The organism is Pseudomonas sp. D1HM (genome assembly GCF_019266105.1).
GTDB lineage: Bacteria > Pseudomonadota > Gammaproteobacteria > Pseudomonadales > Pseudomonadaceae > Aquipseudomonas > Aquipseudomonas taetrolens.
In genome coordinates this window covers 115,344-173,014 of sequence record NZ_LRMN01000025.1, presented here as the reverse complement: position 1 = coordinate 173,014, position 57,671 = coordinate 115,344, and the positions used below count along the sequence as shown (strand labels likewise).

Sequence of the window (57,671 nt, the reverse complement as noted above, 5' to 3'; positions counted from 1 at the left end):
CCGTGGCGTCTCTGGGCAACTTTCCGTACTACCTGGTGAGCAATAACCCGAAGGTCAAGACCATCGCCGACTTTACCGAGAAAGACCGCATCGCCGTGCCCGCGGTCGGCGTTTCCGTGCAATCGCGCTTCCTGCAGTACGCCGCGGCCAGGCAATGGGGCGACAAGGATTTCAACCGTCTCGACAAATACACCCTCGCCATCCCGCACCCGGATGCCACCGCTGCTTTGATCGCCGGGGGCACTGAATTGACCGGGCATTTTTCCAACCCGCCGTTCCAGGATCAGGCGCTGAAAAACCCGAACGTGCATGTCGTACTCAATACCTACGACCTGCTGGGGCCAAACTCGCCCACGGTGCTGTTCGCCACCGAGAAGTTTCGCGACGAAAACCCGAAAACCTACAAAGCCTTCGTTGATGCCCTGACGGAAGCTGCCACGTTTGCACAGAACGACAAAGGCGCGGCGGCGGACACATACATCCGGGTCACCAAGGCCAAAATCGACCGCGCCGACTTACTGAACATCATCGATAACCCGCAATTCGAATTCAGCGTCACGCCAAAAAACACCTATCCCCTGGCCGAATTTCTTTATCGCGTGGGTGCCATTAAACACAAACCTGAATCCTGGAAAGACTACTTCTTCCAGGATGCAAAACCGCTGCAAGGGAGCTGACAGAACATGAACGCGCATGTGCAAGGCCACGCGGCCAGCAACCCCCTCGCAACCGCTCCGGCCCTGCTGTCGGTCGACCAGGTCAGCCTCGAATACCGCACGGCGCAGCGCGTGGTCCGGGCCACTCACCAGGTCAGCTTCGAGATCGACCCGGGCGACCGCTTCGTGCTGCTCGGCCCTTCGGGTTGCGGTAAATCGACATTGCTCAAGGCCGTGGCCGGGTTTATCCAGCCCTGCGAAGGGCAGATCCGCCTGCAAGGGCAAACGGTCAACGCGCCAGGGCCGGACCGGATCGTGGTGTTTCAGGAGTTCGATCAGTTGCCGCCCTGGAAGACCGTCAAGCAGAACGTCATGTTCCCGCTGCTCGCCTCAAACACCCTTAAGCGCCGCGAAGCTGAGGAGCGGGCGCTGCACTATCTGGACAAAGTCGGCCTGGCCGCGTTTGCAGACGCCTACCCGCATACGTTGTCCGGGGGCATGAAGGCGCGCGTGGCGATTGCCCGGGCGTTGGCCATGCAACCCAAGATCCTGTTGATGGACGAACCCTTTGCGGCCCTCGACGCTCTGACCCGACGCAAGATGCAAGAGGAATTGCTGCTGCTCTGGGAAGAAGTCCGTTTCACCCTGCTGTTTGTCACGCATTCCATCGAAGAGGCGCTGGTGATCGGTAACCGGATCCTGCTGCTGTCGCCGCATCCGGGACGGGTCCGGGCCGAGATCCATAGCCATCAGTACGGTTTGCACAGCCTTGCAGGGATTGAATTCCAGCAGTCGGCGCGGCGCATCCATCGGTTGTTGTTTGATGAGGGGCAGGTTCAGGACACCGAGCCTGAACTGGATTTCGCCGATATCCGCATCGCCTATTAAGCAAGGAGAAGCACCCGATGAGCCATTCACCTTCTGCACGCCAGGAATACGAAGTGGTGCTTGAGCCGCTGCTGAGCGTTGCGCTGGAACGAGAACTGCCCCTTGCGCAACGCCTGTGGCAGCAAGGCTGGTTACGCAAAAGCCTGATCCTGATCTTGCTGGCGGTCCTGTGGGAACTGGTTGCGCGCTATCAGAATAACGACCTGCTGCTACCCGGCTTCACGCAAACCGCCAGCGCCCTGTACGACGGGCTGCGCAGCGGCGAACTTTTCGACAAGGTGGGGATTTCGCTGGTGGTGCTGCTCAAGGGTTACCTGATCGGCATCGCCCTGGCGTTCGCCTTGACCACCCTGGCGGTCTCGACCCGGTTTGGTCGCGACCTGCTGAGCACCCTGACCTCAATGTTCAACCCGTTGCCGGCGATCGCACTGCTGCCACTGGCCCTGCTGTGGTTCGGCCTGGGCCAGAACAGCCTGATTTTCGTGCTGGTGCATTCGGTGCTTTGGGCCCTGGCCTTGAACACCTACGCAGGCTTTCGCGGCGTCTCGGAAACCCTGCGCATGGCCGGGCGCAACTACGGCTTGAAAGGCATTCGTTTCGTGCTGTTCATCCTGATTCCCGCTGCACTGCCCTCTATCCTCGCCGGGCTGAAAATCGGCTGGGCATTCGCCTGGCGTACCCTGATCGCCGCCGAACTGGTGTTCGGCGCGACCAGCGGCAAGGGCGGACTGGGCTGGTACATCTTCCAGAACCGCAATGAGCTGTACACCGACAAGGTCTTTGCCGGGCTGGCCGTGGTGATCATTATCGGCTTGCTGGTCGAAAACCTGGTGTTCGATACGCTGGAGCGAGTGACCGTGAAGCGCTGGGGAATGCAGCGCTGATCAAATGACTGGCGGTTCAACCGGGGTTGAACCGTCAGGCGCGGGCTTATCCGCCTCTGAGCGCTCGGGCATCAACGTTGCAATCAACGCCCGTACGGTGCCCGGCAATGCATCGAGTTCACGCACCAGAATGCTGCGTTCGCGCACGGCCCAAGGCTCGTCGAGTTCAATGGTGACCAGTTGCATGGTCCGACTGTGGCGCATGGCTGCGGATTCAGGGAGGACACCGATACCTACCCCGGCTTCCACCATGCGGCAGATCGCTTCGAAGCTGGAGACCTGGATCCTCAATGACAGGTTCAGACCGAGCCGTTCAACGTGGTCGCGCAGGAAGCTCAGCAAGGTGCTGCCTTCATGCAAGCCGATGTGCTGAAACGCCAGGGTTTCTTTCAGTGTGACTTTCTTGTGGGTCGCCAGCTCATGCCCCACGGGCACGGTGAGCACCAGACGGTCGGTGCTGAAGTGAATCACCTGCAAACCGGTCGCTTCGACCGGGCCGGCAATGATCCCCATGTCGGTGCTGCCATCCAGCACGCCGCGCACGATGTCCCGGGACAAACGCTCCTGCAGGTCCACCGTTACGCCAGGCCGTTTGGCGAGAAAACCGGCCAGCACCTCCGGCAGAAACTCGGTCACCGCCGTGGTATTGGCAAAAATCCGGATGTGCCCGGCTGAATCAATGCCGAAATGAGTGAACTCGGCTTTCAGGTAGTCCACCTGGCTCATGATCAAGCGTGCATGCCTGAGCAGCTTCTGCCCGGCCGGCGTCAGCTCCACGCCTCGACTGTCGCGGTAGAGCAGACGGGTGCCGAGCTGGCCTTCAAGCGCCTTAATCCGGGCGCTGGCGGCAGCCGGTGAAAGAAATGCGCGGCGAGCCCCCTGGGTCAGGCTTGGCGACTCACCGATATGAATGAAAAGACGCAGATCCGCCAGGTCGAAGTGCATGGTTATGTCCGGACATCCCAAAGAGCGTTCAGCATACCCGAACGCCGGTTTATGCAAATGCAAATTCTCAGAATGCCGGGCCGCTCCCATGATCCGTACATAACAACAAATGCAGAGGGTGCCTGGATATGACAGTTTCAGCTTCACCGACGGATTTCAGTGCCTGGATCGGCCGCACGGAAGAGGCCCATGACGTGCTGAGCCGCAACCTGGTCAAACGCATCGCCGCGACCTTCGGCGAAACCACGCCCGCCGATGGCGAGCCGTTGCCGCCGTTGTGGCAGTGGTGTTTTTTCCAGGAACCGGTGTTTGAAACACTACTGGGCGGCGATGGTCATCCGGCACGGGGCGGCTTCCTGCCCCCCGCCGACACCCGCAATCGCATGTGGGCCGGTGGCCGGGTCGAGTTCATCGAGCCACTCAGGGTCGGTGCCGACGCCCACCGCTTGTCGACCATCCTGCAGATCGAGGAAAAACACGGCCGTACCGGTTCGCTGCTGTTCGTCACGGTCCGGCACGACTACTCGCAGCAGGGCCAGCTGTGCGTGCGCGAAGAACAGGACATCGTCTACCGTGAACCCAACCCGCCCAAGCTCAACAGCGGCGCTGCCCCGGCACCCGGCGACTGGAGTGAAACCATCGCACCGACGCCCACCCTGCTGTTTCGCTACTCCGCCGTGACCTTCAATGGCCACCGCATTCATTACGACTATCCCTATGCCACGGGGACCGAGGGCTACCCGGATCTGGTGGTGCACGGACCGATGATCGCCACCTTCAATCTGCGCGCCTTCATCCGCGCCAACCCCGGCAAACGTGTACGGCATTTCGCTTATCGAGGCGTACGCCCGCTGAACGTACCCACGCCCTTTCAGGTCGGCGGCCGTCTCGTCGAGGCAGGCAAGGCGCAATTGTGGGCGGGCAACGCGGCAGGCGTGGCCCAGAGCGCCGAGGTCGTTTTCGACTGAAACCCTTTTCCGTGAGCACGCTGCCTGGCCAGAGGCAGCACGCGGCCGACCGATCTTGAGAGAACAACCATGAACCCCAATAACAACGAAGACCTCAATGCCATCCGCGAGGGTGTGCGTGCCCTGTGCGCCGAATTCGATGCGGCCTACTGGCGCAGGATCGACGAAGAAAAAGGCTTTCCCGAAGCCTTCGTCAAGGCCCTGACCGATGCTGGCTGGTTGTCGGCCATGATCCCGGTCGAATATGGCGGCTCGGGCCTGGGGCTGGCCGAAGCCTCGGTCATTCTTGAAGAAGTGAATGCCTGCGGGGGCAATTCCGGCACCGTCCACGGCCAGATGTACAACATGTTCACCCTGCTGCGTCACGGCAGCGAAACGCAGAAACGCTATTACCTGCCGAAACTGGCCAGCGGTGAGCTGCGCCTGCAATCGATGGGCGTGACCGAGCCCACCACCGGCACCGACACCACCAAAATCAAGACCACCGCCGTCAGGCAGGGTGACAAGTACGTGATCAACGGCCAGAAGGTCTGGATCTCGCGGGTTCAACACTCCGACCTGATGATCCTTCTGGCGCGCACCACGCCGCTGGCCGAGGTCAAGAAAAAATCCGAAGGCATGTCGATTTTCCTGGTCGACCTGCGCGATGCCATCGGCAAAGGGCTGACCGTGCAACCCATCGCCAACATGGTCAACCATGAAACCAACGAACTGTTCTTCGACAACCTCGAACTGCCGGCCGACAGCCTGATCGGTGAAGAAGGCAAAGGCTTCAGATACATCCTCGATGGCCTCAACGCCGAACGGACGCTGATCGCCGCCGAGTGCATCGGTGACGGTCGCTGGTTCATCGAAAAAGCCAGCGCCTATGCCCGCGACCGCGTGGTCTTCGGTCGCCCGATCGGGCAGAACCAGGGCGTGCAATTCCCGATCGCCGAAGCGCATATCGAGATCGAAGCCGCCGACCTGATGCGCTGGCGCGCTTGCGAGGAATACGACAGCGGGATCAATGCCGGGGCCAGCGCCAACATGGCCAAGTACCTGGCGGCCAAGGCCTCATGGGAAGCGGCCAATGCCTGCCTGCAAACCCACGGCGGCTTCGGTTTTGCCTGCGAATACGACGTGGAGCGCAAATTCCGCGAGACCCGTCTGTACCAGGTGGCACCGATCTCCACCAACCTGATCCTGTCTTATGTCGCCGAGCACTTGCTCGAACTGCCGCGCAGCTTCTGAGGGCCTGTCCATGAGTCATACCCACGCTTTGGCCTCGTTCCTGGCCGACCTGCACTACGATCAGGTGCCCGACGCCGTACTGGCCCGCACCGAAGACCTGTTCCTCGACTGGATCGGCTCAGCCCTGGCCAGCCAGGGCGCACGGCCGGTGCCGCTGTTTGAACGCTATGCCGAGCGCATGGGCCCGGCCGACGGGGCCGCCAGGATCCTGGTCAGCGGACGCGGCACCTCTGCCCACTTCGCAGCGTTCGTCAACGGCGCCTCTTCGCACCTGGTGGAACAGGATGACCTGCACAACAGTTCAGTGCTGCACCCGGCAACGGTCGTGTTCTCGGCAGTCCTGGCAGCCGCCCAGGACCTCGGCAAATCCGGCAAGGACCTGCTCCTGGCGTCGGTCGCCGGCTACGAGGCCGGAATTCGTATCGGCGAGTTCCTCGGGCGTTCGCACTACCGGATCTTCCACACCACCGCCACGGTCGGCACCCTGGCCGCTGCCGTAGGCGTGGGCAAGTTGCTGGGTTTTGACAAAGAGCAGTTCATCAACCTGCTGGGCAGCGCTGGGACCCAGGCCGCCGGCCTGTGGGAGTTCCTGCGCGATGCCGCCGACTCCAAGCAATTGCATACCGCCAAGGCCGCTGCCGACGGCCTGCTTGCCGCCTATATGACCGAAGACGGGCTGACGGGTGCGCGCAACATCCTGGAAGGCGAGCAAGGCATGGCGGCGGGCATGTCGAGCGATGCGCAGCCGGCCAAATTGTCAGAAGGCCTGGGCACGCGCTGGGCGCTGGTAGAAACCTCGTTCAAGTTCCACGCCTCGTGCCGCCATACGCACCCCGCCGCCGATGCCTTGCTGCTCCTGATGCAACGCGAAGGCCTGCGCCATGAGCAGATTGAGCGGGTCGTCACACAGGTCCACCAGGGCGCGATTGACGTGCTCGGCCGGGTCGTGAAGCCGACCACCGTACACCAGGCCAAGTTTTCCATGGGCACCGTGCTGGGGCTGATCGCCGTGCATGGCAGCGCCCAATTGACCGAGTTCCGCGACTTTGCCCTGACCGATGCCGACGTCGACGCCTTTCGCGAGAAAGTCAGCATGACACTGGACCCTGAAGTCGATGCGGCTTACCCGGGGCGCTGGCTGGGCCGCGTGACCGTCACCACGACCGACGGCCGAACCCTGCGCGCGGCCATCGACGAACCCAAAGGCGACCCGGGCAACACGCTGTCGCGGCCGGAGCTGGAGGCCAAATTCCAGCGCCTGCTGGCGTACTCCGGGGCTCGGACCGAAGCGCAAGGCAAGGCACTGATCGAAAAGGTCTGGCATCTGCGTGATGCACAGGCGCTGGCGGATCTGATTTAGCAGGTGGCGCACAGTCCGCGACGGCAAGCGAAGGTGCACGGCTCGAGCACATAGGTGAACACAATGACTCAACTCACTCCCCGCCCGCTGGACGGCATCACCGTCATCAGCCTGGAACACGCCATTGCGGCGCCCTTCTGTACCCGGCAACTGGCCGACCTGGGCGCCCGCGTGGTGAAGGTCGAGCGCCCCGGCAGCGGCGATTTCGCCCGCGGCTACGATCAGCGTGTCGACGGTCTGGCCTCGCACTTCGTCTGGACCAACCGCTCCAAGGAAAGCCTGACCCTGGACCTGAAACAGGACGCCGCAGGCGGCATTCTTGAATCACTGCTCGGCATGGCCGACGTGCTGGTGCAGAACCTGGCGCCGGGCGCCGCTTCGCGCATGGGGCTGTCTTTCGAGGCGCTGCACAAACGCTTCCCCCGGCTTATCGTTTGCGATATCTCCGGCTACGGCGAAGGCGGGCCGTATGAAAAGAAAAAGGCCTACGACCTGCTGATCCAGAGCGAAGGCGGCTTTCTTTCGGTCACTGGTGGCCCGGGCGAAGACGAAATGGCCAAGGCCGGTTGCTCCATCGCCGACATCGCGGCAGGCATGTACGCCTACACCGGCATCCTGTCAGCGCTGATGCTGCGCGAAAAAACCGGTATTGGCAGCCGCATCGATGTGTCGATGCTGGAAAGCCTGGTGGAGTGGATGGGCTACCCGATGTACTACGCCTACAACGGCGCGCCGCCACCGGCACGGGCCGGGGCGTCACACTCGACCATTTATCCCTATGGGCCGTTCCCCACCGGCGGTGGCGGCACCATCATGCTGGGCCTGCAAAACGAGCGTGAATGGGCGCTGTTCTGCGAAAAGGTCCTGCTCGACACCTCGCTGGCCACAGACGAGCGTTTCTCTGCGAACTTCAAGCGCTCGGAAAACCGCGAGGCACTGAGGCAGATCATTGTCGACCGTTTCGCCCCGCTGTCGGTCGACGACGTTGTTGCGCGGCTCGAAGACGCGCAAATCGCCAATGCACGGGTCAATGACATGCAGGGCGTTTGGGATCACCCCCAGCTCAAGGCTCGCGATCGCTGGCGCGAAGTGGACAGCCCCAGCGGCAAGTTGCCGTCCTTGCTGCCCCCCGGGCGCAACGCTGCCTTCACGCCGCGAATGGGCCCCGTGCCGGGCCTGGGGCAGCACACCCACGGGATTCTGGATGAGCTGGGGTTCTCTGCGGATGAACAGGCCCGACTCGCCGCAGACGGCGTGGTCTGAAGCCTTTATCCGCAGACGCATCCCGACCGTGGGCGGTACTGGCTCACGCTGGGCTCTGCCCGTCATCGAACCTGCACGATCCAGCAAGCGAGGAACCCGCATCATGTCCAGATCCATTGTCCGCACTGCATTGTTTGTACCCGGCAGTCGACCCGAACGTTTTGCCAAGGCACTGGCCGCTGGCGCCGATGTGGTCATTGTCGATTTCGAGGATGCCGTTGAGGAAGTGTTTAAACCCCAGGCGCGCCTGAACCTGGCGGCCTTTCTGCAGCAGGCGCCGCAGGTATCGGTCTGGGTGCGCGTCAACGCACCGGACCACCACGAGCACGCGGCCGATCTGACGTTCTGCACACAGCAGACCGGGGTCGCAGGGGTCCTGCTGCCCAAGGTGGAAAGCGCGGCTCAAGTGCGTGCCGTCCGGCATACCGGCAAACCCGTGTGGCCGATCATTGAAACCGCCAAAGGCTTGCTGGCGCTGGAGCAGATCGCCCATGCCGAGGGTGTGGAGCGTCTGTCGTTCGGCAGCCTCGACCTCGCCCTTGACCTGAACCTGAATACCGGCACCGCGTCCGCCGGGCTGTTTCTCGATCAGGCACGCATGTCGGTGCAGCTTCATTCCCGTGGCGCCAACCTGCTTGCACCGCTGGACGGCGTGTTTCCGGCCATCGACGACCTTGATGGCCTGCAGCAGGCTGTTCGACACGCTTATGACATGGGGTACGGTGGGGCCCTGTGCATTCATCCCAAGCAGGTGGCCGTCATTCATGGCGCCCTTGCCCCCAGCCCGGGCGATCTGGCATGGGCGCACAGAGTGGTCGAAGCGAGTTCGGCCGCGAACGGTGCCGGTGCCTTCCAGCTGGATGGGCAGATGGTGGATGCCCCGGTGTTGCTGCGGGCTCAGCGGCTTTTGGCTCAGGTCGCCGGCTGACAACGACGGGCAACCGCTATGCTAATGATCAAGCCCAAAAGATGGCGTTCAGCTCGGCCGAACGCAGGGTTATACAAAAGCTGATTCTCGAAACGCGATCCACTGGGCCATCTTACGATTGGAAACGCCTTGAAGAGGCCTCATACGCAGTGACCTGCAACGGTCCGCAGAGGCTGAACATTCTTACAACAATAAAAAGGTGATATCGATGTTGAAGCTGACCAAGGCGCTGTTCTGCGCCGCCGCAGTCTCCATGGCAGGCCTGGCTCAGGCCGCCGACCCCATTGTCATCAAGTTCGCCCATGTGGTGGCGGAGAACACGCCCAAGGGACAAGGCGCATTGATGTTCCAGAAACGGGTGGCTGCCGACCCCAAGCTGAAGGACAAAATCAAGGTCGAGGTGTACCCGAACTCCTCATTGTTTGGCGACGGCAAGGAGATGGAAGCCTTGTTGCTGGGTGATGTGCAGATGCTGGCGCCGTCCCTCGCGAAGTTCGAGCACTACAACAAACAGGTGCAAATCTTCGACCTGCCCTTCCTGTTCAACGACCTGGCGGCTGTCGACCGCTTCCAGCAAGGTCCGCAGGGTAAAGCGTTGCTGACCTCGATGGATGACAAGGGCATCCACGGCCTGGCTTACTGGCATAACGGCCTCAAGCAACTGTCGGCCAACAAGAAAGTGATCCTGCCCAAGGATGCCCGTGGCCTGAAGTTCCGCGTCCAGGCCTCCAGCGTGCTTGAAGAGCAATTCAAGGCCATCCGTGCCAACCCGCGCAAAATGAGCTTTGCCGAGGTTTATCAGGGCCTGCAGACCGGCACGGTCAATGGTACCGAGAACACCTGGTCCAACTACGAAAGCCAGAAGGTCCACGAAGTACAGCCATTCTTCACCGAAACCAACCATGGCCTGATCGATTACATGGTGATCACCAACGCCAAGTTCTGGAACAGCTTGCCGGAAGATGTCCGCGGTGAACTGCAAGCGATCATGGATCAAGTGACCGTTGAAGTGAACAAGCAGGCTGAAGCGCTGAACCAGACCGCGAAACAGAAGATCATCGACGCCAAGACCAGCGAAATCGACACCCTGACGGCTGAGCAACGCCTGCAATGGCGCGAAGCCATGCGCCCGGTCTGGGACAAGTTTTCCAACGATATCGGCGCGGACCTGATCAAGGCCGCGGACGGCGCCAACAAGGATTCGTAAGGCCCCGCCCTTCACTGATCCAGGCCACAGCCTGTCAGGCCGTGATGTGTGCGTGGCTACCCGGCCCGGGGTAGCCACCCTCTCTATGTTCGGAGAAAGTTTATGCAAACGCTCAGGCGAGTCTGGGAGCATTTCGAGGAAGGGATGATTGCCTTCCTCCTGGCTGCCATGACGCTGGTGACGTTCGTCTACGTCATGCTGAATAACTTATATACGTTGTTTTATACGCTCAGCGATCGATGGGCGTTCAGCAGCGATTTTTTCGCGGCAATCGGCGACCACTTGATGGGATACGCCCAGGAAATGACCTGGAGCGTCGCCTTGACCAAGGCCCTGTTTGGCTGGCTGATTTTTTTCGGTATTTCCTATGGGGTGCGCACGGCGGGCCATCTGGGTGTCGACGTGCTGGTCAAGAAAACCGGCAAGGCGACACAACGGGTGCTGGCCATGATTGCCTGCGCCTGCTGCCTGGCCTATGCCGGCCTGTTCCTGGTGGCGAGCGTCAAATGGGTCTCGGCCCTGCTGGTTGCCGGCATCGGTGCTGAAGACCTCGATCGCTACGGCATCCAGATCGGCCACATCGCGATCATCGTGCCCATCGGTTTCGCTCTGATCATCGTGCGTTACCTGGAAATCCTGTACCGCATCTATACCCATCGTCAGCTCGGCCTGGGGCTGGCAGACGAAGCGGCGGAAGCCAGCAAACTGGCGAATCCCGGTGAGGAGCACCACTGATGACTGTTATCTGTCTGTTCCTCCTGCTGTTCGTCTTCATGTTCCTGGGCGTGCCCGTTGCGATTTCATTGGGCCTGTCAGGAGCGGTGTCGATCCTGCTGTTCAGTCCGGACTCCTTGAGTTCACTGGCCATCAAACTGTTCGAGACCTCTGACAGCTATACCTTCCTGGCCATCCCGTTCTTCCTGCTGTCTGGCGCCTTCATGACCACCGGGGGCGTGGCCCAGCGCCTGATCGACTTTGCCAACGCCTGCGTCGGCCATATCCGTGGCGGTCTGGCCATTGCAGCGGTGCTGGCGTGCATGCTGTTCGCAGCGCTGTCGGGCTCGTCACCGGCGACCGTAGCCGCTGTGGGTTCGATTGCCGTTGCAGGCATGGTGCGCTCCGGTTATCCGAAGGAGTTCGGCGCGGGCATCATCTGTAACGCCGGCACCCTGGGCATCCTGATTCCACCTTCGATCGTGATGGTGGTGTATTCGGCGGCGACCGAGACATCCGTGGGCAAGCTGTTCATGGCCGGTGTCATACCCGGCCTGTTGCTGGGTGTGATCCTGATGGTGGTGATTTACATCGTCGCCCGGGTCAAGAACCTGCCGGCCCAGCCGCGCGCGACATTCCGCGAGTGGTTGCACACCGCCCAGCGTGCCTTCTGGGGCCTGCTGTTGCTGGTGATTATCCTCGGCGGGATCTACAGCGGCCTGTTCACCCCGACTGAAGCGGCGGCGGTGGCCGCGGTGTACTCGGCGTTCATTGCCTTGTTCGTTTACAAGGACATGAGCCTCAAGGAGTGCCCTAAAGTCCTGCTCGAATCAGGCAGGCTGACGATCATGCTGCTGTTCATCATCGCCAACGCGATGCTGTTCGCCCATGTCCTGACCACTGAGCAGATCCCTCAGCAAATTACCAACTGGGTGCTCTCGGAGGGCCTGACACCCCTCGGCTTCCTGATCATGGTCAATATCGTCCTGCTGATTGCCGGCAGCTTCATGGAGCCCTCGGCGATCATCCTGATCCTGGCGCCGATCTTCTTCCCGATCGCCATGAAGCTGGGCATTGATCCGATCCACCTGGGCATCGTCATGGTGGTCAACATGGAGATTGGCCTGGTACATCCGCCGGTGGGCCTGAACCTGTTCGTTACCTCCGCCGTGACCGGGCTGACTTTGGGTCAGACCATCCGTGCCGCTCTGCCGTGGCTGTCCATCCTGCTGCTGTTCCTGCTCCTGGTGACGTACGTCCCCTTCATCTCCCTGGCGTTGCCTACCTGGCTGGGCATGCCCTAGTCCCGTCCTGCCCGCTGCCCCGGCCTCCCTCGATGCAAGTCGTGGGAGGCTTTTTACATCACGCACGCCAGCGTTTATGGTAGTCAACTGGCAGCCCCGGCTGACCCTCAATAACAACAAGATCGCCGTGAATGCCGTTCGCGGGTTTCACGTCTGATGGGAGCACTCCATGACCCGGCCCAGCGCACAGACCACACCCGGCGAGCTCGCGGCATTCGTCAACGACCATTTTTCCGGACGCGGCATCAGCCCGGACGGGGTCATCGCCCAGTCCTGGTACCGCAGCGTTGTAGAGCATCGCCTCGATCCTGGCGCCGCCAGCCGCGAGAACATCCTCAGCGCCGAGAATATCCGCCGTCATCAGCAGCAACATCAACACTACCTCGCCATCGCCAGCCAGGGCGTCAGCGGCTTGACCAAGCGCGTGGCGCCAGCCGGTTTCGCCGTGCTGCTCAGTGACGAGCACGGTATTACCCTCGACTCTCGACTGCCCAGCCAGCCCGATGACTACACCCGCTCAGGGCTGGTGATCGGCGCCCGCTGGGACGAATCGCTGGTCGGCACCAACGGCATCGGCACCACCCTGGCGGCGGCTCAGCCGCTGATCATCCACCGCGAAGAACACTTCCTGACGTCCAATTTCCGCCTGAGCTGCTCGGTGGCGCCGATCTTTAATGCCCAGGGTCTGCTGCGCGGCTGCCTGAATGCCACCTGCCTGAACAGCGATGGCCCCCGGGAAAGCCAGTACCTGACGCTGCAACTGGTCATCCTCTACGCCCGGCTGATCGAGAACGCGCATTTTCGCCAGAGCTACCGCGATCGTCTGACGCTGTCCCTCAAGCCCATCGATGACATCGCCGACCTGGCCAATGAGCAACTGCTCGCACTGGATGAGGGCGGACGTGTCATCGGCGCCAACCGCGCCGCGTTTGTTGCCATGAACCACGCGGCCCGGCAAACACTGGTAGGACAGCCCATCGAGAGCCTGCTGCCGGTCACGGTGAGTGAGTTGCTCCGGCTCACTCAGGGCGGCGCGCGAGGCGTACGACTGCGTGCTCTGCATGACGAAGCCTTGCTGGACGTCGGCCTGCGGATTCCCTCCGAACAGCACCGTCAGCCCCCACCCGCGGTGGCACGGCCGGCCCCCCTTGCCCACCCGGATCTGCAACAACTCGCCGGCGCGGACGTCCGGCTGCAACAGAGCGTGCGCCACGTGCGCAAGGTGATCGACAAAGGCATTGCGATACTCATCACCGGCGAGACCGGCACCGGCAAGGAAGCCTTCGCCCGTGCCATTCACCATGCCAGCAGCCGGCGCGATGCGCCCTTTATTGCCTTGAACTGCGCGGCGATCCCCGAAACGCTGATCGAAAGCGAACTCTTCGGCTACCGCGCAGGCAGCTTCACCGGCGCCAGCAAGAAAGGCATGAAAGGCAAACTGGAGCTGGCAAACGGCGGCACCTTGTTTCTCGACGAAATCGGCGACATGCCGGCCCACCTGCAGACCCGTCTGCTGCGGGTGCTGGCGGAGCGTGAAATGTCACCCCTGGGCGCCGAGGTGCCCGTCACTCTGGATGTTCAGGTGGTCGCCGCGACCCACCAGGACCTGCACACCATGGTCCGCGAGAAACTCTTTCGCGAAGACCTGTTCTACCGCCTGGCAGGCATGAACCTGACGCTCCCGCCCTTGCGTGAACGCAGTGACCGCGCCGAGTTGATCGACCGCCTGCTCGCCGCTCAACAAGATGCCCAAGGCCTGCGACTGGCCCCCGAGGCGCGCCAGTACCTGCTGGATCACCCGTGGCCCGGCAATATCCGTCAACTGCTGAACAGCCTGCGGTATGCCGTGGCCCTGGCCGAAGACGGGATCATTGACCTCGACTGCCTGCCCGCAGAGGTGCTGGCGCCCCACCCTTCTTTGTTGCCCTCCCGCGACCGGTCATTGCCCGGCAGCCTGAGCGCGCAACTGGGCGACGACGAAGCCCGGCGATTGCATGCGACGCTGCATCGGCATCGCTGGAACATCAGCGCCGCCGCAACGGACCTCGGTATCTCGCGCTCAACCCTGTACCGCAAGATGAAAAAACAGGGCGTTATCCCGCCCAACGACCAACCCTGACACACACCTTCGCCCATGAAAAATGCCGGCGCCCATGATGGGAGCCGGCATTTTTTTACCTCAGGCCATCCCTCAAATCTGGATGTACACCACATGCGTGTGGGTGTATTCGTACAAGCCGTGTTTGCCGTCAGCCCCACCGATGCCGGACTTGCGCGTCCCCGCATGGAAACCCTGCATCGCCTCGAAGTTCTCGCGGTTGATATAGGTTTCACCGAAGTCCAGGCCATTACTGGCGCGCATGGCCGCGCTCAGGCTGCGGGTATAGATCGATGAGGTCAGGCCGTACTCGCTGTCGTTGGCCAGGGCGATGGCTTCCTCCAGGTCGTCGACAATCTGGATCGGCAGCACCGGACCAAATATTTCTTCGCGCATGATCGCCATGTTGCTGTCACACCCGGCCAATACCGTAGGTTGATAGTGGAACCCCTGCCCCTTGTCGGCCACCGCCCCGCCCGTCACCACTTGAGCACCCCGGGCGCTGGCGGTCTTGACCATCTGCTCCACTTTATCCAGCGCGGCCTGGTTGATCAGCGGCCCCATGTCCAGATCGGCCTCGGCCAACGGATCGCCATAACGGGTCGCCGCCATCGACGCAGCAATGCGCTCGATAAACGGCTCGGCCACCTTGCGCTCGACATACACCCGCTCTGCGCAGTTGCACACTTGCCCGGTATTGATGACCCGGGAAGCCGTGATCGCCTTGACCGCCAGTTCCAGGTCCGCGTCCGCCAGCACGATGGCCGGGGCCTTGCCACCCAGTTCCAGGTTGAGTTTGGTGATGTTCGGGGCTGCGGCCGCCATGATCCGGGAACCGGTGCCCACGCTGCCGGTGAAGCTGATCAAATCGATACCGGCATGGCTCGTCAGCGTGTGTCCGACCGTTGCCCCCGTGCCGCTGACAACGTTGAACACCCCGGTCGGCAGATCGGTTTCGGCCACTAGGCGGGCGAACTCGAAACAGTTGATCGGGGTTTCTTCGCTGGGCTTGATCACAATGGTGTTGCCGGTGATCAGTGCCGGCGCCATCTTGCGGGCGATCAGGAAAAACGGGAAGTTCCACGGCAGGATGCCGGCGACCACCCCCAGCGGTTTGCGCAGCAGGAAGATACTCTCGCCGGCCCGGTCGCTGGTCAGTACTTCCCCTTCAAGACGGCGAGCCCATTCGGCCATGTAGTCCAGGTAATCGGCGGTGAAGTTCACCTCCACCCGCGCCAGACTCAGCACCTTACCTTGCTCGGCGGTGATGATATGCGCAAGGCGTTCGGCGTTGTCACGGACCTTGGTGGCGATCTTGCGCAGGTAACCGGCACGCTCGATGGCCGGGCGCGCCGCCCAGCCCTTTTGCGCCCGGCGCGCGGCGGTGATGGCCGCTTCGACCTGTTCTTCGCTGGCCTGGGGCACACGGGCCAGCAACCGGGCATTGGCCGGGTTGCGCACCTCAATGTGCTGCTCGCTGGCAACAAAAGCGTTGGCAATGAAGTTCTGGTAATCGATCAGCTCGGTCATGTGTGTTCTCTCGCAGACAGTGTCGAAAAAAAGGCAGAGGCCAGCCGGACCTCTGCTTTGCGGGCTATTGCTGGGCGCTGAAAGTTTTCCAGACGCCGCCTTCCTGCTGCAGGTCGTGGCTACGTTTGATCAGGTATTGATGGACCTGATCCACCTGCTCCGGGGTGAAGGCGTCGGCAAACGACGGCATGCCATCGGGCACCCGGCCGCCATAGAGAATGCCGAGGAACATCTGGTGTTTTTCTTCCGTGAGTTTGCGCAGGTCCGGCAGCACACCACCGCTAACGGCATGGATCCCGTGACACTGCGAGCAGTAGCCGTCATAAAGCTTCGCACCGGCTTCCACTGCGGCGGTGTCAGCGCTCAGCGGTGGGGGTTTCGGAGTATCGGCAGGCGGTGCCGGCTCGTTAAGCGGGGCGGTCCCCCCCAGTTTGTAGGTCAGCACCTGAGAAAAAGGCTGTACCCCCGCCCGCTGCGACAAGGCGCCGGCAAAGGTCGAAAAGGCCCCGCCCCAGCCTGCCATGAAGGTGACGTATTGCTCGCCGTCGACGCTGTAGGTGATCGGTGCAGCCATGACACCGCTGGCCGCCGGTTGCTCCCAGAGTTTCTTGCCAGTGTCCGCCGCATAAGCGATGACCCGGCCGTCGGCACTGCCTTCAAACACCAGGTTGCCGGCCGTGCTCAGCGTGCCACCGTTGAAAATAGTGACGTAGGGCACTTCCCAGGCGGGTTGCTGCTTGACCGGGTCCCAGGCAATCAGCTTGCCCGTCCAGCCTTTGGCCATTTCCAGCAGCCCTTCTGCATGCTCAGGCATCATCCCGGTGCGCACGCCCAGTTGGTACATGCTCTTGAACGGGTTGCGCTTCGGTGCCTCGGGAATGTGTTCGTAATAGGCCGACATGATGTGCGCCGGGATATACACCAGCCCGGTATTCGGGTTGTAAGACATCGGCTGCCAGTCGTGGGCGCCCCAGAACGCCGGGGTGACCAACTTGCGCTTGCCGTCCTTCCAGTAGGCGGCGTTTTCGTCATCCACGATCGGCCGCCCGGTTTTCATGTCCATGCCTTTGGTCCAGCTCTGCGGCACGATGCCCTTGGCCGACAGCAACTCGCCCGTGGCCCGGTCGATCACGTAGAAGAAACCGTTCTTCGGCGCCTGCATCAGCACCTTGCGTGGCTTGCCGTCAATCGGCAGCTCGGCGAGGATCATGTGCTGGGTGGCGGTGTAGTCCCAGGCATCGCCCGGTGTGGTCTGGTAGTGCCAGACGTATTCACCCGTGTCGGCATTGACCGCGACAATCGAGGACAAGAACAGGTTGTCGCCCTTGGCCTGGCTACGCCACTTCGGATCCCACATCGAGCCGTTGCCCACGCCGATGTACAGCAGGTTCAAGTCCGGGTCGAAGGCGAAGGAGTCCCAGGCGGTGCCGCCACCGCCCTGCTCGACGAACGCATCGCCGTGCCAGGTCTTGGCGGCAATGGCCATGGCCTTGTTTTCAGGTGGCAGCTTGGGGTCGCCCGGCACCGTGTAGAAGCGCCAGGCCTGCTTGCCGGTTTCAGCGTCATAGGCCGTCACATAACCGCGCACACCAAACTCGGCGCCGCCGTTGCCGATCACCACCTTGCCGTTGACCACCCGCGGCGCGCCGGTGATGGTGTAGCTGCGTGTGTGGTCGGACCGGGTGTCCACCGACCAGACACGCTGGCCGGTCTTGGCATCAATGGCTTCCAGGCGGCCGTCCAGGACCCCGACATACACCTTGCCCTTCCACACCGCCACACCACGGTTCACCGCATCGCAGCAGGCCTCGCCCGCACGATTGCGGTCAGACTGGGGGTCATATTTCCAGATCAAAGTGCCGTCACGCGCGTCCAGCGCGTAGACCACCGAAAAGGGCCCGGTGGTGTACATGACGCCGTCGACCACGATGGGCGTGGCTTCAACGCCGCGGTCCAGGTCGAGCTTGTAGCTCCATGCCAGCCCGAGCTGATCGACGTTCTGGTCGCTGATGTTCTTCAGCGGGCTATAACGCTGTTCGTCGTAGGTGCGACCGGTACTCATCCAGTTACCGGGCTCTTTATCGGCGGCAATGATGCGCTGACCATCGACGTTGGCCGGCATGTCCTGCGCCCAGGCCGGCGCACTGCTCAGGGTGAGGGCCAATGCGACCCATAGAGCTTTAAGGGGGACGCCCAGGGGCGCGGTCCGGGAAACCAGAGGCACGGCAAGGCCAATCTGTGACATGGGAGACTCCTGATTCTTATTAGTAGCGAAGCCATTGCGCTCGCCACTGGAACGGAGCAAACCCCATGCCAGTGCTTAAATACCCGCTGCAGCCCTTGTGATACGTGGCTTGCAGCCAAAACCCGAGACTGCGTCAGCGTGCGACAGGTGTCGCATCCGGCGCGACAGCTGCGTCACACCTGACACACCGCGACAGAGCGCCTCGCCCCGTGTCGACCATCGCCCCCACAGCTGGTATGACCAGCAGCACGATAAAAATCAGCCCCATTCAAACGCAGCGCCAAGCTGATGCTTTACAAGGTTTTTTTTATAAACAAAGAAAAACTGAACATAAAGAACTGGTTCGACCAGCCCGGCTGCGCATAGACAGCAGAGCGTTCCCCGGCCAATCTGCAACGAGCGATATCCGGATAGCTGACCTCTAATAAAGACAATCGAGTGCCGTGAACCGCCTATGAACATCCTCTACGATGAACGCGTCGACGGTGTGTTGCCTGATGTCGACAGGCACGTCCTCCTTCAGACGCTGCAAGCACGATGGCCGGACCTGGAAGTTCTGCATCAGCGTGAAGAACTCAAGCCGTACGAGTGCGACGGACTTTCCGCCTACCGTACGACGCCCATGCTGGTGGTGCTGCCACGTCACCTCGACGAAGTACAAGGAATACTGCAAATTTGCCATGAGCTGCAGGTCCCGGTGGTCGCCCGCGGTGCCGGTACCGGTTTGTCCGGCGGAGCATTGCCCCTGGAAAAAGGCGTCCTGCTGGTCATGGCGCGCTTCAACCACATCCTCCATATCGATCCCGACGCCCGTACCGCACGGGTCCAGCCGGGGGTGCGTAATCTGGCGATCTCCCAGGCGGCAGCACCGTTCGGTCTGTATTACGCCCCCGACCCTTCGTCACAGATTGCCTGCTCCATCGGCGGCAACGTGGCCGAAAATGCCGGGGGCGTGCATTGCCTGAAATACGGGCTGACCGTGCACAATCTGCTCAAGGTCGACATCCTCACCGTTGAAGGCGAGCACCTGAGCCTGGGTTCGAACAGCCTCGACTCCCCCGGCTTCGATCTGCTGGCCTTGTTCACCGGCTCCGAAGGCATGCTCGGAGTCATTACCGAAGTCACGGTCAAGCTGCTGCCCAAGCCACAAACCGCCAAAGTGCTGCTGGCCGCCTTCGATTGCGTTGAAAAGGCCGGGCGCGCCGTGGGCGACATCATTGCCGCCGGCATCATCCCGGGCGGCCTGGAAATGATGGACAACCTGGCCATCCGCGCCGCCGAGGACTTTATCCATGCCGGGTACCCGGTGGATGCCCAGGCGATTCTGCTCTGCGAACTCGATGGCGTTGAAGCCGACGTCCACGATGACTGCAACCGCGTGCGCCAGGTTCTGGAGCAGGCCGGGGCCACCGAAGTACGCCAGGCCAGAGATGAAGCCGAACGGGTGCGCTTCTGGGCCGGGCGCAAGAATGCCTTTCCGGCGGTGGGCCGTCTTTCGCCGGATTACTACTGCATGGACGGGACGATCCCGCGCCGCGAACTGCCCGGGGTGCTGCACGCCATCTCGGCGTTGTCGACCGAGTACGACTTGCGGGTGGCCAACGTTTTTCACGCCGGCGACGGCAACATGCACCCGCTGATTCTGTTCGATGCCAATCAACCGGGCGAGCTCGACCGCGCCGAGGCCCTGGGCGGCAAGATCCTTGAATTGTGCGTGAAGGTCGGCGGCAGTATTACCGGTGAGCACGGTGTGGGCCGCGAGAAGATCAATCAGATGTGTGCCCAGTTCAACAGCGATGAGCTGACCCTGTTCCATGCGGTGAAGGCCGCCTTCGATCCGAGCGGTCTGCTCAACCCCGGCAAGAATATTCCGACGCTGCACCGCTGCGCCGAATTCGGCGCCATGCACGTTCATCTGGGGCAGATGCCCTTCCCTGAGCTGGAGCGTTTCTGATGCGCAGTGAACACGATAGGGATGACAGCGCAGCACTGCTGGAGCAAGTCAGCCAGGCACTGCAAAACGCCACGCCGCTGCGCATCCAGGGCTCCAACAGCAAGGTCTTCCTGGGGCGCATTGTCGCCGGCGAAGTGCTCGACACCCGCTCGCACCGGGGCATCGTCAGCTACGACCCGACTGAACTGGTGATCACCGCCCGCTGCGGCACGCCCCTGTCCGAGCTGGCCGAGGCACTGGACCAGGCGCAACAAATGCTGCCCTGCGAGCCGCCGTCCTTCGGCGACGACGCCACGGTAGGCGGCATGATCGCCAGCGGGCTGTCGGGACCACGCCGCCCGTGGGCCGGTTCGGTCCGGGACTTCGTGCTCGGCACCCGGGTGATCACCGGCCATGGCAAGCATTTGCGCTTCGGCGGCGAAGTCATGAAAAACGTCGCCGGCTATGACCTGTCGCGCCTGATGGCCGGCAGCTACGGTGCCCTCGGGGTGATCACCGAGGTATCGCTCAAGGTGCTGCCCAAGCCCCGGCAATGCCTGAGCATCAGCCTGGAGATGGACAGCGACCGGGCCTTGCTGCGGTTGGCGCAATGGGGTCAGCAACCGCTGCCGATCAGCGCCGCCTGCCATGACGGTGAGCGTCTGCACCTGCGGCTTGAGGGCGGCGAAGGCTCAGTGGCAGCTGCCCATGACCGGCTGGGTGGAGAGCGGCTGGAAGCTTCGTACTGGACAGACCTCAACGAGCAGCGCTTGCGGTTTTTCGATGAGGACCAACCGATCTGGCGTGTGTCCGTGCCCAACAACACCCCAGGCCTGTCCCTGCCCGGCAGGCAACTGATCGATTGGGGCGGCGCGCAACGCTGGCTCAAATCCGACGCCGATGCGTCGTTGATCCGCGCAATCGTCAATGAGGTCGGCGGGCATGTGACCTGCTACAGCCATGGCCTGTGCGACAGCCCGTTTCAGCCGCTGCCAGAGACACTGCTGCGCTACCACCGCAGCCTGAAGCAGCAGCTCGACCCCCGGGGCATCTTCAACCCCGGCCGCCTGTACCCGGAGCTTTGACCCATGCAGACCACCTTGAGCGAACACGCCCGCCAACTGCCGCGGGCCGAAGAAGCCGAAAGCATCCTGCGCAGCTGTGTGCATTGCGGCTTCTGCAATGCCACCTGCCCGACCTATCAACTGCTTGGCGATGAACTGGATGGCCCACGCGGGCGCATCTACCTGATCAAACAGGTGCTGGAAGGCAACGAAGTCACGCAAAAGACCCAGCAACACCTGGATCGCTGCCTGTCCTGCCGCAACTGCGAAACCACCTGCCCCTCGGGCGTCGACTACCATAACTTGCTGGACATCGGCCGCGCCGTGGTCGACGCCGCCGTGCCGCGCCCTGCCGGGCAACGCCTGTTGCGCGAAGGGTTGCGCAACGTTGTGCCCAACCCGGGGCGCTTCAAAGCACTGCTCAACAGCGGCCAGGCATTGCGCGCGCTGCTGCCCGCCCCCTTGCAGGCCAAGCTGCCGCGACGGATCGAGCCTGCCAGGCCGCGCCCCGTCACCCGCCATGAACGCCAGGTGCTGATGCTCGAAGGCTGCGTGCAGCCGAGCCTGTCACCCAATACCAACGCGGCGGCGGCTCGCGTCCTGGATCGCCTGGGAATCAGCGTAACCGCGGCCCGCGAGGCCGGTTGCTGCGGTGCCGTGGATTATCACCTCGACGCCCAGGCTGCCGGCCTCGATCGCGCCCGACGCAACATCGACGCCTGGTGGCCGAGCCTTGAAAACGGGGCCGTAGCGATCGTGCAAACCGCCAGCGGTTGCGGTGCGTTCATCAAAGAGTACGGGCACCTGCTCAGCGCTGACCCGGCCTATGCCGAAAAAGCGCGCAAGGTCAGCGCCCTGGCCAGGGACCTGGTGGAGATCCTGCGTGACGAGCCGCTGGAACAGCTCGGTGTGCACAGCGACCAACGCCTGGCCTTCCATTGCCCCTGCACCTTGCAGCATGCGCAAAAGCTCGGAGGAACCGTCGAGACGGTCCTGACCCGCCTGGGCTTCAGCCTCACGCCCGTACCCGACAGTCATCTGTGTTGTGGCTCGGCGGGCACCTATTCACTGACCCAGCCCGAGCTGTCCCGACAACTGCGCGACAACAAGCTCAACGCCCTGGAAAGCGGCCAGCCCGACGTCATTGTCACGGCCAATATCGGCTGCCAGTCCCACCTCGACGGTGCGGGCCGCACCCCAGTGCGGCACTGGATCGAACTGATCGACGCCGCCTTGCCTTGACCTGCCCGCCTCAGTCCCCGCGAATGTAATGCTCAAGCTGGCGAATCAATTGGGCCTGCTCGACGAGGGCTTCCTTGACCAGGTCGCCAATCGACAGCAGACCAATCAGCTTGCCGTCTTGCACCACAGGCAAGTGGCGCAAATGACTGTTAGTCATGACCTCCATGCAACGCTCGACGCTCTGCTGGCTGTCGGCAGTCACCACCGGCGAACTCATGATGGCCCTGACCGGTGTTCCCACTGAAGAGCGCCCCTGCAAGACGACCTTGCGTGCATAGTCACGCTCGCTGATGACACCTATGACCTGCGCGTTTTCAATCACCGCCAGCGCACCTACGTTCTTGTCGGCCATGATCTTCAGGGCCTCCATCACCATGGCATCTGGCGCGATGCTATGCACCTGCTGGTTTTGCAGGTCTTTTAGCTTGAGCAACTGTGCAGCTGTTTTCATAACCGTCTCCTGGAACCCGTCAATGCGTACATGGCGATGTGTCCCAAAGGATCATAATCAACCTCGACCGACTTCCACCATCCCCTCACGCAGGCGCACAGGCCATACCCGCAGTCGTTGTCGCGGATACTCCAGACAAGTGCCGTTTTCAAGACGGAAATGCTGTTTGTAGATCGGCGAAGCCACCACCAGATCGCCCTTGATACTGCCCACCAGCCCGCGACCGATGACATTGGCTCCGGATTGCGGGTCATGATTGTCGATCGCATACAGGGTCTTGCCCTCGGCCCCCGGGAGATAGAACAGCGCCACTTGTGCGCCGTCGTGCCACACCACCACGCCGGAGTTGCACACCAGATCCTGCTGCTCGCACACCACGCGCCAGGCATCGGTGTTTGCCAGGACGTCGCTGCGTTGGGTACTGGACGGGTTCATTGGGTGACCTCCTCGATGACCGGGATAAGATGAAGTTCTGCTGCCATGATCGGGCGCCGTTGGCCGCGTTCCTGAACGAAGTGGATGTCCGGATCCGGACGCTTGTCGTTGACGAAGGTACGGAAGCGCTTGAGCTTTTCCGGGTCTTTGAGCGCGTTGGCCCATTCACACTCGTAGCGGTTGACCACCAGTTGCATCTGCGATTCGAGTTCATCGGCCAACCCGAGGCTGTCGCTGATGACCACATCCTTGAGGTATTCCAGGCCACCCTCCAGGCTTTCACGCCAGACCGAGGTGCGCTGCAACTTGTCGGCGGTGCGGATGTAGAACATCAGGAAACGGTCGATGTAACGGATCAGGGTTTCATCGTCCAGGTCGGTGGCGAACAGCTCGGCATGACGCGGGCGCATGCCGCCGTTACCGGCGATGTAGAGGTTCCAGCCCTTCTCGGTGGCGATCACGCCCACGTCCTTGCTTTGCGCCTCGGCGCATTCGCGGGTGCAACCGGACACGGCGAACTTGAGCTTGTGCGGCGCACGCAGCCCCTTGTAGCGGTCCTCGATGAGCAAGGCCATTTTCACGCTGTCCTGTACGCCATACCGGCACCAGGTGCTGCCGACACAGGACTTCACCGTCCGGGTCGATTTGCCGTATGCGTGTCCTGTTTCAAAACCGGCCGCTATCAGCTCGCCCCAAATGTCGGGCAGCTCATGCAACTGAGCGCCGAACAGGTCAATTCGCTGCCCCCCGGTGATTTTGGTGTAGAGGTCGTATTTCTTCGCCACCACCCCGATCGCAATCAGTTTGTCAGCCGTGATTTCACCGCCGGGGATGCGGGGCACCACTGAGTAGGTCCCGTTTTTCTGCATGTTGGCCATGAACGTATCGTTGGTGTCCTGCAGCGGCACCAGCGAGGCGTCCATGATTGGCTGATTCCAGCACGAAGCGAGGATCGAACCCACGGCCGGCTTGCAGATATCGCAACCGGTGTGGCCGCGACCGTGTCTGGCCAACAGTTCTTCGAACGTGATCACGCCTTCCACCCGTACCAGCCCGTACAGTTCCTGTCGGGTATAGGCAAAGTGTTCGCACAGGCTCTTGTCGACACTGACGCCGCGGGCAACCAGTTCATGCTCGAAGACTTGCTTGAGCAGGCCGGCACAACCGCCGCAACCGGTGCAGGCCTTGGTCTGCGACTTGAGCAGGCCGAGGTCGGTGCAACCACCGTCGATGGCCGAGCAGATCGCGCCCTTGGTCACGTTATGACATGAGCAGACCGTCGCGGCCTCGGGCAACGCCCCTGGACCCAGGGTCGGAGCCCCTTCGGATGACGGCAGAATCAGGCTGGCCGGCTCGGACGGCAGCGCAATGGCGTTCTGCATGTACTGCAACAACGTGTCGTAATAACTGTTGTCGCCGACCAGCACCGCCCCCAGGACGTGCTTGCCGCTGCCGTCCACCACCAACCGTCGGTAACTGGCGCTCGCTTCGTCAATGAACTGGTAGCTGCGCGCGCCGGGTGTCAGGGCATGCGCATCACCGATAGAACCGACATCGACCCCCAGCAGTTTGAGCTTGGTCGACATGTCCGCGCCCATGAACGGCTCGGCGGTTTCGTCGCACAACTGTGCGGCCACACCACGAGCCATCTGATACCCCGGCGCGACCAGACCAAACAGGCTGCCCTTCCACGAGGCGCACTCGCCAATGGCATAAATATCCGGGTCGCTGCTCAGGCACTGATCATCAACCACCACACCGCCGCGAGGGCCGATCTCCAGCGCGCAATGGCGAGCCAGCGCATCCTGAGCCCGGATACCGGCCGAGAACACGATCAGGTCGGTTTCAAGGAACGCCTCATTGGCAAAATTCATCCGATAGCGGTAATCCTCCCCTGCACTGATCGATTGCGTGGCGCAGGACAGGTGCACACCGACGCCCAGCCTTTCGATTTGCGACTTCAACGCAAGGCCCCCCAGGTCGTCCAGCTGCACGGGCATCAGGCGCGGGGCAAACTCCACGACATGAGCTTCAAGGCCCAGGCTTTTCAAGGCATTGGCGGCCTCCAGCCCCAACAGGCCACCCCCGACCACCACACCGCGCCGCGCATTGAGCGCTGCGCCACGAATGGCGTCGAGGTCTTCCAGGGTGCGATACACCAGACGCGAGTTGCCCTCGGCCCCTTCGATTGGCGGCACGAACGGGAAGGACCCGGTGGCCAGGACCAATTTGTCGTATGCGACGCGGCCCTGCGCAGTGATCACCTGACGACCCACGCGGTCGATTTCCAGTACCGGCACCCCCAAATGCAGCGTGACACCGGGTGTCTGGTAGAGCGACGCATCAGACAGCGCCAGCGACTCGGCATCGCGCCCCGAAAAATACTCGGAAAGATGCACGCGGTCATAGGCGCGCATCGGCTCCTCACTGAAGACGTGCAACCGATAGCGATCCAGCGCACCGCGCTCGATCAACTGTTCGACGCAATGGTGTCCGACCATGCCATTGCCAATCACGATCAGTGTTTGCAAGGTATTCAACGCGGCAACATTGGAGTTCATAAGCAGCACCCATCCCAGCCATCACGGTTCATAAAGCAAAAAAAAACGCCTGGAACCTTTCGGCTCCAGGCGTCTTTGCCTGTTCTTTTGCGGTGATAACACCAGACGTCTCTGCCTGATCCACCGGTAGTGCCCACGGCCTGTGCGGCCATTCGATCGTCGTTGACCGAGGGGGCTGTCCACTCGAATGAGTTTCAGGTGGACCTGACTGAGACTATGCAGCCTTTGTGCCAGGCCATCACCCAGCGGCTCAGCTCTTGGACAAAACGGTGCTCCGGGCAGGGTTCAACGGTGCCCGCGGGTTTAGCGTCAGCGTAACGTGAACAGAATCCAGCCCCTCTCTCGCCTCTGACTGGTGCGCAGCGTCCGCCGCCGTGCGTTATAAATGTGCATCGGGCACACGCGCGGCCAGCCATGCGTTTCAGGGCGTTTAGCACTAAACTGCTACAAATCATGTAGGCCGCGTATACGGAACTTGTAGTCCCTGGCGTTGGCTGCGATAAGTTCCGCCGTGATTTTCAGGTTTTAAAATCAGCGAATCCTTCACGCTCAACGGCGGCCTGACCAGAGGCTGAAAGACTGGTCAAGCAACCCTTGCAGCGTCATGAGTTCAATCGACATCAGTCAGGAATTTTCGATATGTGCGTGGTGTTTTCATGAAGTGGCTCAAGGGCGTCATTCTGGGTGTGGCCTTGCTTGCAGTGGGCGCTGTAGCGCTTGGGCTGTTTTACTTTCTCCCTCAACACGATGTGGTGCTGGTGACGGGCGTTGAGGTCAAACGGGTCGATCACGATGGCGTTATCAATGCCGAGAACCCTGCCGACGGCCCGACCCGGGATGTGTACTTCATCAACACCGAAGACCCGGTCACCAAAGAGGTCATGGTTTACCGCAACGAGGACACGGGCTGGTCTTTCCCTTGGTACTTCAAGTTTGACTCTGCCGATATCCAGGCCAAGGCCCAAGGGTATTCCCGCGATTCCCAGCAGTTGGCACTCGTTCGTTACTACGGATGGCGCATCAAGATTTTCTCGGTATTCCCGAACATTACCGCGATCGAAGCCACCAATAGCCGCACCGAGCCGTTCCCCTGGTTCAACACAGTGTTCTTCTGTGTGCTGGGGCTGGTGGTGATTTTCGTTGCCGTGTTTATCAAGCGTCGCCTGAAACGGCGTCCGCAAATGCCGGTCAATCAATAAAGATCCCGGCATGACTCGCTGAACCTGCAGGAGCGGGCACGCTCGCTCCTGCAGAGACGTTTTGGCCTGGCTGACGGGCTTAACCCGAAGCGCCTGCTTTTTCTAGCGCCGGCACCCTCTCCCTATCCCATGCAGCCGCCGTGACCAACAGGCTGTCAAACATCGCCTGGGCCGCCGCCGACAACTCATGACCCGGTTTGGTCAGCACCCCGATGGCCCGCTCCACCACCGGATCATGCAGGGTGATACAGCACGCGCCCAGTTCTTGCATTTGCTCGGCGCACAGGGCCGGTACCGCGCTGACCCCAAGCCCGCTGGCGACCATACGCCCGACCGTGGCCAGTTGATGACTTTCGAACTCCACCGGCAAGGTCATGTCCCGCGCCTGCAAATGCTCTTCAAGCATCACGCGCACGGCGGACGGTCGTTGCAGCGTAATGAACGGCTGTTCGAGCAGGGTTTTCCAGTCAATGTCCCCACGCCCGGCCAGCGCTGAATCCCTGGGCACCACGGCGACGAAACGGTCGAGATACAAGGGGGTAAAGGTCAGCGACGACCCTGACATCGGCTCGAAGGCCACGCCCAGTTCCACATGGCGATCGCGAACCATCTCCAGCACTTGCTCATTGATCACGTCATTAATCGTGACGTTGAGCTTGGGGTAACGCATGCGAAAGCTTTTAAGGATCGGCGGCAGCAGGTTGCAGGAGTACGACGGTATGGCGGCCAGGGTCACCCGCCCGCGCTGCAGGGTGAACAGTTGTCGCAATTCATCCTCGGCGTTGTCCCAGTCAGCGATCAGCCGGCGCGCCAGGGGTAGCAACGACTCGCCTTCCGGTGTCAGGGCCACATTGCGCGTGGTGCGACTGAACAAGCGGCCGCCCAGCCCCTCCTCCAGCGCCTTGATGGTCAGGCTCAAGGCCGACTGTGACAAATGCAGGCGTTCGCAGGCCGTGGCAAAGCTGAGGTACTGGGCCACGGCGAGAAAGGCGCGGATCTGTTTCACGGTCATGGGGTTGCCCTTGAGGTTGATTGGTTTGTTTTATCTATTAATCGATCTTAAAAATCAACTTAACAAATCAATGACGCGACGTGACACTCGCTGCACACGGTTAACCACCGACTCCTAAAAACAAGAGGTGCATATGGCAGGTTTCGACAAGCGTGTGGCGTCCTACGAGGAGGCCCTGGCCGGTCTCAAAGATGGCATGACCGTCATCTCCGGTGGCTTTGGTCTGTGCGGCATCCCTGAGAACCTGATCAATGAAATCAAGCGTCAAGGCATCCGTGACCTGACCGTGGTCTCGAACAACTGTGGCGTCGACGGTTTCGGCCTTGGCGTATTGCTCGAAGACCGGCAGATCAGCAAAGTCATCGCGTCTTATGTCGGTGAAAATGCCCTGTTCGAGAAGCAGTTGCTGAGCGGAGAAATTGAAGTCGAACTGACGCCCCAAGGCACCCTCGCCGAGAAAATGCGTGCCGGCGGTGCCGGTATCCCGGCCTTTTTCACCGCCACCGGCGTCGGCACGCCCGTAGCCGACGGCAAGGAAACCCGCGAATTCAAAGGGCGCGCCTACCTGATGGAAGAGTCCATCACCGGCGACTTCGCCATCGTCAAAGGCTGGAAAGCCGATCACTTTGGCAACGTGATCTACCGCCACACGGCGCAGAACTTCAATCCGCTGGCCGCCACCGCGGGCAAGATCACGGTGGTTGAAGTCGAAGAAATCGTCGAGCCCGGCGAGCTGGATCCAACGCAGATTCACACCCCTGGGATCTACGTCGACCGGATCATTTGCGGCACCTTCGAAAAACGCATCGAGCAACGCACTGTCCGCTCCTGATCCCCTGCCCTTAGCTCTTGAAAATCGAGCACGGAGAATAACAATGGCTCTTTCCCGCGAACAAATGGCTCAGCGCGTCGCCCGTGAAATGCAAGACGGCTTTTACGTGAACCTCGGTATCGGCATCCCGACCCTGGTCGCCAACTACATCCCCGAGGGCATGGAAGTCATGCTGCAATCGGAAAACGGCTTGCTCGGCATGGGGGCGTTTCCCCGCGCCGATGAAGTCGACGCCGACATGATCAACGCCGGTAAACAAACCGTGACCGCCCGCACCGGGGCGTCGATCTTCTCTTCGGCCGAGTCGTTCGCGATGATTCGCGGCGGCCACATTGACCTCACCGTGCTCGGCGCCTTTGAAGTCGATGTACAGGGCAACATCGCCTCCTGGATGATCCCCGGCAAAATGGTCAAGGGCATGGGCGGCGCGATGGACCTGGTGGCGGGCGCAGAAAACATCATTGTCACCATGACCCATGCGTCCAAAGACGGCGAATCCAAATTGCTGTCGCGCTGCAGCCTGCCCTTGACCGGTGCCGGTTGCATCAAACGTGTACTGACCGACCTGGCCTACCTGGAAATCCACGACGGTGCATTCGTCCTCAAGGAGCGCGCCCCGGGCGTCAGCGTTGAGGAAATCGTCAGCAAAACCGCCGGCAAGCTGATCGTCCCGGAGCATGTTCCGGAAATGCAATTCGCCTGAAGCCCCCAGACAAGGAGAGATTTGATGCAAGACGTCGTCATTGTCGCCGCCACACGCACCGCCATTGGCAGTTTTCAGGGATCGTTGGCCAATATTCCGGCAACCGAGCTCGGTGCTGCCGTCATTCGTCAACTGCTGATCAGCACCGGTTTGCGCGGTGACCAGGTCGATGAAGTGATCCTCGGCCAGGTACTCACGGCAGGCTGCGGGCAAAACCCTGCACGCCAGGCCTCGATTCGCGCCGGCCTGCCCCATTCGGTACCGGCGCTGACCCTCAACAAACTCTGCGGCTCCGGCCTCAAGGCCCTGCACCTCGCGGCTCAGGCCATTCGTTGCGGGGACGCCGAGGTGATCATCGCCGGCGGCATGGAAAACATGAGCCTTGCGCCGTACGTTCTGCCCGCCGCGCGCACCGGCTTGCGCATGGGGCACGCCAAGATGCTCGACAGCCTGCTCCATGACGGTCTGATCGACGCCTTCAACGACTACCACATGGGCATCACTGCCGAGAACCTGGTGGACCAGTACCAGCTCAGCCGCGAAGAACAGGATGCTTTCGCCGCCGCTTCCCAGCGCAAAGCCTGTGCAGCCATCGAGTCCGGGCGCTTCACTGACGAGATCACGCCGATCCTGATTCCCCAGCGCAAGGGTGATCCGCTGTCCTTCGCGGTCGACGAACAGCCGCGTGCCGGCAACACGGCCGAATCTCTGGCCAAGCTTAAACCTGCCTTCAAGAAAGACGGCAGCGTCACCGCTGGCAATGCCTCGACCATCAATGACGGCGCTGCGGCGGTCGTGCTGATGAGCGCCGACAAGGCCAAAGCTTTGGGCCTGCCCGTGCTGGCACGCATCGCGGCCTACGCCAGCGCCGGCGTTGACCCCGCGATCATGGGCATCGGCCCGGTAGCGGCGACTCGCGGCTGTCTGGCGAAAGCCGGCTGGCACCTCGACGAGCTTGACCTGATCGAGGCCAACGAGGCCTTCGCCGCCCAGTCACTGGCGGTGGGCAAAGCACTGGAATGGGATACCAACAAGGTCAATGTCAATGGCGGTGCCATTGCGCTGGGCCACCCGATCGGCGCCTCAGGCTGCCGTGTACTGGTGTCGCTGCTGCACGAGATGATCAAGCGTGATGCGAAAAAAGGCCTCGCGACGCTGTGTATCGGTGGCGGTCAGGGCGTGGCCCTGGCGATCGAGCGCGGATAAACCACCAAGCGTTCCAACAGACCGTGTGCGGATCCACGACATCCGCACGCGGGCTGACCTCCTCCCGGGCACTATCCAGGCACGTATCGGGCTCTACAAGGTATAAGCGATACCGACCTGGACGGTTCGTGGCTCACCCGGGTAGACATAGACATTGCCGAAGGCACCCTCTTCATAATCGCGGTCGAAGAGGTTTTTCACATCGAGGTTCAGCCTGACCTTATCGTTGACCTTGTAGAAGCCGAGCAAGTCCATGACGGTGTAGCTGCCCATCGAAGAGGCCGTATTGGAGGTCTGGATCGCCCGCTTATCGACATACTTGCCGCCGATCCCCAGACCCAGCCCTTGCAGATGACCGTCCTGGAATTCGTACACATTGAGCAGGCTGAAGCTGTTCTTCGGAATATTCATCAGCCGGGTGCCCGAGCGGATGACGCTGTCTTTGGTGACCTCGGCGTCGACATAGGCATAGCCGCCTATCACCCGCCACTCCGGGGTCAGATTACCAGCCACGTTCAGATCAAAGCCACGGCTGCGGACTTCGCCAGCGGCCACGCTGAACGTTGAATCCACAGGGTCGGTGGTGAGGACGTTGCGTTTTTCAATCTGATAGATCGCCGCGTCCACATTCAACTGGCGATCCAGAGCTTCCCACTTGATGCCCGCCTCATAGGAGGTGCCCTTTTCCGGCGCAAACCCGCCCCCCTGACGACTGGCCCCGGTGTTGGGCTTGAACGAACGCGCGGTGTTGGCATAAACCGCCACGGTATCGGTCAGGTCATACAGCACGCCGAGACGCGGCGTCACTGCATTGTCACTCGCTTGCCAGCTTCTGCCACCCGGCACAAAGGTGTCGTAATCATGCTCGAAGCGCTCAAAACGCGCCCCTGCCAAAACCTTCAAGCGCTCGGTCAATGCCACCTGATCCTGGACGAAAGCCGCGTAGGTCTTGAGGTTTTCCTTGTCATGCGTCGGCGTGCGGGTCAACGCCGGCCGCGGCTGGCCATACACCGGGTTGAAGATATCAATCGGGTAAGCACCGACATCTCCGCTGGAACGCTGGATGATCGACTTGTAGTCGTAATCCTCGTATTCGATACCGGTCAACAGCGTGTGGTCGATGCCCCCCGTTGAGAAATGCCCGGTCAGGTTCAATTGAGTGTCCTTGTCCGTCCACTCCAGCTTGCGGTAGTTGAAATTGCGGCCCAGGGTACGCCCGTCAGCAGCGATACCGTTGCCTTCAATGGCATTGCCTTTCAGCGAACCATCGAGCCACTGGAATCCACCGCCCAAGGTCCAGTTATCACTCAGGAAGTGCTCGAACCGCAGTTGTGCCATGTTGTTGTCGTTGTGCAATTTACCGGCGTCTTTTTCACCGAAGAACGTGTCTCGGGACGCCGTGCCCACTTGATTCGGATAACGTGTCAGGCCGCGATCCAGCGGGTGATTGTTGCGCATGAAATCGCCCTCGAAGATCACCTTGGTATCGTCAGTGGCCTGCCAGGAAATCACCGGTGTCACACCGTAACGTTCGGTTTCGACATGATCGCGAAAAGACTCACCGCCCTCACCCACCACGTTCAGGCGATAAGCCAGACGCCCCTCGTCGTCCAGCGGCCCCGAGGCATCCAGCGTGCCGCGCTTCATCCCCTGATCGTCGAGCTGGCTGCCCAGTGTCACCGTGCGTTCCGCCAACGGTTGCTTGGAAACGACGTTGAAGGTACCACCGGGGTCGCCTCGCCCGTAGAGCGTGGTCGCCGGGCCACGCAGCACTTCCAGGCGCTCGATGGTGTTGGCATCAGGCATGTTCGGGTAACCGCGATTGATCGGAAAACCGTTGCGATAGAACTCGCCGGTGCTAAACCCGCGCACGGTGAAGGTGGTGAGCCCCTGGCCGCCAAAGTTGTTCGCCCGTCCGGCGCCCCCGGCATAATCAAGCGCATCCTGAAGCCGTGTCGCCCCGATGTCCTCCACCACATCCCGGGGCACAACGCTGATGGACTGCGGCGTTTCATGGATCGATGTGTCGGTGCGTGTCGCGCTGGCAGAACGCGTGGCACGGTAGCCCGTCACTGGGCCCTGCGCCGTTTCATACTCAGACGAGCCGACAATGTCGGTCGCTTGCAACTCAAGGCTGCTTGGAGCGGTTGCAGCTTGCTCGGCCCAGGAGGGAGCAGAAAACGCCTGAAGCACACAGATAGAAACCAGAGTACGACGCATCGAGTAAACCTTGAGGAAATAGCCAGAGGGGAAGGCAAACGTGCCAGTAACGCGAGTTGGCGCGCATGGTATTTCATTGCGTTAGCTTTTGATATGCGTTCGCATTCACTCTTTAAACAAAAAAATATGGCTCGGGCAGCGCAGGCTGCCCGGCCATCATTGATGCGCTGTCACCCTTGCAAACAAGGGGCCTGCTTATGCATCCCCCAGGGAAAACGTGCTCTTGGATTGCCGGTGCTGACGTGAAGTCACCAGACCGATAAAAGAGATCACCAGTGCCAGGCCAATCGTCGCAGACACCTCCGTGCGATGCTCCGGGGTCACCATCATGACTGCCAACGCTGCGCAAATGAAGACGATGACCAACCAGGTGAGCCAGGGAAACAACCACATCTGGAAAGTCAGCTCGACCTTTTGCCGACGCAGGATCTTGCGCATGCGCAACTGCGACACCGCGATCACCAGGTAGACCAGCAAGGCGATGGCGCCAGAGCTCGCAAGCAGGAACTGGAACAAGCCTGCGGGCATGAAATAGCTGAACAGGGTCACTCCCGCACCGATCACCGTACTCGCCACCACGGCAGCCCTTGGCACGCCTGCCAACGACGTCACCTTCAACGGCTTGGGCGCATCGCCCCTGCGGCCAAGCGAGAACAACATCCGCGAGGAAATGTAGATGGACGAGTTCATGCAGCTGGCCACCGCGATCAGCACCACAACATCGACCAGCAACTTGGCGTGAGGAATATTCATCAGTTCCAGCGCCCGCTGGTAAGAACCCACGGATGCCAGCAACGGGTCGTTCCACGGCACCACGGAAATGACCACAAAAATGGACAACAGGTAGAACACGCCAATACGCCAGATCACTGAACGTGTTGCTCTGGCAATGTTTTGCGCCGGGTTACTGGATTCAGCGGCCGCAATGGTGACGGCTTCTGTACCGATGAAGCTGAACATGATGGTGATGAATGCCCCGACCACCGCTGACAGGCCGTTGGGCGCAAACCCGCCATGTTCCTCCATCAACCGGCTTAACCCGCTGGCTTCGCGCTCGGGTATCCACCCCATCAAGACTGCAAAACCAAGACCGATAAAGCCGATGATCGCCACGACCTTGGCCATCGCGAACCAGAACTCGAACTCGCCGTACTTGGAAACACTGAACAGATTGGTGATGACCAGCAAAACGATCGATACCAGTGCAAACAGCCAGGTATCGATCTGCGGAAACCACTGATTGAGCACATGCCCAGCAGCAAGCGCCTCAATCGGAATCACCAGTACCCAGAACCACCAGTAGAGCCAGCCAATCGTAAAACCCGCCCAACGCCCGATCGCTTGATCGGCGTAGGTCGAAAATGAACCGGTGTCCGGGTTGGCCACCGCCATTTCACCCAGCATCCGCATGACCAGCACGACCAAAAGGCCAGAGAACAGATACGCCAGCAACACTGCCGGACCGGCAGCAGCGATCGCATGACCCGACCCGACAAACAAACCCGCACCAATTATCCCCGCGATAGACAGCATAGTGACGTGACGCGGCTTGAAGCCCTGCGCCAACTGACCATTCGATTCTTTAGAACACAGGCTATTCATTGTTTATTTTTATTCTCTGGTGATCGACGTTAGGCGTACTGACCCAGGGTCAGGCGATCATCATTTCTTGATGCGACGCTTATTGAAAGCGTTACACATCAAACGCTTCTGCGTTTCCAAAGCGCTCATATCACAGGGACGGCGATGAAATGATGCGCCACCTTACGCGCCTCTCCTTTTGCAGGAGTAGCCTGAAAGCGCCTTTTTCATGTCTGATTTCGACATGCGCCGCTGGATACCACGGGTGGTGTACCCCCGGGCGCCATGCGCGGGTGCCTGGGGCTAGAGAAGGATGTCGTCGAAACGGAACCCCGGACAAGGACAAAGCCCTCGCCACAAATCGCGCCACGCCCGTTTTCTGGTCAGGGAACAAGGGCAGCCGGTTTCAACCGGTGCGGATTCAGGCCTGGAGAAGGATGCACTCCAGTAAGCCAGGGAAGCGCATGTTGAGCTCATCCGAGCGCAGTGAGTTCATGTGGGTCGTCCCCACATTTCGCGTGTGAACCAGCCCGGCATCGCGCAAGACCCGAAAGTGATGGGACATGCTGGATTTGGGGCGGCCGCCGTCAAGCTCGCCGCACGATGCTTCATTGACCCCCGCGAGATACCGAACGATCTCCATGCGTACAGGGTCGCTCAAGGCGTAAAGCAAACGCTCGAGGATGAAATCGGATGGGAGGGGATGTTTGAAGGCTCGCATGAGCGGATGATAACGAAGGGTTTCAATGAGCGCCATATTTCGATTACTATCGAACAAGCGAATCAACCTGTGAGGAACCAACCGATGTCAGCATTATTCGAGCCATTCACTCTGAAGGACGTCACCTTAAGAAACCGTATCGCCATTCCACCGATGTGTCAGTACATGGCAGATGACGGCATGGTCAATGACTGGCACCTCGTCCACTTGGCAAGCCTGGCACGAGGCGGCGCAGGTCTGGTCGTTGTTGAGGCAACAGCCGTCTCCCCTGAGGGACGCATCACGCCCGGATGCGCGGGCATCTGGAGCGACGCCCATGCCCAGGCATTTGTGCCCGCCGTCAAAGCGATCAAAGCTGCCGGCTCCGTACCGGGGATTCAAATTGCCCATGCCGGACGCAAGGCGAGCGCTAACCGTCCTTGGGAAGGCGATGATCACATCGCTGATGGCAACCCGAATGGCTGGACCACGATTGGCCCCTCCCCTATAGCCTACGGCGCCAACCTGCCGAAGGTTCCCCGGGAAATGACCCTGGAAGACATCGCCCGCGTTCGCCAGGACTTCGTTGATGCTGCACGCCGGGCTCGCGAAGCGGGTTTCGAATGGATCGAGCTGCATTTTGCGCACGGGTATTTGGGCCAGAGTTTCTTCTCCGAACATTCCAATCAGCGTACCGATGCATACGGGGGCAGCTTTGAAAACCGCAGCCGGTTCCTGCTGGAGACGTTGGCCGCCGTGCGTGAAGTGTGGCCAGAGAACCTGCCGCTCACTGCCCGCTTTGGCGTCATCGAGTATGACGGCCGCGACGAGCAAACACTGACCGAGTCGATTGAGCTGGCGCGGCGCTTCAAGGAAGGCGGGCTTGACCTGTTGAGCGTCAGTGTCGGGTTCACCATCCCGGACACCACTATTCCCTGGGGCCCGGCCTTTATGGGACCTATCGCCGAGCGAGTGCGTCGGGAGACCGGTTTGCCCGTGACTTCTGCATGGGGTTTCGGTACTCCGCAGCTGGCGCACGCCGCCATCGAGTCTCGCCAACTGGACCTGGTGTCCGTAGGACGGGCTCACCTGGCTGATCCACACTGGCCGTACTTTGCCGCCAAAGAGCTGGGCGTAGACAAGGCCTCCTGGACACTCCCGGCGCCATATGCTCATTGGCTTGAGCGGTATCGATAATTTGACTGGAGGCTGCCGCGCAAGACGCCTGGGCGTCTAATGCCAGTCAGTTCGATCAGATCCTGTAGGAGCAAGCTTGCTCGCGATGACTTCATGAACCCTGTATTTGTCCAGCAAACACAGGCGTTATCGTGGGTGACCATCGCGAGCAAGCTCGCGCCCGCAGAGACCTTTTTCGCCTAGCGGACAAGCATTAGTCCGGGCGTCTTTTTTCTGTCACTCACACAATTCAAGCGCGTTCTGTACGTTCGATATTTGGGGCGGGAGTCGAGACTCGCATCCAGCATCCTGGACCAGGACTCTCAGACTAAAGAATGTGAACCAATAGTTAATCAGTATTCATGAGGACGATATTCCGATCCTCTACCCTAGGGATTCAAACATCGTGACATACAGGAGTAACCCACCATGTTTTCACACGAAAGTATCCCGCTGATTTCACTCTTCGCTGTGATGCTGCTTTGCGTACTTGCAGCCATCGCTCATCCTCTACACGCCTTCTCGACCTGGATTAAGCAACACAGAAGCAGGTCCTCTCCCAAACGCAATCAGCACGCGAAAAAACTCTACTCACGCTAACCGTTATACGGCGAGGCCCGGTGTAATGGCCAACTAACCTCAGGCACTGGGTTAGTTGTTTTCTCGGCCTCAGCCGACGCTGTCCCGCTATTTAATTGATGGGTGTTAGAGACCGAGTAAGGTCAGCCAAGAGCGAGTGGGACTGTGCGTGTCGCAGTATTACGTCGAGTCGCAAAATAACTGCAATGGCCGTGCAGTAGACAGGCCGGGGGGTGAGCACAGAACCCGTCAATCAACCGGGGCGGCATCATCGACAGGTCTAGATGGAATTCTCCAGACGAAAAAAAACGACCCTAAGGTCGTTTTTTCAAGTTACTGCGCACATCACTGGATTTCAGTGGATGCACTCAGCACCATAATTTGGAGCGGGAAACGAGACTCGCATCTGGCGTCCGACCCATTGAAATCTAAGGGGTTTCTTTTATTCCTTAAGCAGGAATGGACTCAATTCTGGACTTGTTTTCATAGTGTATCAAGAGCAAAAAAAGAGTGATTCCAAGCCAAGCTACTGGATTCTACCCGTAGCCAATCGGACGGACGATCATCAAGCTGAGCTGGTCGACATCACCCCATTGATCCCTGCCGACTACGAGGCAGAACGAAGCCGCATCCTTTCACCTGCTGAGTTGCTGGAACTGCTGGAACTGCATAACCGCTTCCAGCAAATGACCCTCGATTACAGCGCCCTCCCCGCCGGTCAAAAGTACGAAGGCATCCGTCCACTAAAGAAAGAAACCCAGCTCGCGCTCTGGATCAGCCTGGGCACGCTGTGCCGGATTGGCGAGTTGCTGCAGGCCGAATGGAAAAATGTAGATCTGGACCAGCAGACGTGGTTCCTTCCCAGCGAAAATGTCAAAGGCACTCGCGGCAAGAAACAGGACCACCATGTCTTCCTCTCACCCTTTGCCCTGCATTTCTTTCAGGAACTCAAGAACTCATGGGAGACTCTCAGTGGTGATTTCCCAACAAGCAGGATGATGTGAAAGTGGTGAGCAAAGAGGTGGGTGATAGCCAGGCCCGCTTCAAAACCGTAAGGCCCTCTCACGACGGCGCCATGACGACACGCTGGTCCTTGCCGACGGCCAGAACGGCGACTGGACGCCGCATGACCTACACCGCATGGGCGCGACCATGATGCAGGCTTTGGGAGTCAGCCTGGATGTTATCGATCGGTGCCAAAACCATGTACTGGCCGGATCTCGGGTGAGACGTCACTACCTGTATCATGATTACGCCGAAGAAAAGAAGCGCGCTTGGAACCTGCTGGGTGATCGACCCAGTGCAGTGTTGTCCTCAACTTACGAGCACATAGCGATCGAGTCGCTGATGTACTTTCCAGACTACGCAGCCGCAGAGACTCTGCCGTCCTCATAAGTCGAATTCTTATAACGCAGAACTCCTTGTAGTTATGTATATATCGCTGAGAGCTCGGTTCGGGTCGATTCCGACCCGACATGACACGCAGCAATCGGCCAATAGCGGTATAGCTGGTTCTGTTATTTTCCCGCCGACAGATCGTCGGAGAGCTTACTTGCACGTCAGTTATGTGAAACAGAGATATGCTATTAAACAACTAACACTAATCGCGTATACGCCCCTTCCACCATAGGCAGAGTACTACCAGAAACCCGCCCATCGACATCAGTGCTGCACAGAGAAATATCGCAGCAAAACCAAAACCTGACGCAACCAGACCCATCACCGGACCGGCCATCCCCACTGCAATATCGAAGAATAATGAAAGGGCACTGAGCGCAGAGTTACGGTTCGCGGCCGGAGTGCTGGCCAATGTCTCCACCCCAAGCCCCGGGTAGACCCATGACACCCCTATGCCGGTCAGCGCGCCGCCGGCAATTGCCAGCGCAGGCGAAGGCGCGAGCCATATCAGCAGCATGCCCAACGTCTGCACAAGCAGGCAGCCGCCCACCACTTTGTACCCTCTGAATCGCTGCAGTATTCCCGGCGACGACAATCGGGCAACGATAAAGCCTGCGCCGAAACCACTTAAGCAATAAGCGGCGTGGTCCCAGCCGAGACTATCGAAATACAGTGCGACGAAGGCCGTAAGCCCGCCAAATCCTACCGAGCTGCAAACCAGGACCAAGCCGTTGGGCATGACCGCGAACAGGACTCGATAAAAAGCCAGCCGGGCGCCTGCAACCAATGGCGCTGGGCGCTTGCCTAGAGCCAAAAGCAGGAACGCCAAGCCAAGCAACACGGTGCACAGCCCCACACTGGCGATACCCATCGAATTGCGCAGCAGCATACCCAGTGGCGCGCCAACAGCCGTGCCGCCGTAAGCCGCTATTCCGTTCCACGACATGACCTGTGCCGCCCGAGGGGCACCACATAACCCGATGGCCCAAGTGCAGCAGGGCGTGGAGATCATGGCCGTGGCCGCCCCCAACACCAGCCTCCCCAGCAGTAATAACGTCAGGGTCAACCAGGGTTGGGTGGGCAGGATAATGGCGAGCGTCGTCAGGACGCCGCTCAACATCAAGCCACTGAACCCGCACATAACCGCATATTTGGCACCCAGCCGATCAGCCACGCCACCGGCTAAGGGGCGGGCCAGGAGCGTCGCCAGGTACTGCGAGCTGATCACCACACCCGCGAAAACCGAGGTCAGGCCCAGGTCATTGAGGACGTAGCCCGGCAACACCGCGAGCGGCAAGCCACTGCACACGTACGAGACAAAGTTGAATACGATGATGGACAGGATCAACCCGTTGCTTTGATTTGCCGTGCCGTCGCTCCGGCTTAAAACACCGATATTGCCCATCACTCATGCCGCTCTATACCCCGTACGACATCCGCCAGCAGCTGCGGGTGTGATACGAACGGCTCGTGCGCCGTATCGATTTCGATCACCACGCCAGCACCGGCACGCTGCGCAAAACGGCGCTGCCAGTCGATGGGCAAAATGTTGTCGCGCAGTGTTATGATGTAAGTCGCCGGGATCGATCCTTGATACCCCTCACGACTGATGGAGTCTGTCGCCACACAGAGTGGCGTCGTGTCCTGACTCACTTCGCTTAACAACCAACTCAGGGTTTGCTCACTCAAGTCCTGTCCGAACATGGCCACGGCCAGCGCTTGATGAGTTGTTTGCACTGGGTCCAGCGGCCAACCGACATGTTCCGGGCTTTCGCCATGCAGCGTAGTGCCAAGCAACTCCAGAATCGATTGGCCTTCACTGGGCAATGTGCAGGCCAGGTAAACCAGCTGCGAATATAGTTGCGGAGCGGCCACCACCATCATTGGCAGCACGACACCCGCGATGGAATGCCCAAGCAACACGGCCTGGTTCACGCCGAGTGCATGCAGGTCTTCATTAAGTTCGTTGACCACGTCGTCTAGCCGCAGGGACGCAACATCCCGACCACGTTTCTTGCCGCACCCAGGCATATCCAGAGTGATCACTCGTTCGAAACATCCGGGGTGTTGGTTTAACGCCTCCACAAAAGGCCCCCAACACCACGAGCCATGGTTACCGCCATGCAGCAATACTAAATCAGTCATGCGCACACTCCTTGCTGCGGGCGCCGGTGGTCCCTGTTTTGATCACTTGATTGCATAGCAGCCCACGGCGACGACGTATCCATTAACCCGCTGCAGAAAAGTCCTCTTGTATTCGTTCTGCCCGGTCATAGGGTTGCGCCATTGATAGGTGATCTCGCCTGCTTCATGCGCGTTCATCTGCTTGAGTATGTCCTCGCCAATTGGCTTGCCGTCGGTTGAGCGCAATGACTTGAAGTCGGTGCCGATCAGCCGGGGCGAAAAGCCGTGAGCGACGAACCGCTTGGTTTTCAGATCCACCACAAAGGCGTAAAGATCATCCTGGGTAAGCTGCTTATCGTGCTGATTAATGAGCTCGACGGTGGTTTTCGCGTTGCTGGCAACTCGCTCGGAAATCTGGCGCAGCAGCTGTTGTGCCAGCTCGGGGCTGGACCGTGGCATGTAGTAACCCACGGAGATCACCCGATCTTTCACACGTTGATAGAACACGCGCTTACGCTCGACCTTACCGTGTTGCCAGTTCCACCAGCGGTATTCGGCGCTACGCACAATGCCGTCGTCTGGCTGCGAAATGGCTTGCTGGAATGCAGCCTTGAGGTCGTCGTCCAGAACGCTGACCACCGGTTTTCCGACCAGTGAAACCGAAGGCCCCCCGCTGGCAAGCATCACACCGGAGGTATCGACCACGTAGATGTACAGCTCACCATCGACATAGACTCCCTGGCGACTGAACTCGGCCAGGGCGGTGTCGCCCTTGGCTTTGTATTCGGCGACAGCTTTTAACAGCAAGGCGTTGGCACGCTGGGTGTCGGCACCATAGGCATCCACTGGCGCTTGTTGAGCCATGCCGACAAGAGAGACAAGGCACAGGCCAAGAACAGTGAACGCTCGATAGAGGCTCATGGGTGTTGTTCCTCTGGTGATCTTTTTGATGGCCGAAGGTCCACCGTCAGATTGTCAATGAGCCGCGTTTTGCCGATGCGCGCCGCCACAAGAATCACAAAGTGAGTATCGGATCTGGTCAGAGGTTTTAAATCCTGAGCATTCCTGACTTCAAAGTATTCCAGCTGAGAACCGGCGTCGCTTATACGTTGATGACATTCAATCAACTGGTGCTCAGTCACCCGCCCCTCAACCTGGATACTCGCCGCCATTTGCTTCAAACAAGCGTAAAGGACGGGGGCCACCGAACGCTCATGGTCACTCAGATAGCCGTTGCGCGACGATAATGCCAAGCCGTCCGCGGCCCGGATCGTCGGCGTACCGACAACGTCAGTCACCATATTGAGATCCCTGACCATCGAGCGGACGACTGCCAGCTGCTGATAGTCCTTTTCCCCGAAAACCGCCACGTCTGGCTGAACAATGTTCAGCAGCTTGACGACGACAGTGGCCATGCCATCAAAGTGACCAGGACGCGCCGCACCGCAAAGACCTTCAGACACGTTTGGCACACTGACGATGGCCTGATTGAGCATGCCATCCGGATAGATTTGTTCGACAGCAGGGGCAAAGAGCACATCACAGCCAGCGTTAACCAATTTCTCTCGATCGGCGTCGGGCGTCCGGGGATAGCTGGCAAGATCTTCATTAGCTCCAAACTGGAGTGGATTGACGAAGATGCTGGCGACCACAAAGTCGGCTCGCTGCTTTGCGCAATGAATCAGGGCGATATGACCGTCATGCAGGTTGCCCATTGTCGGCACCAGCGCGACTTTCTTGTTTTCACCTCGTGCACGGGCCACGAGCGCACGAAGCGCGCTAACCGTATCGACTGTCAGCACCGCTTCACGCCTCTTGGACTAATTGAACTTCGATTGCTTCAAGCAAACGAGGATCATCAGCCGCAATGTCCGGAGCGAAACGAGCAACGACCGTGCCCTGCCGATCAATCAGAAACTTTTCGAAATTCCAGAGTACGCCCGTTGTGTTGTCTGACTCGATGCCATAACCCTGCAGACGCTCCCGAAAAGGGCCCTCACCCGTCGTTTCGGGTTGTGCGGCAGTCAGCTCGGCGTAGAGAGGATGCTGGTCCGCGCCGACAACCGAGATTTTCGAGAACAACGGAAAGTGAATGTCATAGTTCACTGAACAGAACTCAACGATTTCCACATCGCTACCCGGTTCTTGTTCCTTGAAGTTGTTGGCGGGGAAACCCAATATTTCCAGGCCTTGGGATTTTTTGTCTTGGTACAGTTTTTCCAAGCCCTCGTATTGCGGGGTCAGCCCGCATTTTGAAGCGACATTGACCACCAACAGAACCTTGCCCCGATAGTCGCCAAGGGTGCGGACGCTTCCATCGATCTGCTTCAGCGAAATGTCGTAAAGGGAATTACTCATCTGTTTGCCTCATGCAAATGTGCTTCAAAGGGTACGGCCGATAATTTCTTTCATGATTTCCGAGGTGCCGCCATAGATGCGCGCAACTCGGGCGTCGACCCAGGCGCGGCTGATCTTGTATTCGCTCATGAAGCCGTAGCCGCCATGTAATTGCAGAAACTCATCAAGCAGCTTGCCTTGCATTTCCGAGCCCAGCAGCTTGGCCATTGCCGCGATTTCCGGCGTCAGTTCACCGCGCATCACTTTGGCCAGGCAGTCGTCGACGAACACCCGCAGCATGGTAGCCTGGGCCTTGGCTTCAGCGAGTTTGAAACGGGTGTTCTGGAAGTCGAGCACCGGTTTTCCGAAGACCTTGCGCTCCCGGGTGTAGCCGATGGTTTCTTCCAGCAGCGTGTCGATGGATTGCGCGGCACGGATCGCGATGATCAGGCGTTCCCAAGCCAATTGATGAGTCAGGTATTTGAATCCCATGCCCTCCTCACCCAATCGATTGCCGACGGGCACCCGGACCTCATCAAAAAACAATTCGGCGGTGTCTTGCCCTTTCAGGCCAATCTTTTCCAGCAGACGCCCCTTGGCGAAGCCGGCTCGGTCTTCCTCGACGCAGATCAGGGTCAGTTCTTTGGCCGCAGGGTCAATCTTGGTGGCAGTGACCACAAGGCCAGCATTACCGCCGTTAGTGATGAAAGTCTTCTGACCGTTGACGATGTAGTCGTCACCGTCACGCCGTGCCGAAGTACGCATGGCTCGCAGGTCGCTGCCAATGCCCGGTTCACTCATAGCAATCACGCCAATCAATTCACCGCTGACCATGCGTGGCAGCCATTGCCGCTTCTGCTCTTCACTGCCATAGGCAACGATGTAAGGGGTAACTATTTCCGAGTGAGTGGTGAAACCTACTGCGGTGGCGTTGGCTCGCGCCAACTCTTCGATCATCACCGCCGAGTGACCGAAGTCGCCTCCGGGGCCACCGTATTCTTCGGGTACCGTGGAGCATAACAAGCCGTTCTCACCGGCCTTGAGCCAGACTTCCTTGGGAACGATGCCGTTCTTTTCCCATTCATGCAGGTAGGGCACGATTTCGCGATCGACGAAACGGCGGGCCTGATCACGGAACATGTTGTGGTCTTCTCGAAATACGCCACGCATTTTGCTTACTCCAGATCGATTCTTTTATTGGGCGATGGGTAATCAGCGGTCCTGGTAATTGGGATCGCGCTTGTCGACAAAAGCCGCCACCGCTTCATGATGGTCTTCGGTGTGATGCGCCAACGCCTGATACGCCGCCGACAATTCCAGAAGCGAATCGAGGCGCATATGTTGGCCTTCGCGCAGCAGACGCTTGCACAGGCGTAACGCATGACCCGGGTTGCTGGCGATTCGGCGCGCGAGCGCCTGCACTTCCGATTGCAGCGTTTCGTGGGTGCAGACTTGCTCGACCAAGCCCCATTCCAGCGCCTTGGCTGCATCGATAGCGTCACCGGTAAACGCCATCAGACTGGCTTTCGGGATACCAATGATGCGCGGCAACAGCCAGGCGCCGCCGTCACCCGGAACGATGCCCAGGCGCACGAAACTCTCGGCGAAGATCGCCTTGGGCGCCGCCAGCCGGATATCGCACATACAGGCAAGATCGAGGCCCGCACCGATCGCCGGGCCGTTAACCGCGGCGATCACCGGGATATCCAGCTCATAAATCGCCAGGGGAATACGCTGAATGCCGTCCCGGTAGGTATTGCGCAGTTCATACGGCGAGCCGGCGAAAATGCCGCCGCGCTCGTGCATGTCCTTGACGTTGCCACCGGCACAAAAAGCGCTGCCATTGCCGGTAAGCACCATGACCCGCACCGACATATCACGGCGCAGCTCGGCGCAGAGATCGACAAACTCCTGGATCTGCTCGCGCGTCGTCAGGGCATTGCGCGTGTCGGGATGGTTCATGCGCACAGTGACGATGCCGCCCTCACGCTCAATCTGAAGAAACGGGCTCATACCGGATTACTCGCGAGACGGGTTAAAGGTTGTTGGCCATGGCTGGTGAGCAACGGCCAGTATCCATCGCTGCCGCCTTGGCATATTTGAGTACCCAGGCGCTGACTCCAAAGGCTGACCGAGCCGAATTCACTGCGCCACGCCCACAACCGACGGGTGAGCAGATGCAGCGGATATTCCTCGGTAAAGCCGATGGCGCCATGCACCGAATGGGCGATGCCGGCACCGACGCTGGCGGCTTCGGCTGTGCTGATTTTTGCCGCGGCAATGGTCAGCGCGGCGAGCTCCGCACTGGATTCCGTGAAGGCCGCCTCGGCCGCGATGCCGGCGGCGGCAGCCTGCTCAGCGAATACTGCGAGCTGTTGTTGAATGGCTTGAAAAGAACCGATTGCCTTGCCGAACTGCTTGCGTTCACCGGCATAGTTGGCGGTCATGTCCAGTAGCGCGTGCAACGCCCCGGCGGACTGCGCCGCGCGCAGCATCGCGCCGCCCAATTCCAGGACATTGGCGTCGAGCCCGCTGGGCAACGGTGCTTGCGCCAATACCTTGGCACTAGTGAAACTCAAATCATCGCGCGGTTCGCCCGCCACATTCAGACTCAACGTCAGTTCGCTTGCAGCGCTACGCGGCAGCAGCACCACATGCGCAACACCGGCTGGGCTATTGGCGATGGCGACGACCGCTTCAACGTTGCGCCCCCAAGGGACCGAGCAGGCGGTGCCATAAACGCGCTCGCCATCAAGCACCAGATCGGAATTGGCGGCCACGCTGATTGCACCCGCCCTTCCCTCCAGGCCGGCCTTGCTCAGCAGCCAGTTGCCGAGCAAGGCCTCACCCAGTGGCGCGGGCACTGAAAAGCGCCCGGCGGCACGGACCAACACATACATATCGGCCCAACTGGCTTCAGCGCCGCCCAGCGTTTCGGATACACCCGCCTGGGTGAAGCCCGACTCGTCCAGCGCGGCCCACAACTCGGCCGGCCATTCGCCGCCTTCACAGCCCATCACGTAAGCCGGCGTCGCCAGATCGGCAAACAGGCGTTCAATCGTCGCTTCGAATATCTCGCGCATTATCGCAACCCCAGGCCGCGGGCAATGATGCCGCGCAGAATTTCGCGAGTGCCCCCGCGCAGTGAGAATGAGGGCGCCATCTGTGTCAGGTAGGCCAGCACGCGTGCATGCTCGCTGCCGCCGTCCTGCCGTGGCTCGGTTTCCAGCAACAGCTGGGCTACCTCGGGGATTTCCTGCTCAAAAGCATTGCCAAGGTCTTTCACACAGGAGGCCGCCCAGGCTGGATGTTCACCCGCCGCCAACTGTGCCGTGACCGACAACGACATATTGCGCAGCGTCAGCAGCTTGGCCGACAGCCGTCCGATCTCCCGCGCTTGTAGTGCGTCAGGGGTCTTGCCCACTGCGTCGATCAGTGTTTTCAACAACGCCATGCAACTGAGGAAACGTTCAGGGCCGCTGCGTTCGAAGGCCAGTTCAGCGGTCACCTGATCCCAACCCTTGCCCTCAGTGCCAATCAAGGCATCGGCGGGCAGCCGCACATTGTCGAAAAACACTTCGTTGAAGTGCTCGCCACCGGCCAGGTCGCGAATCGGGCGGATGGTGATGCCAGGCAGGCTAAGGTCGACGATGAATTGCGACATGCCCTCATGCCGGGCCGCTTGTTTCTCACCGGTACGCACCAGGGCAATCATGTACTGCGAATGGTGCGCGTTTGTGGTCCAGACCTTCTGGCCATTGACTAGCCAGCTATCGCCATCACGCACAGCAGTGCTTTTGATCGAAGCCAGGTCCGAGCCGGAATTGGGCTCGCTCATGCCGATGCAGAAGTAACTTTCACCCCGGCAAATGGCTGGCAGGTAGTGCTGTTTTTGTTGCTCGGTACCGAAGCGATTGATCAGCGGCCCGCTTTGCCGGTCGGCGATCCAGTGGGCCGATACCGGCGCACCGGAGGCCAGCAATTCTTCAATGATCACGTAGCGTGCAAAAGGACCCGCCTCGCCACCGCCGTAGGCTTTGGGCAAGGCCATGCCGACCCAGCCTCGCGCGCCGAGTTTCTTGCTGAATTCAGCGTCGAAGCCCATCCAGGACTGCGCACTCAAGGTGGGTGGGTAATCGGCCAGTGTGTCGAGAATGAACGCCCGCACTTCGGTGCGAAGCGCTTCCGCCTCGGGAGGAATATTGCTGTAGGAAAATTGACTGATGGCCATATTCGCTCTCTAACGCTGAACACAGGCGCAATCGCTTCGAACGAAGCGACCACAGAACGGCAACCGCTCCACAGTCGCCGTTGGCCGGCGACTGTAGGAACAGCGGCAACTTACAACGCGGTTTGCGCGTCAGCCTCGGCGAACATCGCATTGATGTCGCCGGAGGTGACCGGCTTGTTGTCGTGGCGACCGTGATCGGCACCACCCAAGCCCAGCGCTGGCTCGATGCTGACGTGCGTGGCCTGAGCCCGCAGCGCGCCGACGGTGCAGTTTTCCCGACCATGGATGGAGAACGGATCAAAGGAAAACTCACGCATGGCGTTCAAGTGAGTGACTTTGTCGATCATTTCTTTAGGCAGGTGCTGCAACCCTTCCCACGCGGTCTCTGGCGAGTTCGGCCAGGTGCAGTCGGAGTGCGGGTAATCGCTTTCCCATGTGACCATCTCGGCGTTCAGATAATCGAGGTTCTTCAGGCCGAAATTATCTTCAATGAAGCAGGTGATGAAGTGCTTGTTGAAGATGTCGCTAGGCATCTTCCCGTCGAAGTTTGAATTGGTCCACGCGTTATGGTGACGGTGGGTGAAGTCAGCACGCTCCAGCAAATAAGGAATCCAGCCGATGCCGCCTTCGGAAAGCGCCATGCGCAGGTCCGGGAATTTCTTCCACATCGGCGCCCAGATCCAGTCAGCGGCGGAGTTGGCGATGGAAATCGGCATGGAGGTGATCCAGGCGTCGATAGGCGACAAATCCGAAGCATGTTGAGCTTTCACGCCGGTACCGATATGACAGCAGATCACCACCTTGTTATCGCTGCAGGCTTTCCACAGCGGGTCCCAGTAATCACTGTGGATCGACGGGTAGCCATGAATAGCCGGGTTGTCCGACAGCGAAAGTGCGTGCACGCCCTGTTTGGCCAGACGCTCGACTTCGGCAGCAGCGGCTTTCATGTCCCACCACGGCACGATCATCAACGGAATGAAGCGGCCTGGCGCAGCGTTGCACCAGTCGTGCAAATGCCAGTCGTTGTAGGCCTGGATGGCCGCCATCGACACGTCGCGATCAGCGTGTACCTGGAAACGTTGCCCGGCAAAGCCCGGGAAGGTGGGGAAGCACAATGAACCGAGCACGCCGTTGGCGTTCATGTCGTCGACGCGGTCCTTGATGTTCCAGGTGCCACGGCGCATTTGCTCGTAGCCCAGCGGCTCCATGCCGTATTCCTCTTTTGGTCGACCGACCACGGAATTGAGGCCCATGTAGCCAGTGGCCTGTTCCTCGAAGACCCACACATCACGATCACCCTTTTTGACCACATGCGGCTCACGACCCTTGAAGCGGGCAGGCATGTGGCGAGCAAAAGCATTCGGCGGCTCGATCGCGTGGTCATCGACACTGACAAGAATCAGATCTTCAACTTTCATTGTTTTCCCCTTCGCATTCGGGCTTGTTGTTGTGCCTGAATCATAGTGCACATCTCGACTTAATTAAACACATTTTTTGAATCTGTTCATATTAAATCAAATGCATCCCCCCATCAGTCCCACAGCACGTGCAGATAGTGCGGACCGCGCAGCTGTGCGCCGACGATCTGCGGCCCGGGTTTGTCAGGGTCGAGACGGATGTTGGGCATCAGATCGAGGATTGCATTCAGTGCGCAGTTGATCTCGGTTTTGGCCACGAATTGACCGATACACATGTGTGGGCCAAAGCCAAAACCAAACGAAGGTTTGGGCTTGCGGTCGATGTCGAATTTATCGGCGTTTTCGAATGCATCTTCGTCGCGATTGGCTGAGGTCACGATGCATTGCACCATTGCCCCTTTGGGGATGGCTACACCGCGAATCTCCAGGTCCTTGGCGGCCTGACGCACCTTGAAAGTGGCCACAGGCTCGAAGCGCACCGCTTCGTCGATGGCCTTGTTTACAAGGCTTCGGTCATTACGCACCCGCTCCAGCACATCCGGATTTTGCAGCAGCAACGACATCAAGGTACCGAAGGTGCGAGTCGTGGTTTCGCTGGCAGCCGGGAGCAGTGAGCGTACAAAAGTGGCGATTTCATGATCGTCCAGCGACCGTCCTTGATACTCCGCGTTGATCAGCCGGCTGATCAGGTCATCGCCCGATGCGCCCTCAGCGCGACGCTCGGACACCACCACTTTCACCACATCGTATAGAGCCTGAGCGGCCTGCATGGCGGCGCCGCGGGCCGCGGCGGCTTTTTCCGGATCGACTTGCGGGCCCGCCAGGATGGCCAGCGCCCAGGCCGCGTACTGCTCGATCTGCTCGGGACGATCCTCGGGAAAGCCGATCAACGAGTAAATCACCCGGATCGGAAAATACAGGGCAAAGTCCATCAGGTCGGCGCCCTTGGCCGGCACCATCGGCTTGAGATACTCCTCACGAATCACCCGATCGATCTTGGTTTCCTTCCAGCGATTCACCGTCTCGGGCATGAATACCGGTTGCAGCAGGTTACGGATGTTCTTGTGAGCATCCCCGTCCATTGCGGTAAGGATCAAACCATCGAAAAACGCCCCCAGCCCCTCGGCGATAAAACCGCTGGTAAAGGTGCCGGCGTCACGCATGACCGCCATGACATCGTCGTATTTGAACAGTGTGAAGGTCGGCCGGCTGGCATCCAGGCCGGCAATCGACGGCACGCCCAGACTCGCCATGAAGTTGCCTTGCAGCACAGGCGAATTGGCGCGCATATCGCGGTAGGTCGCGTGCAGGTCGATATCGCTGGTACCGCGATAATTACTGGCTACATCGGTGAAAGCCTTCGTCAGGTCGTTCTGTGCCGGTGTGGACATGATCGTCTCCGCTATTTTTGTCATTATTTTTTGTCAGGCAGCTGCTGAAGGCCATACCTTCCGACTGATAATAGGCCTGACTAGATCTGTATTGGACACTTATTAATATTTCGATCAACTATTTGTGCTGCGAGACGTGTCAGTAGGCCTGCTGCACCAGTGCCATGCGGCCACCCGCCAACATCAGGGCGCAGTACAGCCCCAGCTCTGCCACCTGGGCGTCAGAGAAAAACTCCCCGAGTCGCAAGAAATGCGTGTCGTCGATCTCCAGGTAATCGCTGGCAAACAATTCGGCATAACGCAACGCGGCACGTTCGACTGGCGTGAAGGACTCGCTGTCTGTGGCCATGCACGCAATATCCTCTTCCGTCACTGCGTCGGACTTGCGCGCCAGTTGGCAGGCCTGGCAAGTGGTGATGCTGGCGATTTTCAGCCGCACCAACTCGCGCAAACGCTCATCAAGCAGGCTGTCGCTGTGCAGGCTCTCCATCAAACCCAGCCAGGCCAGGGCTACCTTGGGTCGGTGAGCCCAGACCTGCACCGGCGTCGTTGAACTGAGCATGCGACTGCGCCGGCCCCGCTCTACCGCGTCTTGCAACGCAGACGGCATGGCATCCAGCGGGATCAGCGGTAGGCGTGCCATCTCAATCGAGCCGTTCGATGATGGTCGCCGTGCCCATACCGCCGGCGCAGCAAATGGCTTGCAAGCCAAAACGCCCGCCTCGGCGTTCAAGCTCGTTCAACAACGTGGTCATCAATCGTGCACCACTGGCGCCCAATGGATGACCGAGGGCAATGGCGCCACCATTGACGTTCAATTTGTCGTGCGGCACACCTGTCTCCTGCATCCAGGCTAGCGGCACCGAGGCAAACGCTTCATTGACCTCGAACAAGTCGATGTCGTTGATGTTCAGCCCAGCCTGGCTCAACACCTTTTGAGTGGCAGCAATCGGGCCGGTGAGCATTAATGTCGGATCGGAACCGACGGTTGTGAACGCCACAATCCGCGCTCGAGCCCTGAGCCCGAGTTTTTTCGCGGTTTCGGCACTCATCAACAGCAATGCCGCTGCTCCGTCGGAGATCTGTGACGAGTTACCAGCAGTGATGCGGCCGGTATCCGGACGAAAACTGGTTTTAAGCGTCGACAGCTTTTCCCGCGAAGTATCACGACGAATGGTTTCATCGTGGCGCAACACAACAGCTGGCTCCGTCAGCACCTGCTCACGTAGCTCCTCGACCGCAACCGGCACTATTTCATTATCGAAATAACCGGCATCGGACGCCGCGGCAGCGCGCTGATGGCTGGCAAAAGCGAAATCATCCAGCGCATCGCGACTGAGCGCCCACTTGTCGGCGATACGCTCAGCAGCCTCGCCCTGACTGGTCAGTTCATAGCGTTGCGCTGCCATCCAGCCAAACGCCTCGCCGTGGATTTCACGATTACTGCCCATGGGCACGCGGCTCATGTTTTCCGCGCCACCCGCCACCACGATATCAGCGGAACCCGCCGCTATAGCACCAACGGCCAAATGCACGGCCACTTCGCCCGAACCACATTTACGATCGATGGTCAGCCCCGGCACGCTGACCGGCCAACCGGCGCCGAGCAAGGCCGTGCGGGCAATGTTGGCGGACTGTTCGCCAATTTGCGTGACATTGCCAAATATCACATCGTCGACCAACGTCGGCGACACATCGACCCGTTCCAGCAAGTGACTGAGCACCAGCGACCCGAGGTGATCGGCGCGCACGCCGGCCAGGCTGCCGCGGAACTTGCCGATTGGCGTGCGTACCGCATCAACTATGACGATGTCTTTCATAACGCACTCGCCTTGAGCCCTGAACCCGGTACTTGTTTACCGTCTTCGTAGCGGTAAACCCCCTGCCCCGACTTGCGCCCAAATCGTCCGGCAGCGACCATTTTGATGATCAGTGGGCAGGGCCGAAATTTTTCGCCCAAGGTCTGGTGCAGATAACGCAGAACAGACAGCCGCGTATCCCAACCGGTCAGGTCACCCAGTTCCAACGGGCCCATCGGATGGTTGAAACCCAGACGTAGTGCCGTGTCGATGTCTTCGGCGGTCGCGGTGCCTTCCTGCAGCATCCACATCGCCTCGTTGCCCAATAGTGCGGACATGCGGCTGGTGGTCAGTCCGGGCGATTCATTGACGATGATGGAGGTTTTGCCGATCTGATCGCACAGGTTGCGAGTGCGATTCACCACTTCATCACTGGTAGCCAACCCCCGCACGAGCTCCACCAGTTTCATTTTGTGCACAGGGTTGAAGAAGTGCATGCCGATCACGCGATCTGCACACTCCACTGACGCCGCAATTTCGGTCACGCTGAGGGCCGACGTATTGGTCGCGATAATCGCGTCCGGTGCCAGCAGTGGCGCCGCTTGCGTGAGCACCGCTTTCTTCACTGCCAACTGCTCGGAGACCGTCTCAACCAGCCAATTGGCGCCACTCGCTGCTTCAGTCAAGTCGCTGCAGGTCAGTAGATTGGCCAACGATTGCTGGGCTTTTTCTTCGCTGACTTTGCCCAGGCGCACGCCATCGGCAAGGATTTTTTCGATGCTCGTCCTGGCGTTTGTCAGGGAGGTGGCATTGGTATCGACCAACAACGTACTGAAACCGGAGCTGGCGAACGCATGCGCAATACCGGTGCCCATCAGACCCGCACCGACGACGACTACTTTTTCTTTATTGGCGTTCATGTTTGGCTCTCGATTAGGCGCGGTTCTTTTTACTGACCACATTGCGCAACGTGCCAATGCCTTCGACGCTGGCTTCGACCACATCGCCTTCCTTGAGGAACAGGCCGGTGCCCATCCCCACTCCCGCCGGCGAACCCGTGAACAACACATCGCCACAGGCAAAACTCGAGCGCTGCTGGACAAAGCGGATCAGATGATCAACACCCCAGGTCATTTCGCCGGTGGAGCCGTCCTGGCGCGTTTCACCATTTACTTTCAAGGTCAGGCGCAGCGTTGGTGACCCTTGCGGAAATTCATCCTTCGTGACGATCCAGGGACCCAGCCCGGTGGTCTGATCCTGGCTTTTGGCCGCGAACAGATCCATGCCAATACCCGCCGGCCCGCTACGCTGCAGGTCTCGCGCGCTGACGTCATTGCCAACGGTGTAACCGAGCACGCAAGCGAGCGGGTTTTCCAGGTCAATCTCGTCAGTACCGATGACCGCCACCAATTCAACTTCGTGATCGAGCTCCTCAGTCAACGGTGGAAAGCGGATCGGGTCATTGGCGCCAATCAGCGCGCCATAAGCCTTGAGAAAGGCGACTGGCTGGGACGGCGCACTCAATCCAAACTCCACCAAATGCTTGGCGTAATTGGCGCCTGCCACGACCACCCGGTTGACGGGTTCTATCGGTGGCAGCAGGCGCACTTTGGAGAGTGGCAGCGCAGGCCTGGCGAAACGCAACGAACTGATGCCGCGTCCGGCAGCCACGCCGGGCGCCCAATCCTTGAAATTGCCGGAAATCGGTGTCACCTGATCTTGGGCGACATCGACCACCGCCCAAAAAACGTCCTTTTCAAAATACTCACATCGCGCCAGTTTCATCAGGCACCTACCTTGCCCAACTTGGCAGGATCGATGTGCAGCAAGCGGCATGCGTTTTCATAGCGAATCTTGCGCAAGTCGGCGTCGGACAACTTCAGGCCATGGGTCAGGTCGTGACGCACGGCATCGCTACCGCCGAAGTTGCTGCCGTACAGCACATGGTCTGCACCGATGATATCGACCAAGGCTTGGCGCATCGGTACTTCATGCAGCTCAACGTCGAAGTAGAAGTTTTTCATGTACTCGAGCAGCGGCTTTTTGTTGTATTTGACGTCGAGGTTCTCGTTGGTCTTGGCCAGACGACCGAGTTGGTACGGGACATAGCCGCCGCCATGGGTGATGTACACCTTAAGGTCGGGGAAGCGATCCAGCACGCCGCCGCAAATCAGGTTCCAGAAACAACGGCTTTCGTCGTACTGCATACCCACGATCGCGGTAGTTTCGTAGCGGTCGTCGTTGGCGTTCTTGCCCCAGGTGACCGACTGGTTGTAGCCGTGAATAAACATCGGCAGATCCAGGTCACAGAGGGTTTTCCACACCACGTCGAGTTCCGGCGAATCGAACTCCAGGCCGCCGAAGTTGGCGCCGCCAGCAACCAGACCTTTAGCGCCCAGTACGGTGCAGGCGTAACGCAATTCAGCCGCCGCCGCTTCTGGCGCATTCAAAGGCACGTGAGCCCAGAACATCAAGCGATCAGGGGCCGCGGAGCAGTATTCCGCGAGTGTCTCGTTGACGGTGCGGGCGAAAGGTACGGCGAATTCGGCTTCGGTCCAGTACATGTAGCAGTGGGATGGGACGGAAACGACCTGCAAATTCTGTCCCGCTGCGTCCATGCCAGCCAAGCGTACTTTCGGATCAGCCCAGCGCGCAAAATACTCTTCAAGCTTGGGACCCTTGCCGGAGCGCACGGCAGCCTTACGCTCTGGCGACCCAAGACCGAGAATCCAGTCACCTACACGCAGCTTGATATCGCCATCGGCGTGCTGCTCGAAGAACGGCCCCCAGTGAGGGTGCTGGTTGTAATAGCCAGGGTGCGGTGCGTGGGCGTGAAGATCGATAAGCATGTTTAGGTACCTCGAAGTTGGCACTTTTTGTTGGTTATTTACGCGGTGCTTTCACGCGGCCTGGATCAAATTGCCGCGAAAAGGGGAAGCCGACGGCTCACTGCTAAGACCAGATCTTAAGATTAAATTGAGCAGAAATCAAAATACTGTTCAATTTATTTTATTGGCGCGCGGAGAGGCCTGACCCAGAGCCCTCAACCCGAGTCGAAAAATGCTTTGCGAGGTTAAAAACTACGAGTCAGCCTTGAAAAAGAATGGAATGCAGGTGGCAGAAAGTTCGCGTACGAAAACGCAAAGCCCCCGATAAACGGGGGCTTTGTTTAGCGCGATGGGTAGTTCTTTAAGGTCAGCGGCGGGTGCGCGAGGTAGAACCCATGATCAGCGCGCCCAGGAGTTTTTTCACCCGGACCGGGAACAATCGACGCCCTGCGGCTTCTGGCACGAGGATTTCGCTCAACACGTAACGAATGATCATTTCGCAGATCAGCTCACGGTCAAGACGCACCCCGAGGCGTTCGTCCCAGTCGTCGAAAACGATGCCCAGGCCATCCTGAAAGCGCACGATCGAATCGTGGAAAATCCGTCGGAAGAAGCCCAGCGCGTAGTCGGGCGCAACCACAAGAAGACGACGAGCCCGACTTTGCTCTAGATAGTTATCGAGATAGGCAAATAGCGCATTCAAGCGCGATTCCGGATCACTGATGTGACCGAGCTCCTGGGACAGCGAGCTGTGAAAACTTTCGCGCTTGTGGCGCGAAAAGGTGTCCAACAAGTCCTCCTGCGAGGCGAAATAGCGATAAAAGGTGCCACGGGAAACGCCCGCTACCTGGCACACATCCAGAATCGAAATACGATCCGCGCCAGACATCAGCACGACTTCTTCAGTGGCTTTAAGGATGTTGGCAATGGTTTCTTCCGAACGGCGATTCGGCTTTACCTTGGTGCCTGCCACTGAGTTGGCAGCAGCACGTCGCTCTACGGGTTTAGCCGGGCTCGCCCCTGCTTCAGATGGCGCATTTTTTTTGGATTTGGGAGCCGGCGCAGGCGCCTCTGCTTTCTTGGATGCGACTTTTGGCATGGCGTGACGGGCTCATGAAGAGTAAAGATTGTGCAACGTTACCACAGGATCTGTGCATAAATAACACTATATGTTCAACTTATTGCTAAAGACATTTGATGAGTTTGTATTTAGAATCGAATTCTCTCTTCAAAATAAAATCAGGCAACCCGACCGGTTATGGGTGCCTAAAAGGAGAAAACTGATGGGTAGCAGTGGAAATCCAGATACTTGGACAGTGGGAGAACGAGACACTGTCATTGATGCGTTAGATCGTGCGGTAGCAAGGCATCCAGACAAAATATTGCTGGATTTCAGCGGTGAGTTATACACATATGCTCAGGTTGACTCACTTTCCACCAAGATGGCCAACGCACTTGCCACCCTGGGCGTCAAGGCCGGTGAAACCGTGCTGACGATGCTGGATAACAACATCGATGCCGTCACCACCTGGCTGGCCATCAACAAGCTCTGCGCCGTGAGTGTGCCGATCAACACCGCGCTCAAGGGCGAGTTCCTCCGCCATCAGATCGCCGATACCGGCACCTCGGTGGTGATCTGCGAAGCGGCCTACCTGCTGCGCATCACACCACTCGCCGAACAACTGCAGGACGTACACCACATTCTTCACCGTAGCACCCTCGAGGCAGTTCCTGATTGCCCGATTCGTATTGCGCCACTGGATGAATGGCGTGGCCATGACGCCACCCCACTCGCCAATAAACCGCGACCTTCAGACCTTGCCTGCCTGATTTACACCTCGGGCACCACGGGCCCTTCCAAGGGCTGCATGATCAGCTACAACTTCATGTGCAATCTGGCGCGCCTGCAACTACGTGCCGGTCCGGCCAGTGCCGACGACGTCACCATCACGCCGCTGCCGCTGTTTCACATGAATGCGCTGTGTGTATCGATCATTGCCAGCATTCTGGTGGGCGCGCGCGCCGCCATTCTTGCGCGATTCTCGGTCTCGAATTTCTGGCCGGAAGTGGAGCGCTCGGGCGCGACCATTGCCTCGATCCTGGGTGGCATGGGCGGCCTCCTCGCCCAGGCGCCAGACAACGAAGCGATGCTGCGCTGCGTCGGGCAGATCCATACCGCCCGTGGCAACCCTTATACCGAAGAAACCAAAAATATCTGGCGCGAGCGCTTCGGCACCAAGCTGGTAGGCGGCAACGGCTATGGCCTGACCGAAGCCTGCGTTATCACTTCGCTGGCTGCCGGGGAATACGCTGCGCCCGGCTCGTCGGGTAAACGTATTGCAGATTTTGACGTAAGGATCGTCGACGACCTCGATCAGGAAGTGCCGCCCAACTCCCCTGGCGAAATCGTGGTGCGCCCGCTCCGTCCCGACATCATGTTCCAGGGCTACTGGCGTCGTCCGGAGGATACCCAGAAGCTGATGCGCAATATGTGGTTCCACACCGGCGACGTTGGCAAATTCGATGATGTTGGTTTCTTCTACTTTGTCGACCGCAAGAAGGACTACATGCGTCGCAGGGGGGAGAACATTTCCAGCTTTGAAATGGAAGCAGCCTTTGCTTCTCACCCGGCACTGGCCGAAGTGGCGGTGCATGCCGTGCCTTCAGATAAAGGCGAGGATGATGTGAAGGTGACTGCCGTGCTGCATGAAGGCGTGACGCTTGAGCCGGAGCAACTGTTCCATTGGGCCACCGACTCGGTGCCCTACTATGCCTTGCCGCGCTACATCGAGTTTCGCAGTAGCTTGCCGAAAAACCCGCAGGGCCGGGTGTTGAAGTATCTGCTGCGCGATGAAGGTAAAACCGACGCCACCTGGGATCTGGAAACCACATCGATCGTGGTGTCCAAAAAGTAACAGTACTACCTGGCATGTGTCGGCCATCCAACGCCGAAAGCCCGCTTTGAAGCGGGCTTTCGCGTCTCTTGGGCCTGGTGTCGCCTTTGTATGAGTGAACTTGCTTGCGATGA

49 protein-coding genes and 1 pseudogene (1 of these 50 only partly in view) are annotated in these 57,671 nt (G+C 59.8%); 23 read left to right on the top strand and 27 right to left on the bottom strand.

Annotated elements, in window-relative coordinates:
* The 3 genes in view from AWM69_RS21530 to AWM69_RS21520 are tightly spaced (at most 17 nt apart) and all read left to right on the top strand, a layout consistent with a single transcriptional unit that may run on beyond the window.
* Nucleotides 1–677, top strand: partial view of an ABC transporter substrate-binding protein gene (locus tag AWM69_RS21530; RefSeq protein ID WP_218728397.1) — the 3' portion only. The gene continues 343 nt to the left of window position 1, outside the view; the window shows 677 of its 1,020 coding nt (coding positions 344–1,020); its start codon lies beyond the left edge, outside the window; it ends in the stop codon at nt 675–677.
* A 6-nt stretch (nt 678–683) separates the two neighbouring features.
* Nucleotides 684–1,544 (top strand): ABC transporter ATP-binding protein, encoded by an 861-nt coding sequence (locus AWM69_RS21525; RefSeq protein ID WP_218728396.1) that lies wholly within the window; start codon nt 684–686, stop codon nt 1,542–1,544.
* A 17-nt stretch (nt 1,545–1,561) separates the two neighbouring features.
* On the top strand, nt 1,562–2,428 hold the full coding sequence (locus AWM69_RS21520; RefSeq protein ID WP_131654117.1) for an ABC transporter permease: 867 nt from the start codon (nt 1,562–1,564) through the stop codon (nt 2,426–2,428).
* On the opposite strand, the gene AWM69_RS21515 is transcribed toward AWM69_RS21520, so the two are convergent.
* Nucleotides 2,429–3,373 carry a LysR family transcriptional regulator gene (locus AWM69_RS21515; RefSeq protein ID WP_218728394.1) on the bottom strand — a complete coding sequence of 315 codons (945 nt, stop codon included), beginning with the start codon at nt 3,371–3,373 and terminating at the stop codon, nt 2,429–2,431.
* Nucleotides 3,374–3,501: 128 nt separating this feature from the next.
* On the opposite strand from AWM69_RS21515, the gene AWM69_RS21510 reads away from it, so the two are divergent.
* The 9 genes from AWM69_RS21510 (at nt 3,502) to AWM69_RS21470 (ending at nt 14,469) form a co-directional block, all read left to right on the top strand.
* Nucleotides 3,502–4,341, top strand: coding sequence for a MaoC family dehydratase N-terminal domain-containing protein (locus AWM69_RS21510; protein ID WP_218728392.1), 840 nt, complete (start codon nt 3,502–3,504; stop codon nt 4,339–4,341).
* Between the two features lie 69 nt (nt 4,342–4,410).
* A complete protein-coding gene (locus AWM69_RS21505; RefSeq protein WP_218728391.1) occupies nt 4,411–5,574 on the top strand; it encodes an acyl-CoA dehydrogenase family protein in 1,164 nt (387 codons plus the stop codon).
* 10 nt (nt 5,575–5,584) lie between these two features.
* Entirely contained in the window at nt 5,585–6,934 is a 1,350-nt protein-coding gene (locus AWM69_RS21500) for an MmgE/PrpD family protein (RefSeq protein ID WP_218728389.1), read from the top strand.
* A 63-nt stretch (nt 6,935–6,997) separates the two neighbouring features.
* On the top strand, nt 6,998–8,197 hold the full coding sequence (locus AWM69_RS21495) for a CaiB/BaiF CoA-transferase family protein (RefSeq protein WP_131654122.1): 1,200 nt from the start codon (nt 6,998–7,000) through the stop codon (nt 8,195–8,197).
* A gap of 103 nt (nt 8,198–8,300) precedes the next feature.
* Entirely contained in the window at nt 8,301–9,125 is an 825-nt protein-coding gene (locus tag AWM69_RS21490; RefSeq protein WP_218728387.1) for a CoA ester lyase, read from the top strand.
* A 208-nt stretch (nt 9,126–9,333) separates the two neighbouring features.
* A complete protein-coding gene (locus tag AWM69_RS21485; protein WP_218728386.1) occupies nt 9,334–10,332 on the top strand; it encodes a TRAP transporter substrate-binding protein in 999 nt (332 codons plus the stop codon).
* Nucleotides 10,333–10,434: 102 nt separating this feature from the next.
* The gene (locus tag AWM69_RS21480; protein WP_048380488.1) at nt 10,435–11,067 is read left to right on the top strand and encodes a TRAP transporter small permease; all 633 of its coding nucleotides are present in this window, start codon (nt 10,435–10,437) and stop codon (nt 11,065–11,067) included.
* Entirely contained in the window at nt 11,067–12,350 is a 1,284-nt protein-coding gene (gene dctM / locus AWM69_RS21475) for a C4-dicarboxylate TRAP transporter large permease protein DctM (protein ID WP_131654124.1), read from the top strand. The genes AWM69_RS21480 and dctM overlap by 1 nt, the downstream gene beginning before the upstream one ends.
* 169 nt (nt 12,351–12,519) lie before the next feature.
* Nucleotides 12,520–14,469, top strand: coding sequence for a sigma-54-dependent Fis family transcriptional regulator (locus AWM69_RS21470; RefSeq protein WP_218728384.1), 1,950 nt, complete (start codon nt 12,520–12,522; stop codon nt 14,467–14,469).
* A 72-nt stretch (nt 14,470–14,541) separates the two neighbouring features.
* On the opposite strand, the gene aldA is transcribed toward AWM69_RS21470, so the two are convergent.
* The gene (gene aldA / locus AWM69_RS21465; RefSeq protein WP_218728382.1) at nt 14,542–15,978 is read right to left on the bottom strand and encodes an aldehyde dehydrogenase; all 1,437 of its coding nucleotides are present in this window, start codon (nt 15,976–15,978) and stop codon (nt 14,542–14,544) included.
* Nucleotides 15,979–16,042: 64 nt separating this feature from the next.
* Nucleotides 16,043–18,223 carry a PQQ-dependent dehydrogenase, methanol/ethanol family gene (locus AWM69_RS21460; RefSeq protein ID WP_218728381.1) on the bottom strand — a complete coding sequence of 727 codons (2,181 nt, stop codon included), beginning with the start codon at nt 18,221–18,223 and terminating at the stop codon, nt 16,043–16,045.
* Nucleotides 18,224–18,432: 209 nt separating this feature from the next.
* On the opposite strand from AWM69_RS21460, the gene AWM69_RS21455 reads away from it, so the two are divergent.
* The 4 genes from AWM69_RS21455 to glcF are packed head-to-tail and all read left to right on the top strand — an operon-like array spanning nt 18,433 to nt 22,462.
* The gene (locus tag AWM69_RS21455) at nt 18,433–18,648 is read left to right on the top strand and encodes a hypothetical protein (RefSeq protein WP_218728379.1); all 216 of its coding nucleotides are present in this window, start codon (nt 18,433–18,435) and stop codon (nt 18,646–18,648) included.
* A gap of 29 nt (nt 18,649–18,677) precedes the next feature.
* Nucleotides 18,678–20,177 (top strand): glycolate oxidase subunit GlcD, encoded by a 1,500-nt coding sequence (gene glcD / locus AWM69_RS21450; RefSeq protein WP_218728378.1) that lies wholly within the window; start codon nt 18,678–18,680, stop codon nt 20,175–20,177.
* Entirely contained in the window at nt 20,177–21,241 is a 1,065-nt protein-coding gene (gene glcE / locus AWM69_RS21445) for a glycolate oxidase subunit GlcE (RefSeq protein WP_218728376.1), read from the top strand. The genes glcD and glcE overlap by 1 nt, the downstream gene beginning before the upstream one ends.
* A gap of 3 nt (nt 21,242–21,244) precedes the next feature.
* On the top strand, nt 21,245–22,462 hold the full coding sequence (gene glcF, locus AWM69_RS21440; protein ID WP_218728374.1) for a glycolate oxidase subunit GlcF: 1,218 nt from the start codon (nt 21,245–21,247) through the stop codon (nt 22,460–22,462).
* A 10-nt stretch (nt 22,463–22,472) separates the two neighbouring features.
* On the opposite strand, the gene AWM69_RS21435 is transcribed toward glcF, so the two are convergent.
* Genes AWM69_RS21435 through nirB form a run of 3 tightly spaced genes read right to left on the bottom strand, consistent with a single transcriptional unit; the run spans nt 22,473 to nt 25,909 of the window.
* Entirely contained in the window at nt 22,473–22,913 is a 441-nt protein-coding gene (locus tag AWM69_RS21435; RefSeq protein WP_218728372.1) for a CBS domain-containing protein, read from the bottom strand.
* Between the two features lie 57 nt (nt 22,914–22,970).
* Nucleotides 22,971–23,348 carry a nitrite reductase small subunit NirD gene (gene nirD / locus AWM69_RS21430; RefSeq protein ID WP_131654132.1) on the bottom strand — a complete coding sequence of 126 codons (378 nt, stop codon included), beginning with the start codon at nt 23,346–23,348 and terminating at the stop codon, nt 22,971–22,973.
* A complete protein-coding gene (nirB, locus tag AWM69_RS21425; RefSeq protein ID WP_218728371.1) occupies nt 23,345–25,909 on the bottom strand; it encodes a nitrite reductase large subunit NirB in 2,565 nt (854 codons plus the stop codon). Before nirB ends, nirD begins: the two co-directional genes overlap by 4 nt.
* Before the next feature lie 656 nt (nt 25,910–26,565).
* Here nirB and AWM69_RS21420 point away from each other — a divergent pair.
* Nucleotides 26,566–27,108 carry a DUF1523 family protein gene (locus AWM69_RS21420; protein ID WP_048380540.1) on the top strand — a complete coding sequence of 181 codons (543 nt, stop codon included), beginning with the start codon at nt 26,566–26,568 and terminating at the stop codon, nt 27,106–27,108.
* 79 nt (nt 27,109–27,187) lie between these two features.
* On the opposite strand, the gene AWM69_RS21415 is transcribed toward AWM69_RS21420, so the two are convergent.
* Nucleotides 27,188–28,120 (bottom strand): LysR family transcriptional regulator, encoded by a 933-nt coding sequence (locus AWM69_RS21415; protein WP_256930475.1) that lies wholly within the window; start codon nt 28,118–28,120, stop codon nt 27,188–27,190.
* Nucleotides 28,121–28,253: 133 nt separating this feature from the next.
* On the opposite strand from AWM69_RS21415, the gene AWM69_RS21410 reads away from it, so the two are divergent.
* From AWM69_RS21410 to AWM69_RS21400, 3 genes are read left to right on the top strand one after another with little or no spacing between them, the layout of a single operon-like run.
* Nucleotides 28,254–28,952, top strand: coding sequence for a CoA transferase subunit A (locus AWM69_RS21410; protein ID WP_048380544.1), 699 nt, complete (start codon nt 28,254–28,256; stop codon nt 28,950–28,952).
* A gap of 43 nt (nt 28,953–28,995) precedes the next feature.
* On the top strand, nt 28,996–29,655 hold the full coding sequence (locus AWM69_RS21405) for a CoA transferase subunit B (protein ID WP_131654135.1): 660 nt from the start codon (nt 28,996–28,998) through the stop codon (nt 29,653–29,655).
* A 24-nt stretch (nt 29,656–29,679) separates the two neighbouring features.
* Entirely contained in the window at nt 29,680–30,861 is a 1,182-nt protein-coding gene (locus tag AWM69_RS21400; RefSeq protein ID WP_218728369.1) for an acetyl-CoA C-acetyltransferase, read from the top strand.
* Between the two features lie 93 nt (nt 30,862–30,954).
* On the opposite strand, the gene AWM69_RS21395 is transcribed toward AWM69_RS21400, so the two are convergent.
* The 3 genes from AWM69_RS21395 to AWM69_RS21385 form a co-directional block, all read right to left on the bottom strand.
* Nucleotides 30,955–33,081: a TonB-dependent siderophore receptor gene (locus AWM69_RS21395; RefSeq protein ID WP_218728368.1), complete on the bottom strand. Its 2,127-nt coding sequence runs from the start codon at nt 33,079–33,081 to the stop codon at nt 30,955–30,957.
* A gap of 195 nt (nt 33,082–33,276) precedes the next feature.
* The gene (gene gabP / locus AWM69_RS21390) at nt 33,277–34,683 is read right to left on the bottom strand and encodes a GABA permease (protein WP_218728366.1); all 1,407 of its coding nucleotides are present in this window, start codon (nt 34,681–34,683) and stop codon (nt 33,277–33,279) included.
* Nucleotides 34,684–35,083: 400 nt separating this feature from the next.
* Nucleotides 35,084–35,419 carry a helix-turn-helix domain-containing protein gene (locus AWM69_RS21385; protein WP_339430125.1) on the bottom strand — a complete coding sequence of 112 codons (336 nt, stop codon included), beginning with the start codon at nt 35,417–35,419 and terminating at the stop codon, nt 35,084–35,086.
* Between the two features lie 48 nt (nt 35,420–35,467).
* On the opposite strand from AWM69_RS21385, the gene AWM69_RS21380 reads away from it, so the two are divergent.
* Together AWM69_RS21380 and AWM69_RS21375 are read left to right on the top strand one after the other, a co-directional pair.
* Nucleotides 35,468–36,559 carry an NADH:flavin oxidoreductase/NADH oxidase gene (locus AWM69_RS21380; protein WP_218728364.1) on the top strand — a complete coding sequence of 364 codons (1,092 nt, stop codon included), beginning with the start codon at nt 35,468–35,470 and terminating at the stop codon, nt 36,557–36,559.
* A 1,130-nt stretch (nt 36,560–37,689) separates the two neighbouring features.
* A pseudogene (locus AWM69_RS21375) lies at nt 37,690–38,512 on the top strand (site-specific integrase); the annotation flags it as partial.
* Between the two features lie 205 nt (nt 38,513–38,717).
* Here AWM69_RS21375 and AWM69_RS21370 read toward each other — a convergent pair.
* From AWM69_RS21370 to AWM69_RS21290, 17 genes are all read right to left on the bottom strand, one after another.
* On the bottom strand, nt 38,718–39,920 hold the full coding sequence (locus AWM69_RS21370) for an MFS transporter (RefSeq protein WP_218728428.1): 1,203 nt from the start codon (nt 39,918–39,920) through the stop codon (nt 38,718–38,720).
* Nucleotides 39,920–40,660, bottom strand: a complete 741-nt coding sequence (locus tag AWM69_RS21365) for an alpha/beta fold hydrolase (protein WP_218728362.1) — start codon at nt 40,658–40,660, stop codon at nt 39,920–39,922. The genes AWM69_RS21370 and AWM69_RS21365 overlap by 1 nt, the downstream gene beginning before the upstream one ends.
* Before the next feature lie 42 nt (nt 40,661–40,702).
* Nucleotides 40,703–41,560 carry a cache domain-containing protein gene (locus AWM69_RS21360; RefSeq protein WP_218728361.1) on the bottom strand — a complete coding sequence of 286 codons (858 nt, stop codon included), beginning with the start codon at nt 41,558–41,560 and terminating at the stop codon, nt 40,703–40,705.
* A complete protein-coding gene (gene panC / locus AWM69_RS21355; protein ID WP_218728359.1) occupies nt 41,557–42,441 on the bottom strand; it encodes a pantoate--beta-alanine ligase in 885 nt (294 codons plus the stop codon). Before panC ends, AWM69_RS21360 begins: the two co-directional genes overlap by 4 nt.
* 4 nt (nt 42,442–42,445) lie before the next feature.
* Complete coding sequence (locus AWM69_RS21350; RefSeq protein ID WP_218728357.1) at nt 42,446–42,997, bottom strand: glutathione peroxidase; 552 nt, start codon at nt 42,995–42,997, stop codon at nt 42,446–42,448.
* A gap of 24 nt (nt 42,998–43,021) precedes the next feature.
* A complete protein-coding gene (locus tag AWM69_RS21345) occupies nt 43,022–44,146 on the bottom strand; it encodes an acyl-CoA dehydrogenase family protein (RefSeq protein WP_218728356.1) in 1,125 nt (374 codons plus the stop codon).
* Nucleotides 44,147–44,188: 42 nt separating this feature from the next.
* A complete protein-coding gene (locus tag AWM69_RS21340; protein ID WP_218728354.1) occupies nt 44,189–44,989 on the bottom strand; it encodes a crotonase/enoyl-CoA hydratase family protein in 801 nt (266 codons plus the stop codon).
* Nucleotides 44,986–46,059, bottom strand: coding sequence for an acyl-CoA dehydrogenase family protein (locus AWM69_RS21335; protein WP_218728352.1), 1,074 nt, complete (start codon nt 46,057–46,059; stop codon nt 44,986–44,988). The genes AWM69_RS21340 and AWM69_RS21335 overlap by 4 nt, the downstream gene beginning before the upstream one ends.
* Complete coding sequence (locus AWM69_RS21330) at nt 46,059–47,207, bottom strand: acyl-CoA dehydrogenase family protein (protein WP_218728351.1); 1,149 nt, start codon at nt 47,205–47,207, stop codon at nt 46,059–46,061. Before AWM69_RS21330 ends, AWM69_RS21335 begins: the two co-directional genes overlap by 1 nt.
* A gap of 110 nt (nt 47,208–47,317) precedes the next feature.
* On the bottom strand, nt 47,318–48,625 hold the full coding sequence (locus AWM69_RS21325) for an amidohydrolase family protein (protein ID WP_020300775.1): 1,308 nt from the start codon (nt 48,623–48,625) through the stop codon (nt 47,318–47,320).
* 113 nt (nt 48,626–48,738) lie between these two features.
* Nucleotides 48,739–50,016 carry a cytochrome P450 gene (locus AWM69_RS21320; RefSeq protein WP_060766155.1) on the bottom strand — a complete coding sequence of 426 codons (1,278 nt, stop codon included), beginning with the start codon at nt 50,014–50,016 and terminating at the stop codon, nt 48,739–48,741.
* Between the two features lie 139 nt (nt 50,017–50,155).
* Nucleotides 50,156–50,659, bottom strand: a complete 504-nt coding sequence (locus tag AWM69_RS21315) for a carboxymuconolactone decarboxylase family protein (RefSeq protein WP_218728349.1) — start codon at nt 50,657–50,659, stop codon at nt 50,156–50,158.
* 1 nt (nt 50,660) lies between these two features.
* On the bottom strand, nt 50,661–51,836 hold the full coding sequence (locus AWM69_RS21310; protein ID WP_020300778.1) for a thiolase family protein: 1,176 nt from the start codon (nt 51,834–51,836) through the stop codon (nt 50,661–50,663).
* A complete protein-coding gene (locus tag AWM69_RS21305; RefSeq protein WP_020300779.1) occupies nt 51,833–52,735 on the bottom strand; it encodes a 3-hydroxyacyl-CoA dehydrogenase in 903 nt (300 codons plus the stop codon). The genes AWM69_RS21310 and AWM69_RS21305 overlap by 4 nt, the downstream gene beginning before the upstream one ends.
* A 13-nt stretch (nt 52,736–52,748) precedes the next feature.
* Nucleotides 52,749–53,600: a fumarylacetoacetate hydrolase family protein gene (locus AWM69_RS21300; RefSeq protein WP_218728347.1), complete on the bottom strand. Its 852-nt coding sequence runs from the start codon at nt 53,598–53,600 to the stop codon at nt 52,749–52,751.
* Entirely contained in the window at nt 53,600–54,664 is a 1,065-nt protein-coding gene (locus tag AWM69_RS21295; RefSeq protein WP_020300781.1) for an amidohydrolase family protein, read from the bottom strand. The genes AWM69_RS21300 and AWM69_RS21295 overlap by 1 nt, the downstream gene beginning before the upstream one ends.
* 346 nt (nt 54,665–55,010) lie before the next feature.
* Nucleotides 55,011–55,742 (bottom strand): TetR/AcrR family transcriptional regulator, encoded by a 732-nt coding sequence (locus AWM69_RS21290; RefSeq protein ID WP_218728346.1) that lies wholly within the window; start codon nt 55,740–55,742, stop codon nt 55,011–55,013.
* Nucleotides 55,743–55,926: 184 nt separating this feature from the next.
* Between AWM69_RS21290 and AWM69_RS21285 the strand changes: the two genes are divergently transcribed.
* A complete protein-coding gene (locus AWM69_RS21285; RefSeq protein WP_218728344.1) occupies nt 55,927–57,558 on the top strand; it encodes an ATP-dependent acyl-CoA ligase in 1,632 nt (543 codons plus the stop codon).
* Nucleotides 57,559–57,671 lie beyond the last annotated feature (113 nt).

What these genes read in the sequence shown, in the direction of transcription:
- AWM69_RS21525 (WP_218728396.1), top strand. Translation starts at nt 684, where the DNA reads ATGAACGCGCATGTGCAAGGCCACGCGGCCAGCAACCCCCTCGCAACC.
- AWM69_RS21520 (WP_131654117.1), top strand. Translation starts at nt 1,562, where the DNA reads ATGAGCCATTCACCTTCTGCACGCCAGGAATACGAAGTGGTGCTTGAG.
- AWM69_RS21515 (WP_218728394.1), bottom strand. Translation starts at nt 3,373, where the DNA reads ATGCACTTCGACCTGGCGGATCTGCGTCTTTTCATTCATATCGGTGAG.
- AWM69_RS21510 (WP_218728392.1), top strand. Translation starts at nt 3,502, where the DNA reads ATGACAGTTTCAGCTTCACCGACGGATTTCAGTGCCTGGATCGGCCGC.
- AWM69_RS21505 (WP_218728391.1), top strand. Translation starts at nt 4,411, where the DNA reads ATGAACCCCAATAACAACGAAGACCTCAATGCCATCCGCGAGGGTGTG.
- AWM69_RS21500 (WP_218728389.1), top strand. Translation starts at nt 5,585, where the DNA reads ATGAGTCATACCCACGCTTTGGCCTCGTTCCTGGCCGACCTGCACTAC.
- AWM69_RS21495 (WP_131654122.1), top strand. Translation starts at nt 6,998, where the DNA reads ATGACTCAACTCACTCCCCGCCCGCTGGACGGCATCACCGTCATCAGC.
- AWM69_RS21490 (WP_218728387.1), top strand. Translation starts at nt 8,301, where the DNA reads ATGTCCAGATCCATTGTCCGCACTGCATTGTTTGTACCCGGCAGTCGA.
- AWM69_RS21485 (WP_218728386.1), top strand. Translation starts at nt 9,334, where the DNA reads ATGTTGAAGCTGACCAAGGCGCTGTTCTGCGCCGCCGCAGTCTCCATG.
- AWM69_RS21480 (WP_048380488.1), top strand. Translation starts at nt 10,435, where the DNA reads ATGCAAACGCTCAGGCGAGTCTGGGAGCATTTCGAGGAAGGGATGATT.
- dctM (WP_131654124.1), top strand. Translation starts at nt 11,067, where the DNA reads ATGACTGTTATCTGTCTGTTCCTCCTGCTGTTCGTCTTCATGTTCCTG.
- AWM69_RS21470 (WP_218728384.1), top strand. Translation starts at nt 12,520, where the DNA reads ATGACCCGGCCCAGCGCACAGACCACACCCGGCGAGCTCGCGGCATTC.
- aldA (WP_218728382.1), bottom strand. Translation starts at nt 15,978, where the DNA reads ATGACCGAGCTGATCGATTACCAGAACTTCATTGCCAACGCTTTTGTT.
- AWM69_RS21460 (WP_218728381.1), bottom strand. Translation starts at nt 18,223, where the DNA reads ATGTCACAGATTGGCCTTGCCGTGCCTCTGGTTTCCCGGACCGCGCCC.
- glcD (WP_218728378.1), top strand. Translation starts at nt 18,678, where the DNA reads ATGAACATCCTCTACGATGAACGCGTCGACGGTGTGTTGCCTGATGTC.
- glcE (WP_218728376.1), top strand. Translation starts at nt 20,177, where the DNA reads ATGCGCAGTGAACACGATAGGGATGACAGCGCAGCACTGCTGGAGCAA.
- glcF (WP_218728374.1), top strand. Translation starts at nt 21,245, where the DNA reads ATGCAGACCACCTTGAGCGAACACGCCCGCCAACTGCCGCGGGCCGAA.
- AWM69_RS21435 (WP_218728372.1), bottom strand. Translation starts at nt 22,913, where the DNA reads ATGAAAACAGCTGCACAGTTGCTCAAGCTAAAAGACCTGCAAAACCAG.
- nirD (WP_131654132.1), bottom strand. Translation starts at nt 23,348, where the DNA reads ATGAACCCGTCCAGTACCCAACGCAGCGACGTCCTGGCAAACACCGAT.
- nirB (WP_218728371.1), bottom strand. Translation starts at nt 25,909, where the DNA reads ATGAACTCCAATGTTGCCGCGTTGAATACCTTGCAAACACTGATCGTG.
- AWM69_RS21420 (WP_048380540.1), top strand. Translation starts at nt 26,566, where the DNA reads ATGAAGTGGCTCAAGGGCGTCATTCTGGGTGTGGCCTTGCTTGCAGTG.
- AWM69_RS21415 (WP_256930475.1), bottom strand. Translation starts at nt 28,120, where the DNA reads ATGACCGTGAAACAGATCCGCGCCTTTCTCGCCGTGGCCCAGTACCTC.
- AWM69_RS21410 (WP_048380544.1), top strand. Translation starts at nt 28,254, where the DNA reads ATGGCAGGTTTCGACAAGCGTGTGGCGTCCTACGAGGAGGCCCTGGCC.
- AWM69_RS21405 (WP_131654135.1), top strand. Translation starts at nt 28,996, where the DNA reads ATGGCTCTTTCCCGCGAACAAATGGCTCAGCGCGTCGCCCGTGAAATG.
- AWM69_RS21400 (WP_218728369.1), top strand. Translation starts at nt 29,680, where the DNA reads ATGCAAGACGTCGTCATTGTCGCCGCCACACGCACCGCCATTGGCAGT.
- AWM69_RS21395 (WP_218728368.1), bottom strand. Translation starts at nt 33,081, where the DNA reads ATGCGTCGTACTCTGGTTTCTATCTGTGTGCTTCAGGCGTTTTCTGCT.
- gabP (WP_218728366.1), bottom strand. Translation starts at nt 34,683, where the DNA reads ATGAATAGCCTGTGTTCTAAAGAATCGAATGGTCAGTTGGCGCAGGGC.
- AWM69_RS21385 (WP_339430125.1), bottom strand. Translation starts at nt 35,419, where the DNA reads ATGGCGCTCATTGAAACCCTTCGTTATCATCCGCTCATGCGAGCCTTC.
- AWM69_RS21380 (WP_218728364.1), top strand. Translation starts at nt 35,468, where the DNA reads ATGTCAGCATTATTCGAGCCATTCACTCTGAAGGACGTCACCTTAAGA.
- AWM69_RS21370 (WP_218728428.1), bottom strand. Translation starts at nt 39,920, where the DNA reads ATGGGCAATATCGGTGTTTTAAGCCGGAGCGACGGCACGGCAAATCAA.
- AWM69_RS21365 (WP_218728362.1), bottom strand. Translation starts at nt 40,660, where the DNA reads ATGACTGATTTAGTATTGCTGCATGGCGGTAACCATGGCTCGTGGTGT.
- AWM69_RS21360 (WP_218728361.1), bottom strand. Translation starts at nt 41,560, where the DNA reads ATGAGCCTCTATCGAGCGTTCACTGTTCTTGGCCTGTGCCTTGTCTCT.
- AWM69_RS21350 (WP_218728357.1), bottom strand. Translation starts at nt 42,997, where the DNA reads ATGAGTAATTCCCTTTACGACATTTCGCTGAAGCAGATCGATGGAAGC.
- AWM69_RS21345 (WP_218728356.1), bottom strand. Translation starts at nt 44,146, where the DNA reads ATGCGTGGCGTATTTCGAGAAGACCACAACATGTTCCGTGATCAGGCC.
- AWM69_RS21340 (WP_218728354.1), bottom strand. Translation starts at nt 44,989, where the DNA reads ATGAGCCCGTTTCTTCAGATTGAGCGTGAGGGCGGCATCGTCACTGTG.
- AWM69_RS21335 (WP_218728352.1), bottom strand. Translation starts at nt 46,059, where the DNA reads ATGCGCGAGATATTCGAAGCGACGATTGAACGCCTGTTTGCCGATCTG.
- AWM69_RS21330 (WP_218728351.1), bottom strand. Translation starts at nt 47,207, where the DNA reads ATGGCCATCAGTCAATTTTCCTACAGCAATATTCCTCCCGAGGCGGAA.
- AWM69_RS21325 (WP_020300775.1), bottom strand. Translation starts at nt 48,625, where the DNA reads ATGAAAGTTGAAGATCTGATTCTTGTCAGTGTCGATGACCACGCGATC.
- AWM69_RS21320 (WP_060766155.1), bottom strand. Translation starts at nt 50,016, where the DNA reads ATGTCCACACCGGCACAGAACGACCTGACGAAGGCTTTCACCGATGTA.
- AWM69_RS21315 (WP_218728349.1), bottom strand. Translation starts at nt 50,659, where the DNA reads ATGGCACGCCTACCGCTGATCCCGCTGGATGCCATGCCGTCTGCGTTG.
- AWM69_RS21310 (WP_020300778.1), bottom strand. Translation starts at nt 51,836, where the DNA reads ATGAAAGACATCGTCATAGTTGATGCGGTACGCACGCCAATCGGCAAG.
- AWM69_RS21305 (WP_020300779.1), bottom strand. Translation starts at nt 52,735, where the DNA reads ATGAACGCCAATAAAGAAAAAGTAGTCGTCGTCGGTGCGGGTCTGATG.
- AWM69_RS21300 (WP_218728347.1), bottom strand. Translation starts at nt 53,600, where the DNA reads ATGAAACTGGCGCGATGTGAGTATTTTGAAAAGGACGTTTTTTGGGCG.
- AWM69_RS21295 (WP_020300781.1), bottom strand. Translation starts at nt 54,664, where the DNA reads ATGCTTATCGATCTTCACGCCCACGCACCGCACCCTGGCTATTACAAC.
- AWM69_RS21290 (WP_218728346.1), bottom strand. Translation starts at nt 55,742, where the DNA reads ATGCCAAAAGTCGCATCCAAGAAAGCAGAGGCGCCTGCGCCGGCTCCC.
- AWM69_RS21285 (WP_218728344.1), top strand. Translation starts at nt 55,927, where the DNA reads ATGGGTAGCAGTGGAAATCCAGATACTTGGACAGTGGGAGAACGAGAC.